The organism is Haloactinopolyspora alba (assembly GCF_003014555.1).
Lineage (GTDB): Bacteria > Actinomycetota > Actinomycetes > Jiangellales > Jiangellaceae > Haloactinopolyspora > Haloactinopolyspora alba.
On sequence record NZ_PYGE01000016.1, the window covers coordinates 1 to 57,671 of the forward strand.

Annotated in this window: 42 protein-coding genes and 3 pseudogenes (1 of these 45 running past the window's edge); 24 read left to right on the forward strand and 21 right to left on the reverse strand. The window is 67.8% G+C overall.

Going from position 1 to position 57,671, the window contains the following annotated elements; all coding sequences use genetic code 11:
• Window positions 1–1,376 precede the first annotated feature (1,376 nt).
• Window positions 1,377–2,402, forward strand: a complete 1,026-nt coding sequence (locus tag CLV30_RS18830; protein WP_106538785.1) for a LacI family DNA-binding transcriptional regulator — start codon at window positions 1,377–1,379, stop codon at window positions 2,400–2,402.
• Between the two features lie 887 nt (window positions 2,403–3,289).
• Here the strand turns inward: CLV30_RS18830 and metH are convergent.
• From metH to CLV30_RS18855, 6 genes and pseudogenes are all read right to left on the reverse strand, one after another.
• On the reverse strand, window positions 3,290–6,955 hold the full coding sequence (gene metH / locus CLV30_RS18835) for a methionine synthase (protein ID WP_106538786.1): 3,666 nt from the start codon (window positions 6,953–6,955) through the stop codon (window positions 3,290–3,292).
• Window positions 6,956–7,242: 287 nt separating this feature from the next.
• A pseudogene (locus tag CLV30_RS27935) lies at window positions 7,243–7,347 on the reverse strand (acylphosphatase); the annotation flags it as partial.
• Window positions 7,348–7,535: 188 nt separating this feature from the next.
• Window positions 7,536–8,006: a hypothetical protein gene (locus CLV30_RS27940; RefSeq protein ID WP_420842000.1), complete on the reverse strand. Its 471-nt coding sequence runs from the start codon at window positions 8,004–8,006 to the stop codon at window positions 7,536–7,538.
• A gap of 239 nt (window positions 8,007–8,245) precedes the next feature.
• Complete coding sequence (locus CLV30_RS18845) at window positions 8,246–9,961, reverse strand: DUF1593 domain-containing protein (RefSeq protein WP_106538788.1); 1,716 nt, start codon at window positions 9,959–9,961, stop codon at window positions 8,246–8,248.
• 135 nt (window positions 9,962–10,096) lie between these two features.
• On the reverse strand, window positions 10,097–11,758 hold the full coding sequence (locus CLV30_RS18850; RefSeq protein ID WP_129711024.1) for a DUF1593 domain-containing protein: 1,662 nt from the start codon (window positions 11,756–11,758) through the stop codon (window positions 10,097–10,099).
• A gap of 42 nt (window positions 11,759–11,800) precedes the next feature.
• Complete coding sequence (locus tag CLV30_RS18855) at window positions 11,801–13,405, reverse strand: nucleoside hydrolase-like domain-containing protein (protein WP_205740877.1); 1,605 nt, start codon at window positions 13,403–13,405, stop codon at window positions 11,801–11,803.
• Window positions 13,406–13,640: 235 nt separating this feature from the next.
• Between CLV30_RS18855 and CLV30_RS18860 the strand changes: the two genes are divergently transcribed.
• The 12 genes and pseudogenes from CLV30_RS18860 (at window position 13,641) to CLV30_RS18920 (ending at window position 30,879) form a co-directional block, all read left to right on the forward strand.
• Window positions 13,641–15,107 carry an FGGY family carbohydrate kinase gene (locus tag CLV30_RS18860; protein ID WP_165358636.1) on the forward strand — a complete coding sequence of 489 codons (1,467 nt, stop codon included), beginning with the start codon at window positions 13,641–13,643 and terminating at the stop codon, window positions 15,105–15,107.
• Window positions 15,108–15,157: 50 nt separating this feature from the next.
• Entirely contained in the window at window positions 15,158–15,811 is a 654-nt protein-coding gene (locus tag CLV30_RS18865) for a DUF2291 family protein (RefSeq protein ID WP_165358637.1), read from the forward strand.
• A complete protein-coding gene (locus tag CLV30_RS18870) occupies window positions 15,808–17,373 on the forward strand; it encodes a sugar ABC transporter ATP-binding protein (protein ID WP_106538792.1) in 1,566 nt (521 codons plus the stop codon). The genes CLV30_RS18865 and CLV30_RS18870 overlap by 4 nt, the downstream gene beginning before the upstream one ends.
• The gene (locus tag CLV30_RS18875) at window positions 17,370–18,500 is read left to right on the forward strand and encodes an ABC transporter permease (RefSeq protein ID WP_106538793.1); all 1,131 of its coding nucleotides are present in this window, start codon (window positions 17,370–17,372) and stop codon (window positions 18,498–18,500) included. The genes CLV30_RS18870 and CLV30_RS18875 overlap by 4 nt, the downstream gene beginning before the upstream one ends.
• Window positions 18,501–18,538: 38 nt before the next feature.
• A complete protein-coding gene (locus CLV30_RS18880) occupies window positions 18,539–19,546 on the forward strand; it encodes a D-ribose ABC transporter substrate-binding protein (protein WP_106538875.1) in 1,008 nt (335 codons plus the stop codon).
• An 80-nt stretch (window positions 19,547–19,626) separates the two neighbouring features.
• Window positions 19,627–20,619, forward strand: a complete 993-nt coding sequence (locus CLV30_RS18885; protein ID WP_106538876.1) for a sugar phosphate isomerase/epimerase family protein — start codon at window positions 19,627–19,629, stop codon at window positions 20,617–20,619.
• Window positions 20,616–21,512: a transketolase gene (locus tag CLV30_RS18890; RefSeq protein WP_106538794.1), complete on the forward strand. Its 897-nt coding sequence runs from the start codon at window positions 20,616–20,618 to the stop codon at window positions 21,510–21,512. Before CLV30_RS18885 ends, CLV30_RS18890 begins: the two co-directional genes overlap by 4 nt.
• The gene (locus tag CLV30_RS18895) at window positions 21,509–22,462 is read left to right on the forward strand and encodes a transketolase family protein (RefSeq protein WP_106538795.1); all 954 of its coding nucleotides are present in this window, start codon (window positions 21,509–21,511) and stop codon (window positions 22,460–22,462) included. The genes CLV30_RS18890 and CLV30_RS18895 overlap by 4 nt, the downstream gene beginning before the upstream one ends.
• 145 nt (window positions 22,463–22,607) lie before the next feature.
• On the forward strand, window positions 22,608–23,531 hold the full coding sequence (locus CLV30_RS18900; protein ID WP_205740880.1) for a sugar-binding transcriptional regulator: 924 nt from the start codon (window positions 22,608–22,610) through the stop codon (window positions 23,529–23,531).
• Window positions 23,528–24,157 (forward strand): annotated as a pseudogene (ribB, locus tag CLV30_RS18905) (3,4-dihydroxy-2-butanone-4-phosphate synthase); the annotation flags it as partial. The gene CLV30_RS18900 and the pseudogene ribB, both read left to right, overlap by 4 nt.
• A 97-nt stretch (window positions 24,158–24,254) precedes the next feature.
• Complete coding sequence (locus CLV30_RS18910; RefSeq protein ID WP_170119651.1) at window positions 24,255–25,988, forward strand: IlvD/Edd family dehydratase; 1,734 nt, start codon at window positions 24,255–24,257, stop codon at window positions 25,986–25,988.
• A 349-nt stretch (window positions 25,989–26,337) separates the two neighbouring features.
• A complete protein-coding gene (locus CLV30_RS18920; protein WP_129711025.1) occupies window positions 26,338–30,879 on the forward strand; it encodes a S8 family serine peptidase in 4,542 nt (1,513 codons plus the stop codon).
• 529 nt (window positions 30,880–31,408) lie between these two features.
• On the opposite strand, the gene CLV30_RS18925 is transcribed toward CLV30_RS18920, so the two are convergent.
• Both CLV30_RS18925 and CLV30_RS18930 read right to left on the reverse strand, forming a co-directional pair.
• On the reverse strand, window positions 31,409–31,768 hold the full coding sequence (locus CLV30_RS18925; protein ID WP_165358638.1) for an SdpI family protein: 360 nt from the start codon (window positions 31,766–31,768) through the stop codon (window positions 31,409–31,411).
• A 63-nt stretch (window positions 31,769–31,831) separates the two neighbouring features.
• A complete protein-coding gene (locus tag CLV30_RS18930; RefSeq protein ID WP_106538801.1) occupies window positions 31,832–32,389 on the reverse strand; it encodes a TetR family transcriptional regulator in 558 nt (185 codons plus the stop codon).
• Window positions 32,390–32,475: 86 nt separating this feature from the next.
• Between CLV30_RS18930 and CLV30_RS18935 the strand changes: the two genes are divergently transcribed.
• Window positions 32,476–33,375, forward strand: coding sequence for an SDR family oxidoreductase (locus tag CLV30_RS18935; protein WP_106538802.1), 900 nt, complete (start codon window positions 32,476–32,478; stop codon window positions 33,373–33,375).
• Between the two features lie 60 nt (window positions 33,376–33,435).
• Here the strand turns inward: CLV30_RS18935 and CLV30_RS18940 are convergent, their stop codons facing one another.
• From CLV30_RS18940 to CLV30_RS18955, 4 genes are all read right to left on the reverse strand, one after another.
• Window positions 33,436–34,440: an aminotransferase class V-fold PLP-dependent enzyme gene (locus tag CLV30_RS18940; RefSeq protein WP_165358639.1), complete on the reverse strand. Its 1,005-nt coding sequence runs from the start codon at window positions 34,438–34,440 to the stop codon at window positions 33,436–33,438.
• 88 nt (window positions 34,441–34,528) lie between these two features.
• A complete protein-coding gene (locus CLV30_RS18945; RefSeq protein WP_106538804.1) occupies window positions 34,529–35,803 on the reverse strand; it encodes a TRAP transporter large permease in 1,275 nt (424 codons plus the stop codon).
• A complete protein-coding gene (locus CLV30_RS18950) occupies window positions 35,800–36,342 on the reverse strand; it encodes a TRAP transporter small permease (protein ID WP_106538805.1) in 543 nt (180 codons plus the stop codon). Before CLV30_RS18950 ends, CLV30_RS18945 begins: the two co-directional genes overlap by 4 nt.
• Window positions 36,343–36,411: 69 nt before the next feature.
• Window positions 36,412–37,449: a TRAP transporter substrate-binding protein gene (locus CLV30_RS18955; protein ID WP_106538806.1), complete on the reverse strand. Its 1,038-nt coding sequence runs from the start codon at window positions 37,447–37,449 to the stop codon at window positions 36,412–36,414.
• A gap of 338 nt (window positions 37,450–37,787) precedes the next feature.
• On the opposite strand from CLV30_RS18955, the gene CLV30_RS18960 reads away from it, so the two are divergent.
• The 5 genes and pseudogenes from CLV30_RS18960 to CLV30_RS18980 all read left to right on the forward strand — a co-directional run bounded on the left by CLV30_RS18960 (window position 37,788) and on the right by CLV30_RS18980 (window position 42,580).
• Window positions 37,788–38,960: a M20 family metallopeptidase gene (locus tag CLV30_RS18960; RefSeq protein WP_165358640.1), complete on the forward strand. Its 1,173-nt coding sequence runs from the start codon at window positions 37,788–37,790 to the stop codon at window positions 38,958–38,960.
• Window positions 38,957–39,736 (forward strand): GntR family transcriptional regulator, encoded by a 780-nt coding sequence (locus CLV30_RS18965; RefSeq protein ID WP_106538808.1) that lies wholly within the window; start codon window positions 38,957–38,959, stop codon window positions 39,734–39,736. Before CLV30_RS18960 ends, CLV30_RS18965 begins: the two co-directional genes overlap by 4 nt.
• A 52-nt stretch (window positions 39,737–39,788) precedes the next feature.
• The gene (locus CLV30_RS18970) at window positions 39,789–40,166 is read left to right on the forward strand and encodes a RidA family protein (RefSeq protein WP_106538809.1); all 378 of its coding nucleotides are present in this window, start codon (window positions 39,789–39,791) and stop codon (window positions 40,164–40,166) included.
• The gene (locus CLV30_RS18975) at window positions 40,163–41,410 is read left to right on the forward strand and encodes an alanine racemase (protein ID WP_106538810.1); all 1,248 of its coding nucleotides are present in this window, start codon (window positions 40,163–40,165) and stop codon (window positions 41,408–41,410) included. The genes CLV30_RS18970 and CLV30_RS18975 overlap by 4 nt, the downstream gene beginning before the upstream one ends.
• A 181-nt stretch (window positions 41,411–41,591) precedes the next feature.
• A pseudogene (locus CLV30_RS18980) lies at window positions 41,592–42,580 on the forward strand (TIGR03557 family F420-dependent LLM class oxidoreductase).
• A 91-nt stretch (window positions 42,581–42,671) separates the two neighbouring features.
• On the opposite strand, the gene CLV30_RS18985 reads toward CLV30_RS18980, so the two are convergent.
• On the reverse strand, window positions 42,672–43,316 hold the full coding sequence (locus CLV30_RS18985; protein WP_106538811.1) for a VOC family protein: 645 nt from the start codon (window positions 43,314–43,316) through the stop codon (window positions 42,672–42,674).
• 44 nt (window positions 43,317–43,360) lie between these two features.
• The gene (locus tag CLV30_RS18990) at window positions 43,361–43,621 is read right to left on the reverse strand and encodes a hypothetical protein (RefSeq protein WP_106538812.1); all 261 of its coding nucleotides are present in this window, start codon (window positions 43,619–43,621) and stop codon (window positions 43,361–43,363) included.
• Between the two features lie 80 nt (window positions 43,622–43,701).
• Between CLV30_RS18990 and CLV30_RS18995 the strand changes: the two genes are divergently transcribed.
• On the forward strand, window positions 43,702–45,783 hold the full coding sequence (locus CLV30_RS18995; protein WP_106538813.1) for an MFS transporter: 2,082 nt from the start codon (window positions 43,702–43,704) through the stop codon (window positions 45,781–45,783).
• 10 nt (window positions 45,784–45,793) lie between these two features.
• On the opposite strand, the gene CLV30_RS19000 is transcribed toward CLV30_RS18995, so the two are convergent.
• Window positions 45,794–46,510: a TetR/AcrR family transcriptional regulator gene (locus CLV30_RS19000; protein WP_106538814.1), complete on the reverse strand. Its 717-nt coding sequence runs from the start codon at window positions 46,508–46,510 to the stop codon at window positions 45,794–45,796.
• Window positions 46,511–46,593: 83 nt separating this feature from the next.
• Between CLV30_RS19000 and CLV30_RS19005 the strand changes: the two genes are divergently transcribed.
• Window positions 46,594–47,463: an NmrA family NAD(P)-binding protein gene (locus tag CLV30_RS19005; RefSeq protein ID WP_106538815.1), complete on the forward strand. Its 870-nt coding sequence runs from the start codon at window positions 46,594–46,596 to the stop codon at window positions 47,461–47,463.
• A 57-nt stretch (window positions 47,464–47,520) separates the two neighbouring features.
• On the opposite strand, the gene CLV30_RS19010 is transcribed toward CLV30_RS19005, so the two are convergent.
• The 6 genes from CLV30_RS19010 to CLV30_RS19040 form a co-directional block, all read right to left on the reverse strand.
• The gene (locus tag CLV30_RS19010) at window positions 47,521–47,871 is read right to left on the reverse strand and encodes a hypothetical protein (protein ID WP_129711026.1); all 351 of its coding nucleotides are present in this window, start codon (window positions 47,869–47,871) and stop codon (window positions 47,521–47,523) included.
• Between the two features lie 516 nt (window positions 47,872–48,387).
• A complete protein-coding gene (locus tag CLV30_RS19015) occupies window positions 48,388–49,410 on the reverse strand; it encodes a Gfo/Idh/MocA family protein (RefSeq protein WP_205740884.1) in 1,023 nt (340 codons plus the stop codon).
• 84 nt (window positions 49,411–49,494) lie between these two features.
• A complete protein-coding gene (locus CLV30_RS19020) occupies window positions 49,495–50,196 on the reverse strand; it encodes a FadR/GntR family transcriptional regulator (RefSeq protein WP_106538817.1) in 702 nt (233 codons plus the stop codon).
• Window positions 50,197–50,389: 193 nt separating this feature from the next.
• The gene (locus tag CLV30_RS19030) at window positions 50,390–51,277 is read right to left on the reverse strand and encodes a carbohydrate ABC transporter permease (RefSeq protein WP_205740885.1); all 888 of its coding nucleotides are present in this window, start codon (window positions 51,275–51,277) and stop codon (window positions 50,390–50,392) included.
• Window positions 51,278–51,286: 9 nt separating this feature from the next.
• On the reverse strand, window positions 51,287–52,219 hold the full coding sequence (locus CLV30_RS19035; protein ID WP_106538880.1) for a carbohydrate ABC transporter permease: 933 nt from the start codon (window positions 52,217–52,219) through the stop codon (window positions 51,287–51,289).
• Between the two features lie 56 nt (window positions 52,220–52,275).
• Entirely contained in the window at window positions 52,276–53,604 is a 1,329-nt protein-coding gene (locus CLV30_RS19040) for an ABC transporter substrate-binding protein (protein WP_165358641.1), read from the reverse strand.
• Between the two features lie 136 nt (window positions 53,605–53,740).
• Between CLV30_RS19040 and CLV30_RS19045 the strand changes: the two genes are divergently transcribed.
• The 3 genes in view from CLV30_RS19045 to CLV30_RS19055 are tightly spaced (at most 28 nt apart) and all read left to right on the forward strand, a layout consistent with a single transcriptional unit that may run on beyond the window.
• Window positions 53,741–55,309 (forward strand): sulfatase family protein, encoded by a 1,569-nt coding sequence (locus CLV30_RS19045; protein WP_106538820.1) that lies wholly within the window; start codon window positions 53,741–53,743, stop codon window positions 55,307–55,309.
• 28 nt (window positions 55,310–55,337) lie between these two features.
• Complete coding sequence (locus CLV30_RS19050) at window positions 55,338–56,780, forward strand: glycoside hydrolase family 36 protein (RefSeq protein ID WP_205740886.1); 1,443 nt, start codon at window positions 55,338–55,340, stop codon at window positions 56,778–56,780.
• Window positions 56,764–57,671: the 5' portion of an IlvD/Edd family dehydratase gene (locus CLV30_RS19055; protein WP_106538821.1), read on the forward strand. The gene runs 835 nt beyond the window's last position; only the first 908 of its 1,743 coding nucleotides appear in the window; it begins with the start codon at window positions 56,764–56,766; the stop codon falls past the right edge of the window. The genes CLV30_RS19050 and CLV30_RS19055 overlap by 17 nt, the downstream gene beginning before the upstream one ends.

Consider the following 57,671-nt stretch of genomic DNA (forward strand, 5'->3'; position numbering starts at 1 on the left):
CGGTGACTGCCCCAACAGCACCACCGCACCCGCCACCACCACAGCCGACAACCGCCGCACCACAACAGGCCACCCACTCCCACGATCCTCCGCCGTCATCATCCAGCTCCAATCACGATTGCAGGTTCGGCACCCAGACCAACCGCCCACTCATGCGACCCGGGCGCGTGCCCACGAAACACCCAGACACCACCGACAGTGTTGATCCGTTTCAATCTCATGGGCAACCCCACGCCCATGTCAACACCATGGCCGGTACCGGCCATCGACCAGCGGTGCACGATATGTCATGTGGGCCGTGTACCGCAGACAGTCGTGACATCGGTCGACTTTGAGGTGAGCGTATGAATGGGCCGACAGGGATAAGTGCGGATATAATTTCCCCGATCACAGGCTGGACACGCGAACATTGGACCGAGTTTGCCGATCGCATTCTGCTGGCGGTCCGTAGTTGCGCCTCGTCTGGTCGTGCTCAAAAGTGGATGCTCGTCACTCCAGTCACACTGTCATTCTGATTCTCGCACCACGACTGACTCCGCAGCACACAGCGTTCGATGTCAACAGCACGGCCGGCGCTGATCGGCAACAGAATTTTCCGGTTAAAGGAAACGTCCGGCCCGCGGTGTCGGGTTCCAGATGCTGTGCTGTTCCGGTTGCTCCGGAACGCCTGGTGACCATGCAGCTACGGGCGGGGTTTCGCGGCCCGACGGTTCGAGCCGATCGCACCGGCACGTCGGGCCGTGCTCGACGTGCCGGACATCTCGCGTGCGGCTGGCGCCCTCAAGCGACGTTCAGTTGGCCCTCGTGAGGTGGTTCTGACGGTAGGTGGTCAGTGTCGAAAGAGGGTTACCGCTGGGCCATGGCTTGTGGAACCAAACGTCTACAGGTAAGTCTATCTATCGACAGATCGGGTCAGAGGAGGTGTTCCGCTGCCGCGGCCGGTATCGCGGTGTTCCCGTGCGTGCCGGAGGGAAACTGCCGCTGACCGAACACGGCTACACCGCCGCTACCACAGACCCCGGCCAGGTCCAGTCGTTCGACTGGACCACCGCACGCGATAGCTCCGACCACGCGCACCCACGCCGGCCCCGGACGTCGGCACGGCGGGCCGTGGGCACCTGGGCCAGTGTTTGTAACGTTTGAAGCCAAAGTGCCAGGCATGGGCTCGGCCCCCACCGTCTTGTTCGCTTATGACCTGGCGGTATGGTGTATCTTTACGTTTTAAGATGTTGATCACGCGTCGTGACAACGCGGCAGTTCGTGGGGGTATCGCCCTCGTAATCCTCCATGCCGCGATCAGGTGCGACGCCAGAAGTGTCGTGACCTGGGGGTACGCCCCCGCGATGTGGTCCGGCGGAGCGCGGAAGGATACGTAGTTGTCCGATGTCGGTCTTCGTGACGTAGCGGCGCGCGCTGGGGTGTCTTCAGGCACCGTTTCGAACTTCCTGAACCGCCCTGACAAGGTGGCGCCCGAGACGTCCGCACGCATTCGGGCCGCCGTGCGTGAGCTCGGGTACGTGGGCAACGGCGCGGCACGACAGTTGCGTGTCGGCGAGAGCACGACAATCGCCCACTTGGCGCTTGAGGTCGGTACGCCCTCCTTCTCCGATTTCGCCAAGGGAATCGAAGAACGGGCAACCGAAGCGGGATATTCGGTCCTCACTGCCAACAGCACCGGATCCGTCGAACGAGAGACGTCCTACCTCGATCTGTTCGAATCTCAACGGGTCCGAGGCATTCTGCTCTCGGCTGTGGGTTCGCACGACCAGCGCATCGTCAAACTCGCGGACCGAGGAATCCCCACCGTCGTCGTCGGCAAACGAGTGGACACCAGCACGTGCTCGTCCGTGTCCATCGACGACGTGGCCGGCGGCCAACTCGCCGTCGAGCACCTGCAGAAGATCGGCCGACGGCGGATCGCGGTCGTCGGCGGCCCGTTCGACATCGAGACGGTCGCGGACCGGCTGGACGGCGCCCGGCGGGCCCTTGCTCACGTGCGGGACGCGAAGCTGGACGTTGCCGAGACTACTGATCGGACCATCACCGTCGGCCGCTGTATCGGCGAGGAGATCCGCCGCCGTCCGAAAGCGGACCGGCCTGATGGGATCTTCGCTGTCAACGACCTCCTCGCTATCGGCATACTGCACGCCTTGTTGGAGGAGCCGAGTATCCGTGTGCCCGAGGACATCGCCATCGTCGGTTACGACGACATCGAGTTCGCCGCGGACGCTGTCATCCCGCTGACATCGGTCCGGCGCCAATCGGAACTTCTCGGGCGAACCGCTCTCGACCTGCTACACCAGGACATGTCGCGTGGAGCGACCACGAAGCATCAGCGGGTCGTCTTTCAACCTGAACTCGTCGTCAGGCGCAGCACTCTCCCGGCGGCGACGGCTTCGTGACCCGGCCGGGTTGGCCGACGCGGGAGCTGCACTGTTGACTCTTTGTGGTCCGGAGCAAAGCCCTCGGAGCCAGTAGAGTCGATCATTGACAGTGCGTTGCACCCGGCTTGGGAGAATACAGCTGTCAACTGGGTGCAGATGAGAGTCTGTCAGAAGTAACCTTCTACGAAGGTGTCGCAGGTCCACAGGGGGTCTGGTTGGGGCTGCGGTCAGGTATTTGTACGAAAAGTAGGTCCATCTTGGGTGGTTCGTCGTGGAACGTTCCAAACAGTCGTGCAATTGTCCGTGGGAGGAAATCGAGGAGTTTCGGTCGCTCATCGAATTTCGACAGTTCGAGCGTCAGTTGAACGAAAAGCTGCAAAGGGAAGAGATTGCCGAGGTTTCTGTCGAGCAAAGGTATGCAGATTCATCGATGTTCAACGAACGTTGGTTCAAATTCGGCGACGGAGATGTGTGGCGGTTGGTCTCCCCTGATCCTCCATTCAAGGGAGTCTTTCTCAAGATCTAAAGTCACCTCTGTGCGTTAGTTGCGACCAACTTACGTGGAGGTGGCTCGGGGTGTGCCCGGTCATGCAGGAATGCCGAGCGCTGCGAGCCGGTGGTTGCGGCCGACGTGGATCACGCTGTCGTGGGCGAAGGACGTGCCGTCAGTTCCCGATCGCCGCGACGCATGGTGGAAGGACCTCGACGCCGGAGCGATGGCGGCTGGTCGGGGTCTGGACGACGCGGGCGCTCGTCGATGCGCGTGTCAGCGGCGGTGAGGTCGTGGTCCGTCGACGCTCCGGTCCCCGTCTACCTCCCGAGCCGAGGCCGCGGACGTCTCATGATCGCGACTTCGATCTGCGCCCAGCCCGGCGAGCTGGGCGCAGATCGATCGACTGTCGCGATCAGTCCTCCGGGTCGTAACCGAGGTTGGGTGCGAGCCACCGTTCGGCCTCGGTCATGGTCCACCCCTTGCGCTGGGCGTAGTCGGCGACCTGGTCCTGGCCGATCCGCCCCAGCACGAAGTAGCGGGACTCGGGGTGGCTGAAGTACAGGCCGGACACCGAAGCCCCCGGCCACATCGCCATCGAGTCGGTGAGCTCGATGCCCGTCGCGGCCTTCACGTCGAGCAGGTCCCAGATGGTGCGCTTCTCGGTGTGCTCCGGGCATGCCGGGTAACCGGGAGCCGGGCGGATCCCCTTGTACTTCTCGGCGATGAGGTCCTCGTTGGTGAGTTCCTCGTCGGCGGCGTACCCCCAGAACTCGTGCCGGACCCGCTGGTGCAGCCGCTCGGCGAACGCCTCCGCGAGGCGGTCGGCCAGCGACTCCAACAAGATCGCCGAGTAGTCGTCGATGGCTTCCTTGAACTCCGTCACCTTCTCCGGAAGGCCGATCCCGGCGGTGACGGCGAACGCGCCGACATGGTCGGCGAGGCCCGTCTCGGCCGGAGCGACGAAATCAGCCAGCGAACGGTTGGGGATACCGTCACGGTGCTGGCCCTGCTGCCGCAGCTGGTGCAGGAGGAGGCGCTTCTCCGCGCGTCCGTCGTCGTTCCACACCACGACGTCCTCGCCGTTCTCGGCGGTGTTGGCCGGGAACAGCCCGTAGATTCCCCTGGCTGTCACCCACTTCTCGGAGATCATCTTGTCGAGCATCACCTGCGCGTCGTCGTACAGCTTGCGCGCGGTTTCTCCGGTGGCCGGGTTGTTCAGGATGTCGGGGAACTTGCCCTTCATCTCCCAGGAGTTGAAGAACGGCTGCCAGTCGATGTACTCGCGGAGCTCGCTGAGGTCGTAGTCGTCGAGCAGGTGCACACCGAGCTGGGACGGCTGCGGGGGCTGGTAGCCGTTCCAGTCGATCGGCGTCGCGTTCTCCTTCGCCTGGGCGAAGGTGAGCTTCGGCCGTTCCTGCCGTTCGGCGTGGCGGGCACGCAGCGAGTCGTAGTCGGTCTTGACCTCGCCCAGCAGGTCGTCGCGCTGTTCGCTCAGCAACGTCGAGGCGACCGGCACCGACCTGGAGGCGTCCTTCACCCACACCACCGGGCCGTCGTACTTCGGATCGACCTTCACCGCCGTGTGCGCCCGGCTCGTGGTCGCCCCGCCGATGAGCAGCGGGATGTCGAGCTCCAGCCGTTGCATCTCGCTGGCGAAACCGACCATCTCGTCGAGGCTCGGAGTGATCAGCCCGGACAGCCCGATGATGTCGGCGTCGACTTCCTTGGCCTTGTCGAGAATGTCCTGGGCAGGCACCATCACGCCGAGGTCGATGACCTCGAAGTTGTTGCACTGCAGCACGACGCCGACGATGTTCTTGCCGATGTCGTGCACGTCGCCCTTGACCGTCGCCATCACGACCGTGCCGTTGGTGTCCTTGCCGTCCGAGGCCTCCGGACTGTCTTCCTTCTCCTGCTCGATGTACGGGATGAGGTAGGCGACCGACTTCTTCATGACGCGGGCGCTCTTGACCACCTGGGGCAGGAACATCTTCCCGGCCCCGAACAGGTCGCCGACGACGTTCATGCCGTCCATCAACGGACCCTCGATGACCTCGATGTGCCGGCCACCGCGCGCGAGGATCTCCTGGCGCAGTTCCTCGGTGTCGTCCTCGACGTAGGTGTCGATGCCCTTCACGAGCGCGTGCGAGATCCGCTCGTCAACCGGGAGATTCCGCCACTCCTGGGTCTCCGGGCCGGCGTCCTCGGCGTCCTTGTTGTACTTGCCGGCGATCTCAAGGAGACGCTCGGTCGAATCGGATCGCCGGTTGAGGATGACGTCCTCGATGCGCTCCCGGAGTTCCTCGTCGACCTCGGAGTACGGGACGAGCGCACCGGCGTTCACGATGCCCATGTCCAGGCCGGCGTGCACAGCGTGGTAGAGGAAGACGGCGTGGATCGCCTCGCGAACCGGGTTGTTCCCGCGGAACGAGAACGACACGTTCGAGATACCGCCGGAGATCTTGGCTCCGGGCAGGTTCTGTTTGATCCAGCGCACGGCTTCGATGAAGTCGACGCCGTAGTTGGCGTGCTCTTCGATACCGGTGGCGACCGCGAACACGTTGGGGTCGAAGACGATGTCGTCGGGCGGGAAGCCGACCTCGTCGACCAGGATGCGGTACGCCCGCTCGCAGACCTCGATGCGGCGCTGGTAGTTGTCGGCCTGGCCGTCCTCGTCGAACGCCATCACCACCACGGCCGCGCCGTACTTCTTGCACAGGTTGGCGTTGCGGCGGAAGGGCTCCTCGCCCTCCTTCATCGAGATGGAGTTGACGATCGGCTTGCCCTGAATGTTCTTCAGGCCGGTCTCCACGACGTCCCACTTGGAAGAGTCGACCATGACCGGCACCCGGCTGATGTCCGGCTCACCGGCGATCAGCCGGGTGAAGCGGTCCATCGCGGCGATGCCGTCGATCATGCCCTCGTCCATGTTGACGTCGATGACCTGCGCACCGTTCTCGACCTGCTGTGCGGCCACGGAGAGCGCGGTGTCGTAGTCGTCGGACTTGATGAGGTTGCGGAACCGCGCCGAGCCGGTGATGTTGGTGCGCTCGCCCACGTTCACGAACAGGCTGCTGTCGTCGATGGTGAACGGCTCGAGGCCGGACAACCGCATCGCCGGTGCGACCGTGGGCACCTCGCGCCGTGGCTTGTCCTGCACGGAGCCGGCGATCTCGCGGATGTGATCCGGGGTCGTCCCGCAGCATCCGCCGACCAGATTGACGAACCCGGCGGACGCGAACTCCTCGACGTACCCCGCGGTTTCGGTGGGGCCCTCGTCGTACTCACCGAACGCGTTCGGAAGGCCGGCGTTGGGATAGCACGACACGAAGGTGTCGGCGATGCGCGAGAGTTCGGCGACGTAGGGGCGCATCTCCTTCGCGCCGAGCGCGCAGTTGAGACCGACCGCCAACGGGTTGATGTGCCGGATCGAGTTCCAGAAAGCCTCGGTGACCTGGCCGGAAAGCGTCCGTCCGGACGCGTCGGTGATGGTTCCGGAGATGATCACCGGCCAGCGACGCTCGTACTCCTCGAACAACGTCTCCAAGGCGAAGATCGCCGCCTTGGCGTTGAGGGTGTCGAAAATCGTCTCGACGATGATGATGTCCGCGCCGCCCTCGACCAGGCCCGTCGCCTGCTGATGGTAGGCCGTGACGAGTTGGTCGAACGTGACGTTGCGGGCGCCGGGGTCGTTCACGTCCGGACTGATGCTGGCCGTTTTGGATGTCGGCCCGAGCGTCCCGGCGACGAACCGAGGCTTGTCCGGGGTACTCAACTCGTCGGCGACGTTTCGTGCCAACGTGGCTGACGCGACGTTCAGCTCGTAGGCCAGCTCCTCCATGCCGTAATCGCCCTGGGAGAGCGTGGTCGAGTTGAAGGTGTTGGTCTCGATGATGTCGGCGCCGGCCTCGAGGTAGGCACGGTGAATGCCGGCGATGAAGTCAGGCTGTGTCAGGCTCAGAAGGTCGTTGTTGCCGGCGACGTCGGAGGGCCAATCGGCAAACCGTTCGCCACGGTATCCGGCTTCGTCGGGACGGTCCAGCTGGATCGCTGTGCCCATGGCCCCATCCAGCACCATGATTCTTTCCTGCAGAATCGCGGAAAGGGTTTCAGTGGCATCGGGTCGAATCTGTGGGGTCACGACGCAAGCTCCTCTCACGGCCGCTTGTGGCAGCCGGGTTGGTACATCCGTGGAACGTCCACGTTACGGACAACAGTCCCGAATGGTGACACCAGTTCCAGATGGTGACACCGGCGCGGCAAAGCCAGTGGTGAACGACGACGGTGTCGATCTGCCCTCAGGCATCCGGGTGACGTCCACATCGTCGACCCGGCCCGGCGCCGACAGCCCAGGGTCCGGGCGGTCAGCGCGTCCACGTGTTCGTGTGGACCGAATACATCAGCCTCCACACTACCGTCTGGCAGATTTCGTGTGGAGCCCGTCACCCCTGACCGCCGCGCCTCACGGCGGCTTGGACCCTAAAAGTGCACGTCAGCGAGGATCGATGTGCGTCGGGCCACGGCGACGACTCCGAGGCGACAGTAGCAATACACCCAGACACGTCTCCGCCGCTCGTGATGCCGCTCGTGCCGACGCTGCTCTGATGTCGTGCGCCTCGCCGTCCACCACGGCTGGCCAGGCGACTCGCGCGTGCACATCAAGGACAATGTGGTGCCATGAGTGGACAGTCGGCGGCCCGTTCGCAAGCGGTGCGGGACGTCGTCGAGCTGTTCGGTCCACTGCGTGACGTTGCGGCCGGGGTGTCGGGGCGGCTGCGATGCCTGCACGTTCGTCGCCCTCGCTGATGAGCGTAGCGACGCGATCGAGCAGTGAGGCGCAAGCTCGCGCGTGTCCGGCTGCAAGCGCGGCCGGACAGCGCCGGCGAGCCGTTGTCCGTGGCTTCGAGGATGACGTGGATGGTCTGGCCGGGTCGGGTGTCGGCCGGGATCCTCAGCCGTGCGGCGCCTGCTGGGGTGCTGTGGAGGTCCGACGTCGGAGACGTCGGCCTAGGTCCACTCGGCGGTGTGGTAGAAGGCGTCCTCGGGCAGGACCACGTCGCGGGAGCCGTATCCCCAGAAGGTCCTGGATCGACTTGAGCGCGCGAGCGATGGTGATCGCGCCTCTCCACGCTTGCAGGAACACCAGCCCGGGTTCGTCGTGTCGCGCGTCAGGAGGGTGCTTGAGAACATTCGGTCGTGCCTCGATCTCCTGCGCACCCTCCTGACCTGTCACCTGCGACGACACCAAACATCCAGTTGGACTTACAAGACATCGGCCACGCCCGTGTTGGGGCGGGATGCCAAGCGCCATAGGGCCATGTCTCGACTGCCGTGTGTGCGGCTACGGCAGCCCGTGACCTTGGGTGAGTTACCTGACTGTTGCGATAACTCGTTGGTAGCTGGTCATCTGTGGTGTGCCGTCATCTTTCACCTCGAATATGAGATGGATCGTCTGCCCCAGCTGGGCGTCTTCGGGCACGACGAAGTGAGCAACTGGGCTGCGGCCCTGATCCTTCTGAATGACGTCGACCGTGCCGGGATAGGTCCCTGCCTCAGGGTATTGCCACCAGTTCGACGTGACGTCGTCTCCATCGGAGTCGCGCGCGATGCCGACGAGATTGACGCGTTGCCCAGGCCGGACGTCGATGTTCAGCATGCCTTGGGGGACTCGGGCAGTGGGCTCATGGTTGGCGTCGCTGTGGTTGGGCGTCACCGACCACTGCAAGCGCGCGGCGAAGTCCATCTGGATGTCGTTCCACCAGCGTGAGGCGTGGTACCCGTTTGGCCTGGTGCCCGTTTCCGGGTCGACATCGCCGGCTTCATCAGACGGCGGCGTGTAGAGGTAGGGGGTGGTAGCACTTTGAACTTGCCGACCGCCCCAGCCGCCGTACGTGGCGCTTTCGTAACTGCGGAGGCCGTTGTCGATCAGCAGTGCGAAGTTCGGCGAGTCCCCTTCGGAGATGAACGCGCCCGGTTCTTGCAAGTCGGTCCAAAGCCGGGTGTAGCCGCGCGCGATCAGGTTCTCGCGGCTGTTCTCTGGAAGCGAAGTGTCGAAGCCGAAGAAGTCCGTGTAATCGTGGAACGGACCCATGTAGCAATCATCGGGCGGGAAGCAGCGTTCGTAGACCGGATTTCCCTCCCACTCAGGACCGGCATTTATCCCCATGAACTTGCCATCGCCCCACACCCGGTAGAGGTCCCCTAGCGGCCCGACCTCAGATACGTTCTCTTGAGTCCATTCGGCGTCGACGAGGTAGCGATCTTCTGGCAGGATGGAGTTGCGGGTGCCGTAGCCCCAGATACCCGTACTGACCCGCCGGTTCTCGACCTGCGGCCAGTTCGGCGCGATGTAGTCGGCGTACGTGTTGTCTTGCGTGCCCCAGCTCGTGATGATCGCCTTGTTGGACACCTTCTCGTAGATGGCGTCCCACTCAGGAGTGTCCTTGTAGCGCTCCTCGATGTCTTTGAGTCCGCGAGCGATCGTGCTCAGGCCACCCCAGGCCTGCAGGTACACCGGCCCGGGCTTGTCGTCCAGCAGCACGTCCGCGATGAGCTGGGAGCCGGGCGTCGATTCGGAAATGTCGTGGACCACCTCGATGTTGCCGACGCGGTACTTGGAGCGCAGATCCTCGACCGTGGGATAGTCCTTGTCGTGCACGCGCAGGTTGTCCTCTACGAGGGCGTACGCGTCGAGCGCGTCCTCGATGTGCGACTGACCGGCCTTCCACCGGTACGGCGCAATGCCGGCTTCAGGATCACCCGTGTAGTGATGCTGGCCTGAGGCGTAGACGAGCCCCTCGATTCGAATCTCATTGCTGTACAGCAGCATACGAATCAAAGAGTTGAGATCGTCCAGTTCAGGGTCAGTAGTCACGATCGCGCGCGGTTTATAGTTCCGGTGCCCGGACTCGTTGACCGCGCCCTGCGCATTGTCAGATGTCGCGATATTCGGTGCCGCGGGTGCGGCGCTGGTGAAGGCCAGTGGAGCGATCAGAGCCGCTCCGGCGCCGGCAATGGCGAGTTGTAGAAGCCTAGATCGTTTTTGTTTTCGGACTGTCTGGCACCGTGGTCCTTGTACTCCCATGTCGTCCTTGTCCTTTCTTCTCTGGAGGGCCTGGATGGAGCCATGCGGGCGGTCCCGCGAGCTACTCCCTCTGTGGGCGGCAGAACCGCGGCGCAAGGTAGGCGCCGACATCTTCTGCGCGCACTTTCGCGGTCACTACTTGACCTCGATCACCACCTGCCCGTACTCGGAGAGGGTGTGAACGCCGTCGTCGGTAGCAGTGAGGTTCAGCACGATTCGTTCACCTGGCTGCGCATCGGCGGGCACTGTGATGAATGCATTTTGTGCAGTCCCGCGGCCCGCGAGCCGGATGGATATGTCGGATGTGACAGTGCTCGCCTCTTCGTAAAACGACCACTCGCGGGTGACGTTGTCGCGGTCGGGGTCTCGCACTTGAGAGTGCACCTTGACCGTCGCGCCGGGCGTCGCCGTGAGGTTCTCGTCGCTGAGCGTGATGACAGGGGCGTGGTTCGCGTTGCTGAAGGAACTGACTCCCCAATCCGCTCGCGCTGCGAAGTCGTCCTGAGCGTCCGGGACCCATCGGTACAGGGAATACCTTGGCTCGCGGTCGTCAGTGACGGGGTTGAGATCTCCCTGGGGCCTGAACTGTGTGGGGTTCGAAGTGTTAGAGGCGAACCGCCCGCCCCAGCTCCCGAGCGTCGGGTCATCCAGGAAGCGCAGTCCGTTGTTGATCAGTGGGAGGAACGCCGGCGTGTCGCCTTCGGACACCATGTCGTACTGCTCGAACGGCCCGAGGAAGTCCCACATCCGCCACGTCTCGAGGTCGTACACGACACCGGCAAGCCCCGGTTGCCATCCTGGGGCGTCTGACTCGCCGTTGAGGTACTGACCGTCGCCGATGAGATGAAAGTCCTCGAGGAGCGGGCCGTGATCGAACTTGATGTGATTGGTGAAGAACGGGTATTTGTAGTAGCTCTTGATTTCGCTCGGAATAGCTGCGTTCTCCTTGGCCCCGCCCCAGGCGGTGAAGGTGAAACCCCAGTTGTAGACCCTGATCTCGGGCCATGCCTGGCCGATGTAGTCGGCGTAGGCGTTGTCCTGATTGCCGATCGTGGCGATGACGGCTTTGTCGATGACGCGGCTGCGGACGGATTCCCAGTCGGGTGAGTCCGCGTACTCCTCCTCGATCGACTTCAGAGCGCGCGCGATCGTGTTCTGCCCGCCCCAGGCCTGCAGCCAGACGTCGCGCTCATCGTCGTCGAGCAGGACCTCCTTGATGAGGTCCGAGCCGGGTGTGTCGGCACTGAAGTCGTTCTCGAAGGCGACGTTCCCGACCGCGACCTTGGACAGCAGGTCTTCGGCCGACGGGTAGTTCGGATCGTGCTGGCGTAGGTTGCCCAGGATCTCCCCGTACTGGGCGATCTTCTCCTCGATCCACGGATCGGGGTTCCAACGCCAGGTCATCGCGTCGCTCGAGTGCTCCGGCGTGCCGGCCGTCTCCCCTCTGAAGCTGGTGACGATCCCTGCGTCTCGGGCCTCGCTCAGCGTGTGGACGCCATCACCTTTCCAGTGGTGGACAGAAGATGAGTACACGATTCCGGCGACGTCGATCTCGTTGGTGTAGTAGAGGAAGCGCGTGAACGAGTTCATGTCGTCCAGCTCACCGTCGGTGGTGATGATGGTGCGAGGCATGGTCTCCCGGTCGACGATCGGAGGAATTGAGGCGGCCGGGATGGTCGAGCTGGCCGGCGGCGCAGCCGAGCTGGCCGGCGGCGCAGCTGAGAGCATGACGCCAAGTGCCGCTGCCGCCGCGACGGCCAGGCGTCCCGATCGTGGGGAATGGATGCTGTGTTTCACGGCCGTACCTCCAGTGATCGAGCGTCTGGGTGCGGTGTTGGGTCAGCGGACGGTGACGACGACGCGCTGGTAGTGAGTGAGGGCTGGCGTGCCGTCGTCGGTGGCTTCGAGGATCAGGTGGATGGTCTGGCCGGGCTGGGCGTCGTCCGGCACGCGGAAGCGGGTGACGCCGCCGGGGTTCGTCGTCAGGTCGACATCGCCGGGGTAGGTTCCGGCCTCTTGGTACTGCCACCAGTCGACGGTGACGGCGTCGCCGTCGGGGTCGGTGACACGCGGCGTCAGCACGACCGGGTGGCCGGGGCGGCGGGTGCGGTCGAGGCCCTGCGGCACCCGGGCGCGGGGGTTGTGGTTGGCGTCGTCGTAGCCGCTCACGCCCCAGTCGGCACGGGCGGCGAAGTCGTTCTGGATGGCCTCGACCCAGCGGGTCTGTGGAAAACTCCGGTCGTTCTGGCCGGTGAACGGGTTGTAGTCCGAGGTGTCCAGCCAGCCGTAGCCGACTTCGGCGAACCTGCCGCCCCAGCCGCCCCACGTGGGGTTCTCCCGCGCCCGTAGGCCATTGCCGTCGAGCAGGTGCATGAACGCGGGGGAGTCGCCTTCAGAGATGAAGTCGTACTTGTCGTAGCGCTCGTACTGGCCGCCGGGTGCGATCGATTCCGGCGTCCATCGGATGTCGCGGTCCTCGCCGGGCACCGGCTTCTCGTCACCGTAGGTGCGGTACCGCTCGAGCAGGCTCCCGTGGCCCTCAAGGAAGTTCGACACCATGTAGTCGGCCTTCAACGTGTACTGGTACGGCTCCGGCACGGTGCGGTCCCAGTTGTAGGCGAAGCTCCAGAACTGACTCTGGTTGTCGATGATCTTGACGTCGGGCCAGTTCGGCCTGATGTACGCGGCGAGCGTGTCGTCCTGGGTCAGGATGTTGTAGATGACCAACTTGTCGCTGATCTTCTGCTGGATGGCGTGCCACTTCGACGTGCCGGAGTAGTCCAGCTCGATTGACTTCAGCGCGCGCGCCAGCGTGTTCAGGCCACCCCAGGCCTGGACGTAGACCGGCCCGGGTTCGTCGTCGAGGAGCACCGACTTGATGAGGTCGGACCCGGCGGTGTCCTTCGACATGGCTCCGCTCCAGTCGACGTTACCGATCCGGTAGATGCTCCGCAGGTAGTCCGGCGTCGGATAGCCATCGGCATGCTTGATCAGGTTCGGGTAGATCTCCTCGTACCGGTCGATGTATTCGTCGACCCACTCGGTCCCGGTCCAGCGCCACGGCTCGGTGCACGGTCCTCGCCCAGCCCAGCCGCCGCACGCGGTTGGACCAGCGGGCGCGTCCGGGTCGGCGCCACGCCAGTGGAAGATCGAGCTGGAATGGACGATGCCTTCGATATCGAACTCGTTCGCGTAGTACAGGAAGCGGATGAACGAGTCCATGTCGTCCACCTCGCCGTCCTGCGTGATGATCGTCCGAGGCTTCGGACTGGCGGCGTCCGGTGCCGCGGCGATGGTCGGCTCGCCGGGTGTCGACCGGGCGACACCGGTGCCGCCGAGTTCCAATGGGACGACGAGGCTTGCCACTGCGCCGATGAGGACGAGCCGGCGTAGACGGCCGTCCCTGAGGGCGGCCAGGTACCTGCCTGCAGTGCTGTCGCTCAATTTGCCCTCCTCGATAGACGCTGTGTGACCGACGACGGGGTGGTGCGGCGTGTGGCGAGCAAGGGGTTGAATAAAATTTCAAGCCTGCATGAGATGTCGGCTCAAGCTACATGTGCGTTCCCGTCGAGTGTCAAGACTCTGGCCGGCAGGCAAACGACCCTTGACACCGTGGCGCCGACGTGAACAGAATGCTGCAGATTGTTTCAGGCATGAAAATCTATTCAAGGACAGTCGCATGCCGCTAGCGTTCCTGGCGATCGACCAAGGCACGACGAACACGAAAGTGCTGCTCGTGGCGGAGGACCTGCGCGTGCTGGCCCGAGGTTCGAGTGCGGTGCCGCTCGACATGCCCGCTCCGGCGTGGTTCGAGCAGGACGCCGAGGTCATCTGGGCCGGCGTACTGGACGCGGTCGAGCAATGCATGAACGCGGTTCCGAACGTGGTGCTGGCCGGCGTCACGATCTCGGTGCAGCGCGAATCGGTAGTCGCCTGGAGAAGGTCGGACGGGCGCGCCCTGGCGCCGGTGATCGGTTGGCAGGACGGACGCATGGCCGAGTTCTGCGCCGAACTTGCCGCGGAAGGCGCGGACGCGATGATCCGGGCCCGCACCGGGCTGCGGCTCGATCCGATGTTCTCCGCTCCGAAGATGCGCTGGCTCGTCGACTCTCTCCGCAGCGCCGGCGCCGCGAGCGATGATCTCTGCCTCGGCACCGTCGACGCCTTCTTGGTCCACCGACTGACCGGCGGCGATACGTTCGCGACCGAGGCTGGATGTGCCTCGCGCACCCTGCTGCTCGACGTCGACAAGACGGCCTGGAGCCCGGAACTGCTGGACACCTTCGGGATCCCCGCAGAGGTGTTGCCCGAGGTGCGTACCTCCGCCGGCGGTTTCGGCCGAACAGCCGGCGCCGGGTCGATCCCGGCGGATCTGCCAGTGCTTGCAGTGCTCGGCGATTCCCATGCCGCGCTGTACGCCCAGGGATGCCGCACCGAAGGCGCAGCGAAAGCGACCTACGGCACCGGGTCATCGGTGATGGCGCCCGCCGTCCGCCGTCATGGGTTCTCCGGGCTCCTGTCGACGACGCTGGCGTGGCAGATCGACGACCCGGCATTCGCGTTGGAGGGCAACATACTGGCGACCGGTGCCGCGCTCGCCAGCACGGCGCGCCTGCTCGGAGTGGCGGACGGCCCGGCCCTGGCCGCGCTCGCCGCGACCGTGAGCGATGCGGGTGGGCTGATCATGGTGCCGGCGTTCGCCGGGCTGGCCGCGCCGCACTGGGATCGGGATGCTCAGGGACTGCTCGTCGGCTTGGCCGGGGACACTGAACCGGCACAGGTCGCGCGCGCCGCCATCGATGCGGTCGCCCATCAGGTGTGCGACGTCGTCGACGTCATCGACGACGAGAACGCACCTCTGGTCGAGTTGCGCGCCGACGGCGGCGGAAGTCGTAGCGACGTGCTGATGCAGGCACAAGCGGACCTCCTCGGCCGCCCGGTGGCGGTTTCGGCGGCGGCCGAACTGTCGGCGTTGGGCGTGGTCGAACTGGCATTGAACGTGGAGCGGGGTGAGCGCGGGGCGGGTCCTGGCGGGGCCGTCGCCAGGGTGTACGAGCCGCAGATCGATGTCGACCGCCGCGCGGTGGCCCGCGCTCGCTGGCGCGATGCGATACGCCGCTCACGCGGATTGGACACCGGCCGATGAGCGAGGCAGCGAACGGAATGGGACCGGAGATCGTGGGATCCGAAGCACGAGTGACGCAACGCGTGACCTGGTGGCGCCGCCGTGGGTTGATACTCGGTGCGTGCACGGTCGTGCTCGCGGCGCTGATGGTGACGGACACGACTTTCGTGTCCACGGACGAGCGGGACGCGGCTGCCGAGACGGCCGTCGAGTACGCCGAGCAGAACTACCTCTCCGAGGTCGTGCCGACGATCGAGGAGTCGGCGACACCCGTCGACGAGTTGCTGACCGCGATCGTCGCCGATCCGGAGGCGGCCGGCGAGGAGTTCGGTAGCCGTGAGGGGGAGAACAAGCCCTATTCGTACGCGACACGGGCGAGCGGCACCTTCGTCGAGGGTGAGTTCGGGGAGATCGGGCTCGACGTCTCCGGGATTCCCGACGGCCTGTCAGTCGGCGTCGCGGTGCCGCCGCTCGGATCGTCGACGGCAATACGTGACGCGGGCACGGAGGCGACCTTCGGTCAGTTCGAGAACCAGACCGAGTACCAGAACGTCGCCATCGAGTTGAACAAGCAGGTCGTGGCGCACGTGTTCGAACCGATCGACATCGAGTCGCTGGTCGGTCAGGAGGTCGTGGTCACCGGCGCGTTCACGTGGGCGTCGGACACCGGGGGCGAGATCGACCACGTGACGATCGTGCCGGTGTCGATCGAGGTCGCGTCGTGAGCGCCGCGCCGGAGGTGTCCTCGGACGTGGTCGTGCGTGCGCTCGGGGTCACGAAGATCTACGGCGGCACGCACGCGTTGCGGGGCGTGGACTTCGAAGTCCGAGCCGGGCGGGTCGTCGCGTTGCTCGGCGAGAACGGTGCCGGTAAGTCGACGCTGATGAAGATCCTGGCCGGTGTGGAGCAGCCGACAGCGGGGCAGCTCGAGCTGTATGGCCGTCCGGCATCCTTCGACTCGCCGGCCGACGCCCTCAGCCAGGGTGTGGCGATCATCCACCAGGAACTCAACCTCTGCCCCAACCTCTCCGTCGCGGACAACATCTTCCTTGGGCGTGAGCGTGGCAGGGGCGGGGGGTTCGTCGACTACTCGGAACAGAGCGAGTTGGCTCATCGTCTGTTCGAGCGCCTGGAGGAGCCCATCGATCCGGGGCGGCTCGTCGAGGACCTTCGGCTCGGTCAGCAGCAGCTCGTGGAGATCGCGCGGGCGCTCAGCGAGCAGACGCGGGTGTTGATCATGGACGAGCCCACGTCGGCCCTCTCCGGCTCCGAAGTCGAAGTGCTGTTCCGAGTGATACGCGAGCTGACCGCCCAAGGGGTCGCGATCATCTACATCTCACACCACCTCGACGAATGCCTCGAGATCGCCGACGACGCTGTCGTCCTGCGCGACGGCTCGGTGGTGGCGGCCGCGTCCATGGCCGACGTGGATCTGTCGTGGATCGTTCAGCAGATGGTCGGGCGTGACGAGGGTGAGCTCTACGCTCCGCTGGCGTTCGATCCTGGCGTGCCACTGCTCGAGATCCGCGACGTTGTTGTCGCCGACCCCGAGAACGCCGGCCGGCTGGCCGTGCGCGACGTCTCGCTGACAGTGCACGAGAACGAGGTGGTCGGGCTCTACGGCCTGATGGGGGCAGGCCGGACCGAGCTGCTCGAGGCTGTCGCGGGGCGCAACGCCGTCGCGGCCGGCGACATCCGGCTCGACGGGGCGTCACTCGTCGGAAAGCGCATCAGCGAGCGCATCAGGGCCGGTGTCGCGCTGGTGCCGGAGGACCGGCACCGCGACGGCCTGGTGCCGGCGCTGTCAGTCGGCCGCAACCTGTCGCTCGCGGCACTCAGCAGATTCCTCAAGGGCGTGTTCCTGGACCGGCGAACGGAGGCCACGGCCGTGCAGTCGGCGATGTCGGACGTACGGGTCAAGGCCGCCGGAGCGCACGCCGAGATCGGCTCGCTCTCCGGTGGCAATCAGCAGAAGGTCGTCGTCGGAAAGGTGCTGCTGACCTCACCCCGGGTGGTCGTGCTCGATGAGCCCACCAGGGGGATCGACGTGGGCGCCAAGGCCGACATCTTCGCCCTGATGGCAGACCAGGCGAAGGACGGACGCGGCGTGCTGTTCGCGACGTCCGAGGTCGAGGAGGTCCTGCACGCCGCCGACCGGATCATCGTGATGTCGCGCGGCCTGGTGGTTGGAGAGTTCGACCCGAGAACGACGACAAGAGAGGAACTCATGGCTGCCTCCGGTGAGGCGCTGGAAGGCCTGACCACGAACGGAGGCGACCCAGCATGACGACGACAGCCAAGGACCCGGTCGAGACGGGTCAAGGTCGGTCGCCGCAGATCCCGAAGCGCAAACGCGGTGTCGGAGAGTTCCTGATCGATCAGCGGGCGTTCGTCGCGCTCATCGTGCTGGTCATCATCTTCGGCCTGCTGTCGGACAACTTCTTGGATCCCTCCAACCTCGTCACCATGACCCGGCACGTCGCCTACAACGCGATACTCGCCCTGGGCATGCTCTTGGTGATCACCACAGCCGGCATCGACCTGTCTGTCGGCTCCACGGTGGGCCTGTCCGGCGTCGTAGCCGGGACGATGCTCCAAGGCTGGGGAATCTCGTTGTTCGATGTCACGGCGTACCCAGCCGTGTGGGTCGTGGTCATCGTGTCGCTGGCGGTGGGTGCGGCGGTGGGTGCGCTCAACGGATTGCTCGTCACCAGATTCAACGTCGCGCCCTTTATCGCGACACTCGGCATGATGTACGTCGCCAGAGGAGCGGCCCTGCTCATCTCGGACGGCGCCACTTTCCCGCGGCTGCAGGGAGACCCGGAGCTCGGCAACACCGGTTTCTCGTTCCTCGGCACCGGACGACCGCTCGGCATCCCGACCGCGATCTGGATCATGGGGGTGTTCGCGATCGTCATCGGGCTCCTGATGACACGCACCCGGTTCGGCCGCTGGGTGTACGCGACCGGAGGAAACGATCGCGCCGCGGACCTCGCCGGTGTGCCGGTCAACAAGGTCAGAATGCGTGCGTACATGATCTCCGGTCTGTGTGCCGCGATGGCCGGGCTCATCATCGCGTCGGAACTCACCTCCGCGGCGCCACAAACCGGTCAGACCTTCGAACTGAACGCCATCGCGGCCGTCGTGATCGGCGGTGCCTCGCTGGCGGGCGGACGCGGCACCGTCAAGGGCGCGCTCATCGGTGCCTTCGTCATCGGGTTCCTCTCCGACGGGCTGGTCATGGTCGGCGTTTCGAGTTTCTGGCAGATGGTCATCAAGGGCCTCGTGATCGTCTTGGCGGTCATGCTCGACCGGGGCCAGGAGAAGTTGAAAGAAGCCCGTGCGGCTGCGGCCGCGGCGCAAAGCAACCAGCAGGAACCGGCACCGAGCTCTTCCGGCACCCGGTCCACCTGAGATGTCCGAGACCCTTCATCCGAAAGAAGTGAGGCATGATGCGACGTACGCTCCGCAACGGCGCGGGACTGGTAGCGGCCCTGACTGCGATGGTCCTCGTCGGTTGTTCGAACGGAACCAGCACGACAGCGGCGGAGAGTCCGGACACGGACGAGTCGCAGACCGCATCCGGCGAAGCCGGCGGCCTGATCTCCGTCATCACACCGTCCCACGCGAACCCGTTCTTCAAAGCTGAAGCCGACGCTGCCGTGGCCAAAGCCGAAGAGCTCGGATACGAGGCCCAAGCCAACTCCCATGACGACGACCCGAACCGGCAGAGCCAACTGATCGACTCGGCGATCTCCAACGGCGCGAAGGCGATCATCCTCGACAACGCCGGCGCCGACGTCACCATCGGCGCCGTGCAGAAGGCCGAGGACGCCGGCGTCCCGGTCTTCCTCATCGACCGCGAGATCAATCAGACGGGTATCGCCAAATCCCAGATCGTCGCCAACAACTCCCAGGGTGCCGGGCTGGTGGCCGAGGCGTTCGTCGAGGCACTCGAAGGGAAGGGCAAGTACATCGAGCTCGTCGGTCGCGAGACCGACACGAATGCGCAGGTCCGTTCCGACGCCTTCCATGCCGTGCTCGACCAGTATCCCGATCTCGTCCAGGCCGCACGCGAGACGGCGAACTGGGACCAGCAGGAAGCATTCACCAAGGTCGAGACACTGCTGCAGAAAGATCGCGACATCCAAGGCATCATCGCCGGCAACGACACCATGGCCCTCGGCGCCGTGGCCGCGGTCGACGCGGCCGGACTGACCGGCGAGGTCGTCATCGCGGGTTTCGACGGCAGTCCTGACGCCGTGCAGGCCATCAAGCAGGGGAAGATGCTCGCCACCGGTCTACAGCCCGCCGTCCGGATCGCCGAGATGGCCGTCGAGCAGGCCGATCGATACGTCCGGACGGGGGAGACCGGCGCAGAGGAGAAGCAGTCCATCGACTGCGTCCTCATCACGGCCGAGAACGCCGATCGGTACACGAACTTCGCCATGTCGGAGTGACGTCACCGCTGCGGCTGACGGCTCCCAGCAGTCGCCGCCGACGTCTGCCTCGGACTGAATGAATCAGAAGGGCCTGAATGATGATGCAAGAACCGCGGTTCGGTGCCGGCCTCTGGCATTTCGCCAGCTACGTGGATCGATACGCTGTGGACGGCTACGGACCTCCGCGCACGACACTCGACGCGATCGCACTTGCCGGCTCCGTCGGTGAGCTGTCGGTCGTGGACCTCAACTTTCCGTTCACTCCCGGAGTCGGACAGGACGAGGTCAAGGACGCGTTGGCCGAGGCAGGCCTCTCGGCCATCGGAATCACGCCGGAGATCTACCTGAGGCGTTGGTCGCGAGGGGCGTTCACCAACCCGGACCCCGCGGCGCGCGGCGCCGCGCTGGACCTGATGCACGAGGCAGCTGGTGTCGTGCGCGATCTCGGCGCGGACTACGTGAAGATCTGGCCCGGTCAGGACGGTTGGGACTATCCGTTCCAGGTGAATCACCACGAGGTCTGGAAACTCGCTGTGGACGGCATGGTCGAGCTGGCCGGCGCCCATCCCGACCTGAGATTCGCCATCGAGTACAAGCCACGCGAACCGCGGGTCAAGATGCTCTGGGACTCCGCCGCCCGCACCATCCTCGGGATCCAGCAGACCGGGCTGGACAACGTCGGCGTGTTGCTGGACTTCGGGCACTCGCTCTACGGCGGGGAGTCACCGGCCGATGCGGCCCAGTTGCTGATCGACCACGACCTGCTCTACGGGATGGACGTCAACGACAACCTGCGCGGCTGGGACGACGACCTGGTGGTCGGCACGGTCCACATGACGGAGATCTTCGAGTTCTTCCACACCCTTCGTGCCAACGGCTGGGACGGGGTGTGGCAGTTGGACCAGTTCCCGTTCCGGGAGGACAGCGTGGACGCGGCGCGTACCTCGATCCGTTTCCTCAAAGCCATCCACCGCGCACTGGATCTCCTGGACGTGCCGGCGCTGCGGGAGGCACAGGCGCGCCAGGACGCGATGGCCGCACAACGGCTCGTGCAGGACGCGCTGCTCCAGTCGATGGCAGGTGACCGATGACGGGAGTCCAGACGAAGGCCGGCACGGACGAGGCCTTTCCGTTGTTCGGCCGGATCGGCGCCGACGCCGGCCGTGAAGCCGTGCTGGCACATCTGGCCGAGGCCGCCCGAACGGTGCGGCGGCGTGACATCCAGGTGGTGCACGACGCCGGGCAGGGTCACATCGGCGGCGAGTTCTCGGTGATCGATCTCCTGGTCACCCTGTACATGCACGTCATGAACGTCTCGCCGGAGCTGCTCGACGCCCCGGAGCGTGACCGACTGATCCTGTCCAAGGGACACGCGGCGGCCGCCTTGTACACCGTGTTGGCCGCACGAGGCTACATCGGTCGCGACGAGCTGAAGACGTTCGTGCAACCGCTGTCCCGGCTCAACGGTCATCCCGCTCGCACGAAGATCGACGCGGTCGAGGCGTCCACCGGTCCACTCGGACACGGCTTGCCCATCGCGGTGGGGACGGCCGTCGCGGCCAAGCTCGACAGGTCGGAGCGGCGCACCTTCGTGATCCTCGGCGACGGCGAACTACAGGAGGGCTCGAACTGGGAGGCCTTCATGACGGCCGGGAACCAGAGACTCGACCGCTTGGTCGCCGTCGTCGACCGGAACCGTCTCCAGCAGGGCGCCGACGTCGCACAGACGAACGACCTCGAGCCGTTGGCGGACAAGCTCCGGGCCTTCGGATGGGACGTCCATGAGGTCGACGGCCACGATCACGGCGCACTGATCGACACGTTCGCCGGCGTGCCCGCCCTGTCCGGGCGGCCCACGTTCGTGATCGCGCATACCGACAAGGGCTACCCGGTGAGCTACATGCGCGACCAGGTGTCGTGGCACCACAAAGTACCTACCGCCGAACATGTCCGGATCGCACTAGACGAGCTGGGGAACCAGTGACAACAGCACTCGAACGACAGCTGCACGATTGCCGCGAAACGTGGGCGGCCACACTCACGGACCTCGCCAGAAACGATCGCGACATCGTCGCCGTCGTGAACGACTCGGTGGGATCGAGCAAACTCAACGCTTTCCAGACCGAGTTCTCCGACCGCGTGATCAACGTCGGCATCGCCGAGCAGGACATGGTCGGCGTCGGCGCCGGGCTCGCGAACGGTGGGAAGATCCCGTTCGTCTCCGCCGCGGCGTGCTTCCTCACCGCGCGAGCGCTGGAACAGATCAAAGTCGACGCGGCATACTCCGAATCCAACATCAAACTCATCGGCCAGAGTCCCGGCATGGCGTACGGGGAGCTCGGGCCGACGCACCACTCGATCGAAGACCTCGCGTGGCTGAGAGCGATCCCCGGGCTGACGGTGATCGTCCCGGCTGACCGGCGGGAGACGGCCGAAGTCATCCGATGGGCTGCCGAGCACCCCGGGCCGGTGTTCGTGCGCGTGAGCCGGATGCCGGTTCCGGATGTCATGCCCGAGGACTACCGGTTCGTCCCGGGACATGCCGTGACCCTCCGCGACGGCAGGGACGTGACGATTGCCGCCACCGGGACGGTCGTCTCCCGCGCTCTGGAGGCCGCCGAGCTCGCCGGCGCCGAAGGTATCGACGTTCGCGTCCTTGCCGTCCCGACGATCAAGCCCTTCGACAACGACGCCATCGTCCGTGCAGCCCGGGAAACCGCCGGAATCGTCACGCTCGAGGAAGCCAGCGTCGTCGGAGGCCTGGGCGGGGTGGTCGCCGAGACCGTCGTCCGCCGTCATCCGGCACCCGTGCGCATCCTCGGCGTCCCCGATGAATTCGCGCCCACAGGCTCGGCGTCGTGGTTGCTGGACCACTACGGGGTCAACGCCACCGAGGCGCTGCGCGCATGTCGGGAGCTCGTCGCCACCGAGTAGAATCCATTCAGCACTGATAGAAATTCAAGCCCGGTACCCCAACCAGATCGCCAGGGGCCGAGCTGGATGTTGAGGGGGAAGGGTGACCGGAGTCGACGCCATGAACACGCGGCATGCCGGTCACTCTGGCGAGCAACTTCGACTGATGGCGAAGATCGCCCGCATGTACCACACGCGCGGCATGCGCCAGAACGAGATCGCGGCTGAGCTGCATCTCTCGCAGGCGCGTGTTTCGAGGCTGCTCAAGAAGGCTACCGAGGTGGGCATCGTGCGGACGACAGTGTCCGCCCCGCCCGGCGTCCACACCGAGCTCGAGGAAAAGCTGGAGCAGCGCTTCGGCCTCCTCGAAGCGGTGGTCGTCAACGTCTCCGGCGACGAAGAGACGGCCATTCCGGCCATCGGCGCGGCCGCCTCCGGCTACCTGGAGAACACGTTGCTCGGTGGCGAGATCGTCGGAATCTCGACCTGGAGCGCCAACCTGCTCGCCACCGTCGAGTCCATGCGGCCCCCGTCCAGCCGCGTCGTGGAGAAGGTCGTCCAGCTCATGGGCGGTATGGGTGACCCGATCGCCCAGGTGGAAGCGACCCGCATCATGACGGCCTTCTCGAGCGCCACCGGAGCCGATCCGATCTACCTCGCGGCGCCGTGCCTGCTCGGAAGCGCCAGCGCGCGAGACACGCTCAGCGCAGATCCGCTGCTGACCAAGGTCACCGCACTGTGGGACGAGCTCAGCACGGTCCTGGTCGGCATTGGCACCCTCGAACCGTCCCCGCTGCTACGCAGCAGCGGCAACGCCGTGGACCCGAACGATCAAGACATGCTCCGATCGCTCGGTGCCGTCGGAGACGTGTGCATGCGGTTCTTCGACAAGGACGGCAACCCGGTGGACTCCTCCCTCGGCGAACGCGTCATCGGCATCCAAGCAGAACAGTTGCGCGCCGTGCCCCGGCGCATCGGCGTCGCCGGGGGCATGCGAAAACTCACCGCTCTGCACGGAGCGCTGGAGGGTCGCTGGATCAACGTCCTGATCACCGACGTCGACGTCGCGCACGCGCTGCTCGAAACATGACATCCTCCCAACGGCGCGACGTCCCCCCGACCGTCGCCGGCGGCCGCGTGTTCGACGCTGTCGAGGCGATCCGGCGCGGTCGGCCGGTTGTCGTCACCGATGCCGCATCGCGGGAAGACGAAGGCGACCTCGTCCTGGCGGCCGAGCACGCCACCCCGGAATGGATCGCGTTCATGATGGATCAGTGTCGCGGTCTCATCTGCGTGCCCATGACGGCAGAGCGCGCCGCGCAGCTCGACCTGCCGCCAATGGTGCAGAACAACACCGAGCCGCACCGCACCGCATTCACCGTCTCCGTCGACGCCGCCGCGGGAGTGACGACGGGCATCTCGGCCCGGGACCGCGCCACCACGGTCGCCGTCCTTCGCGGCCCGGCCAGCCTTCCGGCTGACCTCGTCCGCCCCGGACACGTCTTCCCGCTGGTTGCCGCGGCACGGGGTGTCACGGAACGGCCCGGGCACACCGAGGCCGCGATCGACCTCGTCCGCCTCGCCGGGTTGGCGCCCATGGGGGTCATCGTCGAGGTGGCCGGACCCGATGGCGAGATGCTCCGCGGTGGTGACCTCGCGGCCTTCTGCCGGCTACACGGCCTCGTCCACGTGTCGATCGCTGACCTCGTCGAACACGTCACACCTGACGGTTCGTCCGAGCAAGTCCGCGGGTCGTGAGTCCGACGGTGGCCGGTTACGCTCACTCTACGGTGCCGTATCCGGAGGTGACCCGGTGACGTTCGAGAATGAAGTTCGCCGCAGTCGAGCCTGGTTCGGCGCGGCCGGCCGCTCCGGCATGATCTACCGGTCGTGGCTGCGTAACCAGGGCTATGGAGCGGAGGTGTTCGATGGCCGGCCGGTCATCGGCATCGCCTCCACATGGTCCGAGCTGGCCCCGTGCAACGCGCACCTGAACCGGGTGGCCGAGTCGGTGAAGCACGGAGTGTGGCAGGCCGGCGGTTTTCCGCTGGAGTTCCCGGTCATGGCCACCGGCGAGACGCTGATGCGGCCGACCGCGATGCTTTACCGCAACCTGCTGGCCATGCAGGCCGAGGAGCTCATCCGGGCGAATCCGTTGGACGGGGTCGTGCTGTTGTCCGGCTGCGACAAGACCACGCCGGGCATGCTCATGGGGGCGGCCAGTGTCGACCTTCCGGCCGTCATGGTCACGGGTGGGCCGATGCTCAACGGCAAGTTCCGCGGCCAGGACGTCGGTTCCGGCACGCATGTGTGGAAGTTCGAGGAGGACCTCAAGGCCGGCCGGATGAATCAGGAGGAGTGTTTCGTCGCCGAGGGCTGCATGGCCCGGTCCAACGGGCACTGCATGACCATGGGCACCGCGTCCACGATGGCCTGTATGGCTGAGGCGCTGGGTATGCAACTTCCCGGTTCGGCCACGTGGCCGGCTGTCGACGCGCGCCGGTTCGAGGTGGCGCAGGAGGCCGGCAGGCGCATCGTCGCCATGGTCGAGGAGGATCTGCGGCCCAGCGCCATCATGACTCGGGCGGCGTTCGAGAACGCGATCCGCGCCAACGCCGCCATCGGCGGGTCGACCAACGCGATCGTGCATCTGAGCGCGCTGGCCGGCCGGCTCGGCGTCGAACTCGACCTGGACGACTTCGACGAGCTGGCCCGGCCGGTGCCCACCATCGTCGACCTGATGCCGTCGGGCCGATTCCTGATGGAGGACTTCTGCTACGCCGGCGGGCTGCCGGTGGTGTTGCGTGATCTCGCCGAGGCCGGGCTCCTCGACGCGGACGCGCAGACCGTCACCGGGAAAGGCGTCGGCGCGAACGTCGCCGCCGCCGAATGCTGGAACCGTGACGTCGTCCGGCCGCTGGCCGAACCGTTGCAGGCGGCGGGAACCGGCACCGCGGTGCTTCGCGGCAACCTCGCGCCGGGTGGCGCCGTGATCAAGCAGTCGGCCGCCTCACCGGGGCTGCTACGGCACACCGGCAGGGCGGTCGTGTTCGACACCCCCGAGGACTACCACTCCGTCTGCGACGACCCCGACCTCGACATCGCCGCCGACGACGTCATCGTCATCCGCGGTGCCGGCCCGAGTGGCTACCCCGGTATGCCGGAGGTCGCCAACGTCCCCGTCCCCACGAAGCTGCTGCGCGCCGGGGTCACCGACATGGTGCGCATCTGTGACGGCCGGATGAGCGGCACCGGCTACGGCACCGTCGTGCTGCACGTGACGCCGGAGGCGGCGGTGGGCGGTCCGTTGGCGCTCGTGCGCACCGGCGACGCCGTGACGCTCGACGTGCCGGCGCGTTCGCTGACGGTCGAGGTGTCCGACGACGAGTTGCAGCGTCGGCGGGCGGTGTGGAAACAGCCGGAACCGGCGCATGCCTCCGGCTACGGCTGGCTGTACATCCAGCACGTGCTGCAGGCCGACCAGGGCGCCGACTTCGACTTCCTGGTGGGCGCCCGCGGCGCGGCGGTCCCGCGTGAGTCCCACTGACGTTTCCAGGGCACCTCGTTCAGCTGCGTCACGTCCTCGGTTCGCCGGTCGTCGTGGCCGCCGGTTCGACGACGACCGAACACCCGTAGGCCTTGGGTGTCGGTAGCCCGTCCCGGTCGTGGTCGTAGAAACCCGGATGGCCGACTGGTAGGCGGAGCGGCGTGTCCAGGGGTGCAGGGTTGCGGCCCGGCTCTAGGGAGTCCTCACCACGAGTGTTCTCAACTGCGCACTTACGCGTTTCGGCAGTCGTCACGGCCTTGTGGCTGCTGACCCGGGCTTCTAGGTTTCACCACACCCAAGGGCGCGACGCCGTGCCACGGGACTCATCAGCCGCCGGCCGGAGGACGTCATGCGCCCACGAGACCCTGCTCGCGCCACCCGGACCGCCGCCACCATGGCCGCCGTCGCCGTGCTCACCGCCGGTGGAGTCCTCACGGCCGGCGCCGGTCCGGCCGCCGAGTCACCAACCGCGCCGACCGGGCCAGCCGCGTCTACCGGGCCGGCCGCGCCGACCGGGCCGGCCGCATCGACCTCGTCCCTCGCACCCTCCACGCCGCGGTCGACGGACGCCGCGGCGACGGCTCCCGAGGACAAGCTCACGGCAGGCGTGAAGGCCGCCCTGCGGGAGCAGCCGGAGACCGACTACTGGGTACGCTTCGCCGACCAGCCGGACCTCAGCGCCGCGGCTGAGATCACCGACTGGGCCGAGCGCGGCCGGTACGTCGTCGACACGTTGCGCGCCGCGGCCGAGGAGAGCCAGGCCGGTGTCGTGGCCCAGCTCGAAGCGGCCGACGTCGCCCACGAGTCGTACTGGGCGGCGAACGCCGTCCTGGTCGAGGGCGGTGACGAGGAGCTCGCGGAAGAGCTCGCCACCTCCGACGAGGTCGAGGCGATCGCCGAGACCACGACGTTCGCGCTGGAGGAGCCGGTCGAGGTCGGTCCGGCGGACACCACCGCGGACGACTCGCCGGGCGACGAGGCCGAGTGGGGAGTCGAGGCCATCAACGCCCCGGACGTCTGGGCGCAGGGCTTCACGGGCGAGGGCATCACCGTCGCGAACATCGACAGCGGAGTGGACGTGACCCACCCGGCGCTTGCCGAGAGCTATCGGGGCACGACCGCCGACGGCACCGTGACCGGTGACTACTCCTGGTGGGAACCATCGACGTTCTGCGGCGGCAAGCCGTGCGACACCGACTACCACGGCACCCACACGATGGGCACGATGGTCGGAGACGGCGGGCCGGGCAACCACATCGGCGTCGCGCCCGGTGCGGACTGGATCGCGTCGAACGCCCTCGCCTACGGTTCCGACGCCGTCATGCTCGAGGCGGCGCAGTGGTTCCTCGCGCCCACTCGGACGGACGGCACGGCTGCCGACCCCGCGCAGCGTCCGCACGTCATCAACAACTCCTGGGGCGGAGGCGGCCCCGCGATCAGGTCGGTCATGCCCGACGTGCTCCGCGCCTGGGAGGCGGCCGGAATCTTCGCCGTGTGGTCCAACGGCAACACCGGGCCGTTGTGCGAGACGACGGGGCGCCCGGGCGGGCTCGACGGTGCCTACTCGGTGGGCGCCTTCGACGAGGCGGGGGCGATCGCGGGGTTCTCGTCGCGCGGGACGGGCCCGGACGGCACCGTCAAGCCGGACATCGCCGCGCCGGGTGTGCAGGTGCGGTCCGCGTTCGCCAACCACGAATACCGGCCGATCGACGGCACCTCGATGGCGTCGCCTCACGTGGCCGGCGCCGTCGCGCTGCTCTGGAGCGCCGCACCGTCGCTCGTCGGCGACGTCGACCGGACCAGGGCGCTGCTCGACGACAGCGCGCGGGACAAGGACGACACCACGTGCGGCGGGACCGCCGACGACAACCAGGTGTGGGGCGAGGGCATGCTCGACGTGGAAGCGCTCGTCGCCGCCGCACCCACCGAGGCTGCCGCGATCGAGGGCACCCTGCTCGGTCCTGAGGGCGCCGCTCTGGACGGGGCGACCGTGACCGTCGGCGAAGGCCCGGACGCCCGCTCGACCGCGACCGACGCCGAAGGCCGCTTCACCCTGCGGGTAGCCCCGGGTGAGCACACGGTGACGGCGCGAGCGCCCGGATACCTGCCGGCGACGTCGTCGGTGACGGTGGCCGACGGCGCGACGGCACGCCTGGACCTCACCCTCGAAGTCTCGCCGAGGTACTCGCTGTCCGGAACCGTCCAGGACAGCGCGCACCAGCAGATCGCCGGCGCCACCGTCACGGTGTCGGCGCCCGGAGCACCGACCGTGTCGACGACCACGGACGCGACCGGCGCGTTCGTGGTCGAGGACCTGCCCGTGGACAGCTACATGCTGCAGGTCACCGGTGATCGATGCACCGAGGATCTCACCGACCGGGTCGATGTCGACGCCGACACGGTGCACGACGCCACGCTGGACCGGCGGAGCGACACCACCGGGTACACCTGCACCGTCGGCACGGCCGGGGTACGGACGGGGGACACCCCGCTGGCGATGGAGGAGGCGGAGTACTCCGGTGAGCTCGGCACCACCGAGCTGCCTTTCGCGTTCCCCTTCTACGGCGAGACCTACCGGGACGTCACCGTCGCCGACAGCGGCTGGATCTCGTTCCTGCCGCAGGACGGGGCGTGGGACCGGGCGTTCCGGTTGCCCGCCGAGCGGCGGAACCCGAAGGCCGCGATCTTCGCCCATCACAACAGCTTCGTCCTCGACGAGCAGTCGGGAATCTACACTGCCGAGACGACCCTGGACGGCACGGAGGCGTTCGTCGTCGAGTGGCGCAACGTGGTGCTCAGCTTCCGCGATTCGCGGGCGACGTTCTCGGCGACGTTGTACGCCGACGGGCGGGTGGAGCTCGGCTACGGCGACACCGACCCGGTGTGGCTGACCGGGGTCCGCGCGACGATCGGTATCGAGAACGCGTCCGGCACCGATGCGTTCCAGTACTCGCACAGCTCACCTGACGCGATCCACGACGGCAAGTCGGTCATGTTCGCCCGGCCGGAGTGGGGCCGGGTCACGGGCACGCTCGTCGACGCACTCGACCACGAGCCCGTGGCCGACGTCGAGGTGCGCCTCGTCCCGGAGGGCGGCGGGAGAGCTCACAGCATGTGGACGGGCGACGACGGCAGCTACGCCCTGGCGGCGCCGCCAGGCACGTACGACCTGTCGATCGCGCCGCAGCACTACGAGCGCATCACCGAGCGGGTCGTCATCACCGAGGACCTGCAGGAGATCGACCTGTCTCCGCAGCTGCGCACCGGCGCCGCCGAGGTGACCGGCGGCGACTGGACGCGGCGTCTGGTCCAGGGCGAGAGCGTCACCACCGAGCTGACGGTGCGGAACGCCGGCACGGCGCCGCTGACGGCATCGGTGGGCACGATGGTGCCCGCCGACGACCTCGACGCGCCGCCCGCGCCGACCGGCCGCAGGGTCGCCGGAAGCCCTCCGGTGGTGTCAGCGCCGGGTGCCGAGCGGGCGCCGTCGAGCCGCGGCACGGCGATCGGCCAGTTCTACTCCGATGCCGCTACTCCGCTGGGCGTCGGGCTGCACCCCGACGGTGAGGTGTGGAACTCCGACATTCATTACCGCAGCCCGCGGAACCTACGCCACTCCCGTGCGGGCGAGCTGCTCGGCGAGCACGACGCCCGGGTCGATCCGGGCGACGATCTGCGCGCCCTGACCTGGGACAGCACGAGCGAAGCGATGTGTCAGAGCGTCTATCGCGCCGACCGGACCAGCGTGATCCGTTGCTACGACGACGAGCAGAAGCCGGCACACGAGCTCACCGGTGTCTGGTCGGCGAACCCGGTCTACGGCATCGCGCACGACTCGCGGACCGACGTGTTCCACGTCGCCGTCCCGAGCATCGACGCCATCCTCACCGTCGCCGGGACCACCCACGACACGCCCGGCGAGCTGCTCTCGCGCTGCGCACCGGAGCACACGGATCCGGTGGGGCTGGCGTTCAACACGACGTCGGACACGTTGTGGATGTCCTCCAACTGGGCGGAGCAGGCGTTCATCCAGCTCGACCCGAAGGACTGCAGTACGTTGCGCACCGTCGCGGCGCCGGCGGGCGTGATCGACGGCGCCGTCCTGGACCTCGCCACCGACGTCACCGGGGCCCTGTGGGCTGTCGATCGGCCGACGAACCGCATCCGGCTCGTCGACGTCGGAGACCCGCAGTTCGCCTCGGTTGCCTGGGTGTCGGCAGACCCGGCGCCCATGACCCTCGAACCCGGCGAGAGCGCGTCCGTGCCGGTGACGTTCGACACGGCCGGGCTCGACCCGGGTACGTACACGACCGACGTCGCGGTGGTGTCGTCGGCCGGGCGCGCCCCGGTCCAGCGCTTGCCGGTGACCGTCGAGGTCGTCGCCCCGTACGACGCGGCGATCGACGTCGGCGGACCGGGCCGCACCGACACGGCCGGAAACGTGTGGGCCGGCGACCGTGCGCTGCCCGCCGGCCCGCTCCCGGACGGCGAGCATGCCTGGGGGTGGACGGACACTTCCGAGGTCAAGACCACCAAGAAGGAGATCGCAGGCACGGACGAGGACGCGCTCTTCCGCACCATGCAGATCGGCGCCGTCGCCTATACGTTCCGGGACGTGCCCGCGGGGAGCTTCGACGTCGCTCTCGGGTTCGTGGACCGGCAGCCGAACCCGAGGCCGGGCGGTCGCATCGTCGACGTGCTCGTGGACGGACGGGTCGTGGTCGACGACCTGGACGTCGCGGCGGAAGTGGGCGGGCTCAGCGCGCTTCAGCGCACCGTCACCACGCAGCACGACGGCGGCGACCTGGACGTCGTCGTGCGCCCGGACAACGCCGACCGGACGCCGGGCCTGGCGACGTTGCGTCTCGTCCAGCGCTCGCTCGGCGGGTGACTCCACAGCAGATCTGCGCGGCCATGATCAGCCAGCATCCCCGCGCCAAGCCGCATCCGAAGGATGTGCCGTCGAACCGTCATTTCCGCGGTTCGGCCGGTCACGCTGACGACCACTGTGCGGGCGGCATCAGCGGACGGCGCCGTCGGGCCAGATGACGTCCACGGTGATGCCAGCTGAGCCCGACGAGGTCACCGTCGAGCGTGGCGAGGTGGCCCCCTGGTGGCGTGGTCGACGAGTCTGGCGGGTGGTGTCGTCCAGGCCGTGGTGTCCACTAACGGCGATCCTCGTACGTGTGGACAACGGGCCCGTCCCTCACCCGGCGTTGGTTGGCAGACCTCACCTCAGGGACCTGAACACACCTCGGTGAGAAAAACGACGCATCCGACACGAAAACCCGCGCCATCCGTCAGTTTTCTCACCGAGGTGCGCCCAGATCCCCACACCGAGCGCCGCGTCTCCCGGCTCAGACGAGGCTGCCGCGGTCGAACATCAGGCCGTCGAGCTCCTGCACTGCGGCGAGGCCGGCTCAGCTGCCGCTGTCGTCGGCGGCGTCTCGTCCTGCCTCGTTCGCCTTACGGGTGCCGATCAGCAGTAGCACGACCAACGTCACCGTCGCGCAGCAGGGAATGACCAGCAGAGCGGGGTAGGGCCTCCCCGTGAGTGCCGGCACGAGCGCGGCTACTGCCGTTGCTGCACCGGCGACGTAACCGGTACGTGCGGCGGCGAGCAGCGAGGGCGCTGCCGCGAGGTGTCCGGCGTGCCAAGCCACGTCGGAGGATTTGGTGACCTTGGTCCTGACCCCTACGGCGGCGTTGCGCTCCAGGTTGCCGCCGACGATTGCTCTGTTGACCGAATGCAGGACGACCGCCAGGCCGAGCAGTCCCACGGCGAAGACGACGAATCCTCCGACCACTTCCAACGCACCTACCTCGTGAATTCGCCGAAACGGTCACTTCAAGGCACGTAGCGCCGCCGCGTTCTCGGCGATGCAGTCGGTGAGGGCGAGGGGCTGCTGCGCCGAGACCCAGCGCGTGAACGCGACCTGGAAGACGGTCACGGCGCTGTGACCGGCGAGGGCGGCACTGGGCTCGCTGACCCCGCGGATGCGCAACGCCTCGGCCGTCACTTCGACCACCCCCGCGAGCTTGAGCAGTTCGCGTTCCTGCAGGCTCGGGTTGGCCGCGACGATCCGGGAGCGGCGCACGGCGTGCTCGCGGCGGTCCTCGAGCAGTTCGCCGGCCGCGACCATCCCGGCCAGCGCCGCGTCGAGCGGCGAGTGGCCGGCGGGCGCGGCGAGTATCGCGTCGTGCGCCGTGCACTCCATCGTCTTGGAACCGTCGAAGAGGACCTCGCGCTTGTCGGCGAAGTGCCGGAAGAAGGTGCGCTCGGTGACGCCGGCACGCTCGGCGATGTCGCCGGCGGTCGTCTGCTCGAACCCGCGTTCGTCGAAGAGGTCCATCGCCGCACGGATCATCCGCCCCTCCGCGTCCGGCTCCCAACGACCCATGCCGTGCAGTCTAGATGATGACAGTCGCTGACATCGCGTGCTACCGTCGATGTCAGGCACTGACATCACCCAGGAAGGAAACCGTCATGCGTCTCTTCGTCACTGGTGCGTCCGGCTGGATCGGCTCGGCCGTCACCGACGAGCTCCTCACCCACGGCTACGACGTCATCGGCCTCGCACGCTCCGACGAGGCCGTCGCTGCCCTCGAGACGAAGGGCGCCAAAGCCCATCGCGGCAGCCTCGACGATCTCGACAGCCTGGCCGCGGCCGCCACTGCGGCGGACGGGGTCATTCACCTCGCCTTCAAGCACGACTTCACCAACCCTGCCGGCGCCGGCCACACTGAGCACGCCGCCGTCCAGCGGATGCTCGACACGCTCGAGGGCAGCGATCGGCCGTTCATGCTCGCCTCGGGGGTCGGGGGAAACAGCGGCGGACGACTGCTGACCGAAGACGATCCATCACCGTTCCACGGCGCCGACTCGCCGCGAGGTGGCAGCGAGAACCTCGCCCTGTCCTACGCGTACCGCGGGGTCCGTCCCGTGGCGCTGCGCTTCGCCCCGACCGTGCACGGCATGGGTGATCACGGCTTCACGGCAGTGTTGACGACGATCGCGAAGGAACACGGGGCGGCCGGCTACGTCGGCGACGGCTCGACCCGCTGGTCGGCCGTGCACCGTTCCGACGCCGCCCGGATGGTCCGGCTCGCACTCGAGAAGGCTCCGGCGGGTTCCCGGATGCACGCGGTGGCCGAGACCGGGCTCCCTTCCCGCGACATCGCTGCGGCGATCGGCGACCACCTGGGGGTGCCGACGGTGTCGGTCGCACCGGACGACGCTCAGGCGCACTTCGGCTGGATCGCGGGATTCTTCGGAGCCGACCTCTTCGCGTCGAGCGCTCGTACCCAGGAACTGCTGGACTGGACGCCCACCGGCCCCACGCTGCTCGAGGACATCGCCGCGGGGGCCTACGCCCAGTCGGCGTGAGCAGTTCTCGCCGGCCGGCAGCCGACCTCCACCACAGCGTGACGCGGGGCCGGCACGCTCCTACCGATGCCGGACGAGCACGTCCAACGCCGTGTCCACGGCCTCGTCCGTGACGTACAGATGGAACCCCATGCGCAGCATGCCGCGGCGGACCGCTGCGCGCACGCCTGCCCGTTCCAGGTCGGCGAGTACGTCGCCGGGCGCCTGGACGGGCAGGCTGACGACGGGACTCGGCCGGTCGCCGTCGACCACCGGGAAACCGGCGTCCGCGAGCCCGTCGTGAAGCCGCCGAGCCAGCCGGAGCGAGTGCTCTTCGCGCGCGGCGACGGGGATACCACCCAGGAACTCCAGGCCCGCACGCGCGCCGACCCAGCTGAACCACGCCGGCGACTGATCGAGCCGGGCGGCCCCGGTGAACGGGAGCAACGGCGGCCCGTACGGGCCGACGACGCTGGTGTCGGCCATCCCGTACGGGCTGGGATGCGCCGGCACGTCGTCGGTCAGGTCCGGCCGGACGATGCCGTAGCCGGTACCCCGTGGTGCGAGCAGGCCCTTGTAGCCGGCTGCGACGATCGCCGCCGGTGCCTCCGCCGGCACGTCGAGCGCGATCACGCCGAGGGACTGGGTCGCATCGACGACCAACTCGGCGCCGGCCTGGTGACAGGCGTCCAGCAGCCCTGGCAGGTCGACCCGTGAGCCATCGTGCGAACCGACCGTCGAGACGACCACGGCGGAGACGTCGTGGTCGAGGGCGTCGGCGAACGTCGCGGCCACGTACGGCCCGTCGACCCAGCGCACCCGTTCCTCGCCGTACGCCTGCATCGCAGGCAGCAGCAGGGAGCGGAACTCGCTACGGTGCGCCAGCAGGACGCCGCCCCGCCGGGCCAACTGGGTGCTCACGTAGGACACCCCGGGTACGACCGACGGAATCAGCGCCACGTTCGTCTCGGCCGTTCCCACCTCGCGTGCGATCAGGGAACGGCACTGCGCGTGCGTGACGTCCCAGTGCTCGAACCCGGCCGACGCCGCGGACCACGAGCGCAGCGCATCTTCGACCGCGGCCACGGTGCTCTCCGGAGGGACCCCCATGGATGGCGTGTCCAGGTAACCCGCGGCCGTCGCCGGAAAAGCCCGCTGGGCGCCGCCGATGACGTCAACCATCGATCAGCCCTGGTATCCACGTGGTCAGCGCCGGGACGAACATCAGGAGGAACACGACGGCCGCGCCCACGGCGAAGTACGGCACCAGATCCCTGGTGACCTGTTCCATCCGGATCTTCGCCAGGTGGCAGGAGATGAACAACGTGGTGCCGATCGGCGGGGTGAAGAGCCCGAGCGCCAGCGTGCACAGCATCACGATGCCGAAGTGCACCGGGTCCATCCCGAGCTCGGTGGCGATCGGGAAGAAGATCGGGATGAAGATGAACAGGTTCGGCACCAGATCCATCACCGCGCCGGCCACCAGCAGAACCAGCACCAGGGCGACCTTGATGCCCCAGTCGGGCAGCCCCATGCCCAGCAGTCCGTCGGAGATCAATTGCGGAACCCGTTCGCTGATCAGGACATAGCTGAAGATCGTCGAGGTGCAGACGATGAGCATGATCACCGTGGTGCCGTACGCCGCACCCTTGATGGCGCGCACGAGGCCGCGCACACTCAGCGTCCGATACACCAGGAAGGACACGATGAACGCGTACACCGCGGCGATGGCGGCGGCCTCCGTGGGCGTGGCCACCCCGGTGACGATCACGTAGATCAGCACGATCGGCAGCAGCAGCGCCCAGAACGCGCGCCGGACGTCGACGACGAACTCCTTCAGCCGGGGACGGTCCCCGCGCGGATATCCGCGGCGTAGCGACGTGACGATGGTCAGCGCCAGGTAGGCCAGCCCGATGAGGATGCCGGGGATGATCCCGGCCAGGAACATGTCCGCGACCGACAGGTCGGCCAGCCAGGCGATGATGATCATCGTGCTGCTCGGCGGGATGATGATTCCCACGACCGAACTCGAGGCGTTGATCGCGGCCGCGAAAGACGAGCTGTAGCCCTTGCGCTTCATCTCCGGGATCAGCACGCTGCCGACCGAGGACGCGTCGGCGACCGACGAACCCGACACGCCGGCCATCCCCATGCTGGTGACCACCGAGACGCAGCCCAGCCCGCCGGGCAGTTGCCGCACTCCGGCATGGACCACGTTGATGATCCGCTGGGCTATCTGGCCCTCGACCATCAGGTTGCCCATGAGTATGAAGAACGGAACGGCGAGGAACGCGAACGACTGGGTGTTGGACAGGAACCGCTGCGAGACGATCTCGAGGGGCACGCCCTCGACCAGGATGTAGAGCAGAGCTGAGGAGCCCATCGCGAAGGCCACAGGCATGCCCAGGGCGACGAACACGAAGAACGTCGCGATCATGACCCAGATCATTCGGCACCTCCGACCATGCCCTCGGCGCGCTCACCGAGCTCGTCCTCCTCGGCCGGCGTGCGCAGGTGTGGGAAGAACAGGTCGACGACGATCTGCACCACCAGCACGACGCTGATGGCGATGAAAGCCACGGCGACCGACGCGTTCAGCCAGCTGGTCGAGATCTGCAGGGCGGGCAGCTTCTGATCGGCCAAGGCGGTCGTGAGCTCCAGGCTCGATCGCGTCAGGTAGCCGGCGAAGACCAGCATCATCATCTTCATGACCGCCTCGACCAGCCGCTCGACCAGCGCCGGCAGTTTCGAGCGGAAATACGTCACCGCGATGTTGTCCTGGTGATGGGTCACCGAGATCGCGGCCAGGAAGACGAGCCAGGCGAAGATCAGTCCGGACATCTCCGTCGTCGAACGGATCGGCAGGTCGAAGGCGTAACGGCTCACGACCGCGGTGGTCACGACGACCGTCAGGGCCACCATCAGCAGGCCCGCCACCGTGGCGAACACGTCGACGATGCGGTCGACCACGCGCAGCAACGATTTCATAGAACTCTCGCTTCACGTCCGGCGCAGCATGGGCGCGGGGGTGTGTACGACTCGGGTTCCGGGCGGTCGTTACTGGTTCTCGGCCCGGTAATCCTCGATGAAGTCGCGCGCCTCCTGGATCTTCGCCGGGTCGACGATCTTCTCGAACTCGCTGAAGGCGGGTTCGACGGCCGTCCGGAACGCTTCCAGGTCCGGGTCCTCGACGATCTCCTCGAACTCCGGGCGCAGGGTCTCGAGCATCTCCTTGTCGTTCTGCTGAGTCTGTTCGCGCGAAACGGTCTGCGCCTCGTCTGCCGCCTTCTGGACGATCTCCTGGAGCTCCGGATCGAGTCCGTTCCAGACGTCGGGGTTCATGATGAAGTTGACGTGGTAGTAGAAGATGTTGACCAGGGTCAGATGGTCCTGGACCTCGTGGAATTTCGTCTCGTAGATGGCGTCCAACGGGTTGAACTGGCCCTCGATGACGCCCTGCTGCAGGCCCGGGTAGACCTCGGTGAACGGTAGCGTGCTGACGTTGGCGCCCATGGCCTCGAACGTGGCGATCGACGTCGGCTCGTCGGGGCTACGCATCGCGATGCCCTCGAGGTCCTCGGGTGTACGGATCGGCCGGACGTTGTTGGTGATCTGGGCGAAGCCGAGGTCGTGGTGGGAGAGCACCTTGTAGCCCTGCTCCTCGGCCTGCTTCTTCCACCCCTGCCCGATGGGGCCGTCGAGAAGGGCGTAAGCCTCGTCGAAGCTCTGCACCATGAACGGCAGAGTCATGATCGCGTACTCGGGCACGATGTTCTGCATGCTGCCGCCGCCGGCCATCTGCAGCTCCAGGCTGCCGGTCTTGACGCCGTTGAGCATCTCCTGCTCACTGCCCAGCGCTTCCGCGGGGAAGATCTCGATGGTGATGCGGCCGTTGCTTTCCTCCTCCACGATCTCCTTGAACTTCTCGGCGGCCGCGGCGCGTACCGAGCTCTCGTTGGTGTTGAAGCCCAGCCGCCAGGTGTAGGAGTCGCCGCTGCCGCCGTCGGAGCCGCCACAGGCTGTCAGAGCCAGGAGTGCGGACAGAGCGACGGCTCCGAAGAGCCGAGCCCGAAGGTGGGTCCGAGACGTGCGCATTGATCCTCCAAGGGCCTGCTTCACGGGTTCTGGCTGAACTCCGAAAGAGAAGCATATGGTCTAGTCCTAGTCAACGGTTCGTGTTAGTTGGCCGACTGCGGCTGGGTGTCGAACTCCGGCGTGAAAGCCCATCGACGGGCCACTTCGCCGTTCCGGCGATCATGGTGTCTATGCAGGTGAGCGCCCTATTGTCGGCCGCGACCCCGGCGTTGGTGCCGGGCTCGCGCGGCGACTGCGAGATTGCTTCGCCCGGCCGAACCTGATAGGTCTATTGTCTAGACCTTGGCTGGTTGAGGTCATTCGTCCCAACACCACACGGAGTTTCGATCTTGGACGTCTTGGACTTCACTCGTACCCTGGTCGCCATCGATTCGCAGAACCCCGGGGTGGGAGAACGGGAGATCGTCGCGCACCTTCGTGAGGTCTGTGCGACGTTCGGATTGCCGGCGCGTGTCGTCGAACCGGTCGCGGGTCGTCCGAACCTCGTCGTCACCGTCGACCGCGGTCCGGGCCGGCACCTCGCCTTGTCGGGACATGTCGACACCAAGCCGGTCGGGGACGCCCGCGACCAGTGGCACACGGACCCGTTCGAGCTCACCGTCGTCGACGGCGACGCCTACGGGCTCGGTTCCTCGGACATGAAGGGCGCGGTGGCCGCGATGCTGCTGGCGATGCGCCGCTTCGCGGAGGACGGTCCCTCCGGCAGCCTCTCCCTGGTGCTGACCGCCGACGAGGAGCAGGGCTCCGCTGCCGGGGCACAGGCACTCGCCGCCGGGACGAGCATGCCGCAGATCGACGCCATGGTGATCTGCGAGCCGAGCGGGATCACCGAGCCCTGGGAGGCCATGCATCTGGTGTCCCGCGGCATCTGCTGTTTCGAGATCGACATCCGGACCGCGCAGGGCCACAGCGGCCTGTCACCCGCATTGGGCCGCAACGCCGTCCTGGTCGCCGCCGACGTGCTGCGCGCATTCGAGTCCTTCCAGCCCACGGTTTCCGAGCCCGGGCGCGTGCCGTGCGACGTCACCGTGAACTCGGGGATGCTGGCCGAGGGCGGGGTCGCGTTCGGCACCTGGCCGGGGCTGTGCACCGTTGGCGTAGAGCTGCGGCTCGTCCCAGGCATGGACCGCGACGTCGTCCGTGCCGAGATCCAGAGCCTGGCGGAGGAGGCGGCGAAAGGCGCTGCCGGAGTGGACGTGCGCTACCGGCCGGGATCGCTCGGCTGGATGCCGGCGGTCGAGCTCGACCCTGGCCACGACGTCGTCGCCGCGAGTCAACGTGCGGCCCGCCGGGTACTCGGAGGTGCGCTCGCCGTACGCGGATACCCCGGTGGCACCGACGCCTCCTACTTCATGCGCGATGCCGGCATCCCCACGGTGACCAGCCTGGGGCCCGGCTGGCTGAGCGTGGCGCACGGACCCAACGAACGTGTCGGCGTCGGGCAGTTGTCCCAGGCTGTCGACCTCTACGAAGCGCTCACCGGAGAGTACCTGCGAAGCGGGGTGTCTTGACCATCCAATACCCGACCGATGGACGCGACGACGGTTCGGTCAGTGCTCCGGAGGCCGGCGGCGCGGATCACCAGCCGATGCCGAAGTACCTGGTGATCGCGGCCGAACTCGCCGACCGGAGCCAGACGCTGCCCACGGGGAGCCAGCTGCCCACGGAGAAGGCACTGGCCGCGGAGTTCGGCGTGAGCCGGATGACCGTGCGCCATGCACTGGAGCGGCTGGAGGAGCAGATGGTGGTCACGCGGCTACGGGGCCGGGGCACGTTCGTGCAGCATCCGGTGGTCGCCAAGGGCCAGTCCCTGACCTCGTTCACCGAGGACCTGCGTTCGCGGGGGATGGTCCCGTCGACGCGGCTGGTGGCCCTGGAAGAGACCACGCAGGTCGACGACATCGTTCGCGAGTTCGGCATGGAACCCGAATCCCGGATCGTCCGGGCACAGCGGCTCCGCTTCGGCGGGGACGAGCCGATCTGCCACGAAACCGTGCACATGCCGGTGGCCCTGGCCTCGCGGCTCAAGGCACAGGACTACGAGTCCTCGTTGCACGCCGGACTGCGCGACGTGGGGGCCGCGCCGGCATCGGCCGTGCGGCGAACCTCGGCCATGTCCGCGCCGCCACACGTCGCCGAGCTACTGCGCATCCCGGTCGACTCACCAGTGTTGCGGATCGCGCAACTCTTCCGGGACGAACACGCGACGCCCCTGTACGTGGCCGAGTCGTGCTACCGGGCCGACCGGTACGAAATCGTCACGCATGTCCGCCGGATCGAGTCGTGACCGTCGGCTTCCCCGGCACACCAATCGAGAAACCAGAAAGGACGTCGAATCCATGACGAAGAACGCCCTCGTCATCCCGAACCTGCCTGCTCCGGCCGGCCCTTACAGCCAGATCGTCGAGGCCGGCGGGTTCGTCTACACGGCAGGGTTCGGACCGCAGGATCCACAGTCCGGCGCGGTGCCGGAGGGCGTCGCGGCCCAGACCGAGCAGGTCATCACCAACCTGCAGACCGCCCTGGAGGCGGTGGGGCTGTCGCTCGACGCCGTGGTGAAGACGACCGTGCACCTCGAGCACCTCGACCGGGACGTCGCCGAGTACAACCGCGTGTACGCGCAGCGCTTCGCCGAGCCCTACCCGGTGCGCACCACCGTCGGCAGCACGCTGGCCAACATCCTGGTCGAGATCGACGCCGTCGCCGTCAAGCCATGACCGGGCCGGGTGACGACCGCTGGGGTCCGGTACCGGAGCTCTCCGGGCACCGCCCGCCGCCGGGCACGCCGCTGCTCGGCGGCGAGTTCCACTCGCCCGTCATGGCGCTGCGCGAGAACGCGGTCCTGCACAACGTGTCGACCATGGCGCAGTACTGCCGCGACCGCGGGGTGGAGCTGGCGCCGCACGGCAAGACCACGATGTCGCCGGAACTGTTCCGGCTCCAGATCGAGGCCGGCGCCTGGGGCATCACCGCGGCGACCGGAGCGCACGTGCGCACCTACCGGCGGTTCGGGGTGTCCCGGATCTTCCTGGCGAACGAGCTGGTCGATCCGGTCGCGATCCGCTTCGTCGCCAGTGAGCTGGCCACCGACCCCGAGTTCGAGCTGATCTGCTACGTCGACTCGGCCGACGGAGTGGACATCCTGGAGACCGAACTGGCTGCCCGCGGCGGGGACTCGGTACGTCTCGACGTCGTCGTCGAGCTGGGAGTCCCGGGCGGCCGGACGGGCTGCCGAAGCGGCGACGAGGCGCTGGCCGTCGCCCGTCGTGTCGCCGAGGCTGCCCACCTGCGGTTGCGGGGCGTGTCCGGGTACGAGGGCGCCGTCGGAGGAGACCGGTCCGAGCAGAACGTGGCCGCGGTGACGGCCTACTGCGCCGAGATCCGCGGCACCGCCGAGCGGATGGCGGCCGAAGGGCTGCTGAGCTCCGAGCGTCCGGCAGTGGTCAGCGCCGGCGGCAGCTTGCTGTACGACCTCGTGGCCGATTCGCTCGCCGGCACGCAGCTGGCGGGACGGCCCGCGCAGGTGCTGCTGCGCAGCGGCGCCTACGTCACTCACGACCACGGCATGTACCAGCGGACCTCGCCGTTCGAGCAGCCGGGTTCGGCCTATCGGTTCGAACCCGCCCTGCAGCTGTGGGGGCGGGTGCTGTCCCGGCCGGAACCCGAACTCGCCGTGGCCGACTTCGGCCGCCGCGACGCCCCGTTCGACCAGGGCTATCCGATTCCGTTGGAGACCCGGGCCGCGGACGGGACGGGCGGCGAACCGGCCACCGACCTGACCGTGACGCAACTGAACGACCAGCACGCCTTCGTGCGCGTCCCCGCCGATCGCCGGCTCGCGCCGGGCAGCTGGCTGGGCTGCGGAATCTCGCACCCGTGCACCGCCTTCGACAAGTGGCGCGCGATGCCCGTCGTCGACGACGAGGGGACCGTCGTCGGGGGGATCGAGACCCACTTTTAGAACCTGCATCTCCCGGATCCGGCTCCGTCGGCCATCGGGCCGCGGAGACCGGACCCGCCCGGCGTGCGACGGCCATCGTGCGACGGCCGTCGTGCGACGAGCCGCGCCGGCGGTGCCGGGTTTGTGCGTGGCCCGCTCGGGTGCCGCCAGCGCAAACGCGCAGCGCCGGTTGGGAGATGCGATGCAGGTGGGGTACAAGCTCCTGGCGGAGTCCTACGGGCCGAAGGAGCTGGTTCGACAGGCGGTGCGTGCCGAGGCCGCCGGGTTCGACTTCATCGAGATCAGTGACCACTTCCACCCGTGGCTGGACGTACAGGGCCACTCGCCGTCCGCCTGGACGGTACTCGGCGGTATCGCGGCGAACACGCGAAGCATCGGGCTGGCGACCGGCGTGACCTGCCCGACGGTCCGATATCACCCGGCGGTCGTCGCGCAGTCCGGGGCGACCCTCGCGCTGATGTCCGACGGCAGGTTCAGCCTGGGTGTCGGGGCGGGTGAGCGCCTCAACGAGCATGTCGTCGGCAGGGGGTTCCCCGCCGCGGCCGAACGGCAGGCGATGCTGCGCGAGGCGTTGGAGATCATTCGGCTGTTGTGGTCCGGCGGATACGGTCCTACGACGGCCGGTACCTGCGGTTGGAGGACGCGAGGGTGTTCGACCTCCCGGCAACCGCGCCGCCGATCGTGGTCGCGGCCGGAGGGCGCAATGCCGCCAGGCTGGCCGCGGAACTCGGGGACGGACTGTTCGCGACCGAGGCGGATCCCGATCTCGTCGACGCCTACCGGACGGCCGGCGGGTCCGGCCCGACGTACGCGGAGGTTCCCGTCTCGTGGGCGCGCGACCACGACACCGCTGTGCAGGCGGCACTGCGGACGTCACGCTGGGCGGTGACCGGGTGGCCGGTCATGAGCGAGCTGCCGAACCCGGCCAACTTCGAAGCCGCGACAGCCACGGTGCGTCCCGAGGACATCGCCGCGTCCTTCGCCTGTGGACCGGACGCTTCGGCCGTCCTGGAGGCGACGCGACCGTACCTCGAGGCCGGGTTCGACCGGATCGCGTTCATGAACGCCGGTCCCGACCCGGACGGGTTCATCGACGCGTTCCGTGACGAGCTCGGCGACCGCGTCCGCGCCGACGCTCCGGCTGCCGAGCGTGGACGTCCCACCGGATGACCGCTGAAGGCCACGGTTCCCGTGACGGCCTGCGTCCCGGCTCGGACGGCCTGCTCGACCGGCACGCCGAGCTCTGGTGTCGCGGACGGGTTCACTCTCGCCCCAGTTCGGTGCAGACGCAGGCCTTGTTGCCGTCCGGGTCGGCCAGCACGACGAAGGCCGGGGCACGGCCGTCGTCGACGACGCGCCCGCCCGCGGTGACCGCTGCCGCGATCCGCTGGTCGGCCGCTTCCGGTGGGACCGTGACGTCGAGGTGGAAACGTTGCCGATCGGGTGCGGTCGAGTCGGTCGCCTGGAACCACAGCAGCGGGAGCTCTCTGGCCGGGTCGACGATCTCGCCGTTTTCTTCACCGCCGCTGAGAACGGCTAGCCAGAACGGGCGCACGGTTTCCGAAAACGGCGTGTCCAGGGCGATTTCCAGCACTTGTACCTGCTCTGGGCGCGGGTCCAGCCCCTGGTCGGATGCGAGCGCGCTGATCTGCTCGGCCAGCTGGACGTCCCGTTCGGTGACCCCGCCGACGTCGGGACTGCGCAACACGAACTGAACGTGCCCCGCACGCAGATCGACGTCGGGATGGTGACCGGCTTCATCGGAGAGACGGCCCACTGCCGCGACGAATGCGGCCCCCGCTCCGAACGAGTCCGTCTCGAACCGAGCCCGCAACGCCCCCAGCAACCACCGCCAATCCGCCAGATCGACCTGCCGGACGCCGAGACGAGCGGACTGCTGCACCATGCCTGGACGATAGACCACGCCTCCGACACCCCCGGGGTGCCGGCTCATCCGCCGTCGCGCCGGCCGGCCCAGTGCCTGAGCGTGTGCGCCATGCGTAGCGGGAACATCCCGAGCCACGGAGCCCTCCGGCCCACGTCGTCGCGGTCCTCCCGGTCGAACGCTGCAGCGTACATCCGTGCTTCGTCGGGGGTGGCGTAGGTCTTCGATCCTCCGTGTCCGCACTCCCGCTCGCAGTTCCAGGACATCGTGGCTCCGTCGGCGTGGAACCGGTAGCGGTGGCCGAGCACGGCGCATCGTCGTTGCATGTCCGGTGCGTTACCCGAATCACCGTCGCGATAACGAGCTCACGTTATTGATCCACGCGTTGGGGGTATGCGTCCGTCTCATGGGAGCAGGAGTGCAGACGGGAACCATCCAGACCCAGGTTCCGGCGCGCATGGACCGGCTGCCGTGGTCGAGGTTCCACTGGCGAGTGCTCGTCGGGCTCGGCACGGTGTGGATTCTCGACGGGCTCGAGGTCACCATGGTCGGGTCGGTGGCCGCTCGGCTGACCGAGAACGGCAGCGGAGTCTCGATGAACGCCGCCGACATCGGCACGGCTGCGGCGTTCTACATCGCGGGTGCGTGCCTCGGTGCTCTGTTCTTCGGCCAGCTGACCGACCGCTTCGGCCGGAAGAGGCTGTTCATCCTGACGCTGGCGGTCTACGTGGGGGCCACGGTCGCAACCGCGTTCGCCTTCGCCCCCTGGTACTTCTTCCTTGCGCGGTTCGTCACCGGCGCCGGTATCGGCGGCGAGTACGCCGCGATCAACTCCGCCATCGACGAACTCGTGCCGGCGCGCGTGCGCGGCCGCGTCGATCTGGTGATCAACGGAACGTACTGGGCAGGAGCTGCGGGCGGGGCGGCACTGGCGCTCGTGTTCCTCGACACCGACCTCTTCGCCATCGACGTCGGCTGGCGGCTCGCGTTCGGCGCCGGCGCCGTGTTGGGGTTCGTGATCCTCCTGGTGCGCCGGAACGTTCCGGAAAGCCCGCGGTGGCTGTTCATCCACGGCCGCGAGGACGAGGCCGAGCAGATCGTGCGGGGCATCGAGGACGACGTCCGCGCCGAGACCGGCCAGTCGCTGGACGAGCCGGAGAGCACCATCACGGTCCGGCAGCGCACCAAGATCCCGTTCCGCACGATCGCCCGGACGGCGTTCAAGGTCTACCCGCGCCGGTCAGTGCTCGGTGTCTCGTTGTTCGTGGGACAGGCGTTCATCTACAACGGCATCACGTTCAGCCTGGGGACGCTGTTCACCACCTACTACGGAGTGGCCTCCGGCTTCGTCCCGGTCTTCGTGATCATCTACGCCGTCGGGAACTTCCTCGGTCCGGTGACGCTGGGCCGGCTGTTCGACACCGTCGGCCGTAAACCGATGATCGCCTCGACGTATCTCGGCTCCGCGGCCATGACCGTCCCGCTGGCTTGGGTCTTCTTCACGGCCACTGGAGGCGAGTGGCTCCTGCTCGTGTTCGTGGTGGTGACGTTCTTCCTGGCCTCCGCCGGTGCGAGTGCCGCCTACCTGACCGTGAGCGAGGTCTTCCCGATGGAGACCCGCGCGCTGGCCATCGCGTTCTTCTACGCCGTTGGCACGGGACTCGGGGGTATCGCGGGCCCGCTGCTGTTCGGCCGGATGATCGAGTCCGGCGACCGCGGACTGGTCGTGATGAGTTTCGGCGTCGGCGCGGCGGTGATGGCACTCGGGGGGATCGCCGAGCTCGTCCTGGGCGTACGAGCCGAACGGGCGTCCCTGGAGAACATCGCCACACCGCTCACCGCGCAGGAGGCGCAGCAGACCGACACCGAATCAGCGGGCGCCGGGGGCACGTCGTCGTCCGCCGCACGTGACGGCCGCGACGGGCGCGGAGGCCGTGGCGGAAGCGACGGTGGCGGCGACGTGGGTGAAGGCGGCGACGTGGGTGAAGGCGCCGACATCGAGGCGGACGAAGCCGCCAGGCTGCGGGAACGAGCCGCGGCCATGGAGGAGTGGGCCGCAGCCGACCGGACCCTCGCCGAGGCCCGACCCGAGGCCGCTGAACAGGCCGAACGAGAGGCCGAAGAGCACGAACAGCGCGCCCGCGAGCACGAGCGGCGTGAGGAACGCATCCGTGCCCGCACGGCTCGCGGTCTGGAACACGAGCGCTCCGGTCGCCGCAGATGGCGCCCGGGGCCGGCTCGGACCGGCACCTGGGGCCTGGGCTCCGACGAGTCGACGTCGCGGGCCGAGGCGGAGGCGCTGGATCGTGAGATCGAGATCCTGGTCCGTGCGGTCAACGAGAACGGCCCCACCGACCGTGGTGAGCTGTCCCGCCTCGTCGCGGCGAATTACTGGGGCCCGGGAAGGTTCGGTTCGGCGTTGCGTGCGGCCGTGGACGAGGAACGGATCCGCCGGTTGCCACGTCGGCGCTACGGCCCGCTGCCCTGATCATCAACGGTCACGGTGTGGCTGGCCGATCAGGTCGGCTGAGCCATTCGGACAGCAGGGCGCGTTCGGCGTCGGTGAGCATCGGCAGCTGTGGGGCGACGGCCCGGAACGCGACGGTCGCCGCGGTGGTGCTGTCGGTGCGCACCGCCGGCGCGTCGGTGAGGATCTGTTGCATCACCGCGTCGTACATGGCGTCGGCCACGCCGAGGTCCCGGTCCTGGGCCGGGACGGACAGCAGCGTGAGCACGGCGCCGGTGCCGGCGGCGTGGATGAGCTCGACGGCACGCCGTTCGGTGACCCGGAGCCGGCCGGCAGCGGCGACGCGGCGCACGCGAGCGCCGAGAACCTGCATTCCCGCGGCGGCGGCCGTTGAACGGGTGCCGCGTTGGGGGTCCACGAGAAGCCCGAACAGCGCCTCGTTGGCGAGGCCGAAAGCGATGTGCGCGTCCCACCCCGCCCGGAGACCGGCCACCGCGTCGCCGCCGTCCTCGGCGAGCGACTTTCCGGCGACGTAGGTGCTGAACACGTGCTCGGCGACAGCGTCGAGCAGTGCGTCCTTGTCCTCGAAGAACCGGTAGATGGTCGGTGCCTGCATGCCGGCCGCCTGTGCGACAGCGCGGGTGGTGACCGCGGCGGCGCCCTGCTCGTGCAGGAGCTGCGCGGCAACCTCGACGATGCTCGCGCGCATCTTGTCCCTGCTGTCGCTGCCCGGTGTCACCTTCACCATGCTTCCAATGGTAGCTGGAGGTTGATAACGACGTTGCTAACACTGTTAGTATCATTGTTCACCACCAACTGAGAGGTTGAACCATGATCGTCATCACCGGAGGGACCGGCCAGCTCGGCTCGCAGATCGTCGACCGGCTGATCGAGCGGGTCCCGGCCGACCGGGTCGGAGTCAGCGTCCGCGACACCGACCGTGCTACTGACCTCGCCGCGCGCGGAGTGCGCGTGCGGCGAGGCAACTTCTCCGATCCGGGCTCTCTCGCCGAGGCGTTCGAGGGTGCTGCCCAGGTACTCGTCGTCTCGACGAACGAGTCCGGCGAGACGGCGGTGGCCCAGCACGCCACCGCGATCGAGGCCGCCCGCGACGCCGGTGCGAAGCGCATCCTCTACACCGCCCACCAGGGCACCGCCGACGACTCGGCCTTCGTGCCGATGGTCGACCACGCCGCCACCGAGCGCCACCTGGCGAAGGCGGGCACGCCGTTCACCGCGCTACGGAACGGGTTCTACGCCAGCACCGTCGCGCACCTGATCGGACGGGCGCTCGAGACCGGCGAGCTGGTCGCGCCCGCCGACGGGCGGGTGTCATGGACGGCGCACGCGGACCTCGCCGAAGCCGCGGCGGTGATCCTCGCCGACGAGGGCAGGTTCGACGGCCCGACCCCGCCGCTGACCGCGCCGGACGCGCTCGACCTCGACGACGTTGCCGGGATCCTCACCGAGCTCACCGGCCGCTCGATCCGGCGTGTCGTCGCCGACGACACCGAGTGGGCGGCCGCTCTGGCCGGGAACGGAGTGCCGGCGGAGCGGGCGGACATGCTGGTCGGCATGTTCCGCGCGGCGCGGCGCGGAGAGTTCACCACCACCGGGCCCGACCTCGAGAATCTCATCCAGCGCCCGGCTGTTCGGGTCCGTTCGATGCTGGAGGAGGTCGTCGACCAGCGCCGGGCGTGAGCGCGGAGTTCGGGAAGACGTGGAGCCCAGTGGAGCTTCCCCTGGGCTCCGGTGCCATCAGAGCGTGCAGTCGGGCTTGATGTAGTTGATGCCGCGCACGTTCCCGATCGGCGGGCCCATGGGAACAGCGCTGCCGACGTACATGATCTGGTACGCAGGCACGCAATGGAACTGATCCGGGGCCCACACGTGGTCGACTTTGATGTAGTCACTCCTGTGGGTGCAGTTTCGCCAGAAGAACTTGGTTTCGCCGGGGCGGGCCGTGGTCGATTGCCCGCACGGCTTTGCCCGTGCCGCTACCGTCTCCGCGGAGGATTCTGGTGCCGCGGCCATGGCCGAAGTGCTACCGACGACGAGGGCCGGCGCGGCCAGAAGCGCGGCCACACCCGCTCGCAACGCAGTACGCATGGATCCGTCCTTTCATCGAGAAGATCGCGCTCTGCGGTCGGTATCGATGAAATCACCAGCCACTTTCAGTGTTCTCACATCTCACTCACGCCGGTGGACGTGTACTACAGCCGTAGTTCGTGATGTTTCATGTTCGTCCGTCTGATGGCGGTAACGGCGGGGATGTGAACGCACCTCGGTGAGAAAACCGACGGACGGCGCCCGTTTCTCGCTGCGACGCGTCACATTTCTCACCGAGGTGCGTTCAGGTCCCCGAGGTGAGGTCGGCCAACGACGCTGCCGTGCCGGTGCCCGTCGACGCCCACCGGCCCTCCGACAAAGCAGATGCTGCAACCCTGCCGGCGACGCGCCCCGGACTTCTCGGCGATCGTCCAGCAACGCCCGGCGGCCACCGTGACGTGTTCCTGTGTCACAAACCAAGATCACCAAGCGGTGGCCGCCCCATATCCAGCACCGACACGACCATGATCACGATCTACGGCTGGAGTACGTCGCTGGTCTCCGGATCTCCGGTTGTCACCTACCGGGGCTGCCGGGCCGTGTGCCGTCGGCGTCGGCGAAGATCGCCTCGATCACCCGCATGTTGTCGACCGCGTCCGCCGGCGGCGTGGGAACCGGCGTGTCGTCGCGGATCGCCGCGGAGAACAGCTCGCCCTGGATCTGGTACTGGTCCGCGGGTGGAAACTCGATCACCTCGACGTCCGGCGCCACCGGTCGTGTGCCGCCGGAGGCGCGGGTGATGTGGGTGGGGAGATCCGGCGGGATGTTGAACGGGATCTCCACGGACAGCCGGCCCTCGGTGCCGAGCACTTGTACGTGCTGGTACGGCTCGTGCTGCGTGGAGCAGGACAGGACGGCGTGCCGGCCGTCGAAGTCCAGCACCGCCGACGTGAGGCTGTCGGTGCCGAACGACGGATCGCGGTGGACCGACGCGCGTACGTCCGTCGGCTCCGCGCCGAACATCATCCGCGCGACGTTGACCGGGTAGCAGCCGATGTCCATCAGGCCGCCGCCGCCGAGCTCGGCGATGTTGCGGATGTTGGCCGGGTCGAGGTTGGTGTAGGAGAAGAAGCCGTGGACGGCCCTGAGCTCGCCGATGCCGCCGGCGGCGACGAGGTCGCGGACACGGACCCAGCTGGGATGCAGGCGGTACATGAACGCCTCCATCAGCTTGACGCCGGCCTTCTCCGCGCCCGCGACCATCGTCGCGGCCTCGTCCGCGCTCATCGCGATCGGCTTCTCGCACAGGACGTGCTTGCCCGCCTCGGCCGCGCGCAGGGTCCACTCGGCATGCAGATTGTTCGGCAGCGGGATGTAGACGGCCTCGATGTCGGGATCGTCGAGCAGCGCCTGGTACGACCCGTGCGATCGATCGATTCCGAGCGCGGCGGCGGTCTCGGCCGCCCGGCCCGCGTCACGCGACGCCAGGCCCAGGATCTCGCAGTTGTCGGCCTTCTGCATGCCGGGGATCACCTTGTTCACCGCGATCGCGGCGGACCCCAGGACACCCCAGCGGACCGGATCGGTCATCGTCGTCATCCCGCCTCCTCGGCTTCACGTCCGTGCACCGGCCTCACCGTAGCCGCCGGGCGGGCGCGGCCGGGCGTGCCCGGTCGCCGGCGCTCAGCCGTCCCAGGACACGTCGCGCTGGGTTTCGCGCAGGTGCTCCTCCATCGCGGCCGCGGCTTCGGCCGGCTGACCGGCCCGGACCGCGCGCAGGATGTGTCCGTGCGCGGTCACGGCGGCGTCGTGGCCCTCGTTCCGGCGCTCCCGGGTGGCGTAGGTCGAACGCCTCGCCCGCAGCAGGACCGACTCCAGCGACGAGAGGATGAGCTGAAGGAACGTCGCGCCCGAAGCCTCGGCGATGAGCGCGTGGAAGCGGACGTCGAGCTCGACGAAACGTTCCCGGTCGCCTGCCGACTCGGCCATCTGGTCCAGGATCTCGGACGCGGAATCGATCGACACGACGCCGCGGTTCACACGTTCGGCGGCGAGCCGGGCCAGCTCGCATTCGATCAGCCGCCGGGTCTCGAGCAGATCGTCGAGATCCAGTGACTGTTGTGCCACCCGGAAATCCAGCATCTCCGCGAAGACCCGCGCGGAAGGAACGCTCACCCGGGAAGGACGGCCCTGGCTGGAAATCAGGATCTCGCGCGCGACGAGAGTGCGCACCGCCTCTCGTACCACCAGCCGGTTGACGCCGAACTCCTGCGCCAGTTCCGACTCGGGCGGAATCTCGTCGCCGGGGCGCAGACCGTCCCGTTCGATCCGCGTGATGAGCTCTTTCGCCACCTGGTCGGCAAGGGTCGTCCTCGACAGGTTCATCGCACCGACAACCCCCTCCGTGTCACGTGCTCATTCATCGCCCACCCCGAACCGCCCAGCCGGGCGGAAACCGCGAGCGTGTGCAGCGGCGGAGCCGAGCCGACGGTACGCGCGGCACACGCGCGGGCCAGCCAGTGTACAAGCCGGTCGCCGGCGCCCGTGTCGCCGGCGACCGCGTCGCCGAACCGGTCCGTCACTTCATTCCGGTGCTGGCGATGCCCTGGACGAAAGAGCGCTGGAAGATGACGAACACGATCAGCATCGGAATGATGGAAAGCAGCGTCATCGCCATCGACCCGGTCCAGTCGGTGTAGTAGAGGCCCTTGGCGAAGTTCAGTCCGAGCGGGACGGTGAAGGAGGACAACTCCTGCATGGTCACCAGCGGCAGGGCGAAGTCGTTCCACCGCCACATGAAGGTGAAGATCGTCAGCACCGCGATGACCGGTTTGCACAACGGCAGGACCACCGACCAGAAGATGCGGAATTCGCTGGCTCCGTCCAGCCGCGCGCTCTCCATCAGTTCGTTCGGCACCGACACGAGATACTGGCGGACCAGAAAGATGCCGAACGCCTCGGCGCCGCGGGGCAGGATCACGCCCCAGATCGAGTTCACCAGCCCCATCTCCGAGACCACCATGAACGTGGGCACCAGGATCACCTGGATCGGCACCATCAGGGTGCTGATCATGAGGATGAAGATGACGTCGCGGCCCTTGAACGAGAATTTCGCGAACGCGTAGCCGGCCAGGAGGTTGATGAAGACCGTGATGCAGGTGCCGATGACGGCGATGAGGACGGAGTTCTGGTAGAAGGTGCCCCACGGCAGCTTGTCCCACGCGGCCGAGAAGTTGCTCCACGCGAACTCCGAGGGCACGAGGTCGAACTTGCCGGTGAACAGTTCGGCGGCCGGCCGCACGGCGGTCGCGAACATCCAGTACAACGGGAAGGCCATGACGAGCGCGCCGCACACCAGTGCGAGCCAGATCACCAGGTCGGCGCCTCGCGGCAGCCGCTTGGCCCGCTTCGTGCGCTGTTCGCGGCCCGCCGTCTCGGTGGCGGGAGGTTGCACTTCGACTACCACGCAGTCCTCCTAGGCCGCATTGTTCGATTGCCGGGACAGGCGCCAGTACGTGAGCGTGAACGCCATCAGGAGCAGGTACAGCACGACGCCGACCGCGCTGGCCGAACCCATCTCGCCGGTCTGGAACGCCTCGCGGTAGATGTACTGCACGAGGACGGTGGTGGAGAACCCCGGCCCGCCGTTGGTCATGACCAGGATCAGGTCGAAGACGTGCAACGAGAAGATGACGTTCAGGATGACCAGCAGGAACGACGTCGGCGCGAGCAGCGGCCAGGTGACGTACCGGAAGCGCTGCCATCCTGTCGCTCCGTCGACCTTGGCCGCCTGGATCAGCTCCGTCGGAATGCTCTGCAGCGCGGCGAGGTAGATCACCATGTTGAATCCGAGACGGATCCAGATGGTGACGATGATCAGTGACGGCATGGCCCAGCTGGACGACGAGAGCCACGGAACCGTCGGGATCTCGACCGTCCTGAGCAGGTTGTTCAACACCCCGTAGCTGTCGTTGAAGATCCACAGCGAGATCAGGCCGACGGCGACCAGCGAGATGCAGACCGGCACGAAGTAGACCGCGCGGAGGAACGTCCGCCCGGGCATCTGCCGGTTCAGGCCGATGGCCACCACCAGGCCCAGCGCCATCGTTGTGGGAACGGTGCCGGCGACGTAGTAACCGGTGTTCGCGAACGCCTGCCAGAACACCCCGTCGGTGAAGAGCCCGACGAAGTTGGACAGGCCGACGAACGTCGACTCGCCCATGAGGGTCCAGTCGTTGAGGCTCATGTAGAACGAGCCGACGATCGGGACGAACATGAACAGCGTGAACAGGATCAGGTTCGGGGTGATGAACAGGTAGGGGACGAGTTTCTGTTTCAGCCGTCGGCGCCGGGCGGGGTTCGACGCCGGCGCGGACGGTGTGGCGGTGGTCGTGGTGTGTGGTGTCATGACCATCCCGGTGTCGTCGTTCCCTCGGACGGGCTGAACGTGGCCGCCGTCACGGCTCACCCTCCGGGTTCGGATCCGAGACTGTCCTGGATCCGCTGGTCGAGGTGGGCGACGGTGTCGTCGGGCGACTGGCCGCTCTTGAACGCGGCCTCCAGCTCGTCCCCCAGGGCCTGGTTGATCTCGCCGAACGCGGGGGAGGTGGTCTCACTGACCGCGGTCTCGGACACCGTGGGCAGGTGTTCGAGTGCGAGATCCTTGATGTCGGGTCTGAACTCGTACCCGAGTTCTTTGGCGGACCGGCCGGCCAGGCTTCGTCTCGTGGGCAGCAACTGAGAGGTCAGCACGATCCGTAGCTGGTTCTCCTCGTTGTTCAAGAACTTCAGGAAGTCCGCGGCCAGCTCCGGCTCCGCGCAGTTGTTGGTCACCGCCAGTCCGTTCCCGCCCAGCATGTTGCCCGTGTCGACGTCTCGGATCAGGTAGGTCGCGTCCCACCCCTCGGGCATGTTCGCCTGCAGGAACGACGTCTGGAAGTCGCCGTTGATCATCATCGCGATGTCGCCGTTGGCGAACAGGGTCTGGATCTGTGTCCCGCTCTTGATCGACGTGTCGGGTGGGGCCAGGCCGTCGGTGAACCACGAGCGGGTGAACTCCACGGTCTCGCGCGCCGCGTCGGTGTTCACCTCGGACCGCGTCAGGTCAGCGTTCAGCAGCCGGCCGCCGTGCTGGTACAGGTACCCGGTCCACCGGTACGCGTTGTCGGCCGGCTGCCATGACATCGCCACCGAATAGGGCACGATGCCGGACTCCTTGATCCGGTGCGCCACACTCAGGAACTCGTCCCACCTCCACGCATCCTCGAGGCTGTTCGGAGTGGTGATGCCGAGCCGGTCGAAGATCTCGGTGTTGTAGAAGAGCACGTGCGCGCCGGTGTCGACCGGGAAGCCGTACGGCCGTTCGTTCTCGGTGACCGCCGACCACACGTTCGGGACGAACTCGTCGGCGTAGCCGGGCGGGAGGTGGTCCGAGAGGTCGGCGAGCGCGCCCTCCTGGATGTAGCGCCCCATCCGCTGGTACTGGATGCGCACGATGTCCGGGCCGGTTCCGGCCATCAGCCGGGTGTTCAGTTTCTGGTAGTGCTGCGGGAACGGGATGCGTTCCAGTTGGACGTTCGCGTCCGGGTTCTGCTGTTCGTACGCGTCGATCGCGTCCTGGAACACCTGGGCGGCGGCGGGCGTGCCGAACGTCTGGAACGTCAGTCGCCCGGAGCCGGAACTGGACGCGCCGCCCCCGCATCGGCCGAGGAGCGCTGCACCGGCCGCGCCCGCGCCTGCGCGCAGGACCTGCCGCCGGTTCAGCAGCCCGGGTCGCCGGTCTCGGTCGCTCATGTTCATCTACTCGCCTCCGAGCGCCTGGCAGTGCGCAGCGTCGCGTCTCCGGTCTGAGGTTGGACAGTAAAGCTTAGCTGCTAAGCTGTCAACGACCTGGAGGCGCCGTGAGATGCCGTGATCTTTGGAGTATGCGATGGACGACGTGAACCGGCCGCCCAACATCGTGTTGGTCGTCTCGGATCAGCAACGGGCCGACCTCGTCGGGGCGTTCGGCGAGATTCCGGTGCGCACGCCGACGCTGGACCGGCTCTGCAGCGAGGGAACGGCCTTCCGCCGCGCCTACACCGCCACGCCGGTCTGCACCCCGACCCGGGCGACGCTGCTCAGCGGCCAGTACCCGAGCCGCCACGGGGCGTGGAACATCGGCACCGACGTGCCGGAGGACACCTTGTCGTTGCCTGCCATGCTCACCGAGCAGGCCGGATACCGGACCGCGATCTTCGGCAAGAGCCACTTCAAGAGCGTGCTGCGGCCAGGCAGCCCGGAAGCGCTGCCCTGCTCACGCGACTGGGACGCGTACGAGAACTGGAGCGGCCCCTGGTACGGATTCCAGCACGCCAGGCTCTCGAACGGGCACGTGGACGAGCCGCACGCGTACTCCATGCACTACGGGGCATGGCTGCGTGAGAAGGGCATCCCGCCGGCGCCTCCGTACTTCCTGCCGGACCCGGCCAGCACCGTCACCCCGAACAAGGATCCCGGTGAACGCGTCGGGCGCTGGGAGCTGCCGGAGGAGTACCACAGCAGCCGCTGGATCGCCGACGAGGCGATCTCGTTCCTGCGTGACCACGTGGCCGACAACGGCTCGCAGCCGTTCTACATGGTCGTGAACTTCCAGGACCCGCACATGCCGTTTCGTGCGCCCGACCCCTGGCATGCCATGCACGACGACGTCGACCTGCCGGAACCGGTGCGGCGCCAGGACGAGTGGCAGGACAAACCCAGCTTCTACCGGGCCACCATCGAGGGCCGCCAGGACGACCTCGGCCTGCAGGAGAACCCGCAGGTGGGGATCCCCTGCCAGCAGGCGCAGTACGTCGGCCACGAGGGGCGTACCGCCGAGGAGGAGCAGATGTGGCGCACCTACCTGGGCATGCAGAGCCTGCTCGATCACCATCTCGGCCGCATCTGCGACACCCTCGACGAGCTCGAGCTCACCGGCGACACGCTGATCGTCTACACGTCCGATCACGGGGACTACATGGGTGACCACTGGCTGTGGTCGAAGGGGCCGAGCCACTACGACGGCGCCGTCCGGGTGCCGATGATCGTGCGCTGGCCCGGGCGCGTACCGGCCGGCGTGCACAGCGACGCGCTGCAGAGCCTCGTCGACGTTCCGGTGACGTTCTCCAGCGTCGCCGGGGTCGGACCGGACCCGCGGATGCAGGGTGTCGACCAGTCGAGCTGCTGGGCCGAGCCGTCCGAGCCGGCCCGCGACGGCGTGTTGATCGAGCACCGTGCCGAGCAGGGCCTGTACGTCAACAGCTGGGTGACCGGCCGGTTCCGGCTGAGCGTGCACTCGTACACCACCGAGGGACGGGACGAGGTCGAGCTGTACGACTTCGCCGACGACCCGGACGAGTTCGTGAACCTGGCCGCCGACGGCGGCTCCCCCGAACTCGCGGAGAAGCTGACGCTGGAGATGGTCCGGTACCGCATGGGCCGTGACCGTGGGTGGCAGCCACGGCAGGCGTTCTCGTGAGCACGTGCCGAGCCGGAGGAGAGCAACCGTGACAGGATTCGAGCCCATCGACGACGCGGCGCCGCTGCCGGTCGACCCCGTCCAGGGGCGGGTCTACGAGTTCGGGTGGCAGTCGTGGTCACCGAGCACCGTGTACCCGGTCACGGCCGGGCACGGATACCGGCCGACCGACGACGTGTTCCTGACGCCCTACTACCGCCGTGAGAAGCCGCCCTCGACGACGAGCTTCCAGGGTGAAGGGCTGCTGGCCGTCGAGCCGGCACCTGGCGAGCCGGTCCACGTCGTCGCCCTGGACGACGGCCGCGTCGAGGTCCCGACCATCCGGGCCGCGTATCGCGACGGTGCCGTGCGCATCGTCGTCGACGGCGCGGTCGAGCACACCGTCGACGACGGGCCGGGCGGACTGTACGGGGCGCTGGCGCGCTTCGCCGACCGCTACACCGCGTCGGTCGGCCGGCCGACGATCCGTTCGGCGCCGCCGGTGTGGGCGAGCTGGTACCAGTACTTCACCGAATTCACCGAGGACGACCTGGTCCGCAACCTCGACCTGATGGACCGCCTGGAGCTGCCGGTCGGTGTCGTCCGTCTCGACGACGCCTTCCAGGCCGGCATCGGCGACTGGCTGGAGCCGTCGGAGGGGTTCACCTCGGTGGAGGGCATGATCGGCCGGGTCCTCGACCGCGGGCGCCGCGCCGGCATCTGGACCGCGCCGCTGCTGGTCGGGGCGCACAGCCGGACGTTCGCCGAGCACCCGGACTGGCTGGTCCGCGACTCCGCGGGTCAGCCGATCCTGGCGATGCACAACTGGGACCAGGACTGCTACGTGCTCGACCCGACGCACCCGGGAGCGGCGGAGTACCTGCGCGAGGTGTTCACCACCTACGCCGGATACGGCGCGACGTACTTCATGGTCGACTTCATGTACGCGGGCGCCGTCGAGGGCGTGCGCCACGACGACGTCGCCGCGCTCACCGCCTACCGCGGTGCGCTCGAGCTGATCCGCGAGTCCATCGGCCCGGACGCACTGCTGCAAGGGTGCGGTGCGCCGATGTTCCCGTCGATCGGGCTGGTCGACACGATGCGGGTGGGCACCGACGTGGCGCCGCACTGGGACGCGGCCGGGGAGTTCTCCCGCCCGGCGACCCAGGCGGCCGTCGTCTCGACGGTCGGGCGCGGATTCACCCAGGGACGGTTCTGGGTGAACGACCCGGACTGCCTGGTGGCGCGCCCGCAGATCGAGCGGCGCGAGGTCTGGGCCGACGTCGTCGAGCGCTACGGCGCGGTCCGCATCAGCAGCGACGGACTGGACCAGCTCGACGACTGGGGCCTCGAGACCACCCGGCGGCTCCTCGAACCCGCCCGGACCGAGCCGTTCGAGCCGGCGCGCGTGCCGATCGATCCGAGTCTGCACGGATCCGGGCCCACGACCGCCGCCGCGACGCAGGAGGCAACGGATGACGCCGACGGATGATGGCGCGACCGGGGCGGCGCTGCGCAGCAGCGCGTGGTTCGCCGACCGGGGCAAGAACGGCTTCATCGCCCGGTCGCACCTGCGCGCGGCCGGGCTGACCGACGAGGCGTTCGACGGCCGCCCGGCGGTCGCGATCGTCAACAGCTGGTCCGACCTGACACCGTGCCATTCGCACATGCGCGGCCTGGCCGAGGCGGTGCGCCGCGGGGTGCTCGCCGCCGGCGGTGTCCCGTTCGAGGTGCCCACGATGTCGCTGGGTGAGCCGTTCATGCGGCCGACGACGATGCTGTACCGGAACCTGATGAGCATGGACGTCGAGGAGACGCTGCGAGCCAACCCCGTCGACGCGGCGGTCCTGCTCGGCGGGTGCGACAAGACCACGCCGGCGCAGCTCATGGGCGCCTGCAGCGTGGACGTGCCCACCCTCGTCGTCACCGGCGGGCCGATGGTCTCCGGCTCGTTCCGGGGCCGCACCATCGGCAGCGGGACCGACCTGTGGCGGTTCAGCGAGGACGTCCGCGCGGGCCGGATGAGCGAGGCGGAGTTCGCCGAGGCGGAGAGCTGCATCCACCGCAGCGCAGGGCACTGCATGACCATGGGCACGGCGTCGACCATGGCGTGCCTGACCGAGGCGCTGGGCATGCAACTGTCCGGCGGCGCCGCCGTCGGCGCGGTCGACTCCGGCCGGGCGCGGGTCGCCGAGCGGTCCGGCCGGCGCGCGGTCGAGATGGCAGCCGCCGGGCCGTCGCCGTCGACCATCCTGACCAGGCAGGCGTTCGAGAACGCGATCCGGGTCAACGCCGCCGTCGGAGGGTCCACGAACGCGGTGCTGCACCTGCTGGCGGTGGCCGGACGGGTGGGCGTCCGGCTCGACCTGGACGACGTGGACCG

Excerpts from the sequence above, each read along its gene's own strand:
- CLV30_RS19015 (WP_205740884.1), bottom strand. The coding sequence starts at position 49,410 with ATGACGACGATGACCGATCCGGTCCGCTGGGGTGTCCTGGGGTCCGCC.
- CLV30_RS18930 (WP_106538801.1), bottom strand. The coding sequence starts at position 32,389 with ATGGGTCGTTGGGAGCCGGACGCGGAGGGGCGGATGATCCGTGCGGCG.
- CLV30_RS19020 (WP_106538817.1), bottom strand. The coding sequence starts at position 50,196 with ATGAACCTGTCGAGGACGACCCTTGCCGACCAGGTGGCGAAAGAGCTC.
- CLV30_RS18970 (WP_106538809.1), top strand. The coding sequence starts at position 39,789 with ATGACGAAGAACGCCCTCGTCATCCCGAACCTGCCTGCTCCGGCCGGC.
- CLV30_RS19000 (WP_106538814.1), bottom strand. The coding sequence starts at position 46,510 with ATGGTGAAGGTGACACCGGGCAGCGACAGCAGGGACAAGATGCGCGCG.
- CLV30_RS18900 (WP_205740880.1), top strand. The coding sequence starts at position 22,608 with ATGGCGAAGATCGCCCGCATGTACCACACGCGCGGCATGCGCCAGAAC.
- metH (WP_106538786.1), bottom strand. The coding sequence starts at position 6,955 with ATGGTGCTGGATGGGGCCATGGGCACAGCGATCCAGCTGGACCGTCCC.
- CLV30_RS18880 (WP_106538875.1), top strand. The coding sequence starts at position 18,539 with ATGCGACGTACGCTCCGCAACGGCGCGGGACTGGTAGCGGCCCTGACT.
- CLV30_RS18860 (WP_165358636.1), top strand. The coding sequence starts at position 13,641 with ATGCCGCTAGCGTTCCTGGCGATCGACCAAGGCACGACGAACACGAAA.
- CLV30_RS19005 (WP_106538815.1), top strand. The coding sequence starts at position 46,594 with ATGATCGTCATCACCGGAGGGACCGGCCAGCTCGGCTCGCAGATCGTC.
- CLV30_RS18885 (WP_106538876.1), top strand. The coding sequence starts at position 19,627 with ATGATGCAAGAACCGCGGTTCGGTGCCGGCCTCTGGCATTTCGCCAGC.
- CLV30_RS18875 (WP_106538793.1), top strand. The coding sequence starts at position 17,370 with ATGACGACGACAGCCAAGGACCCGGTCGAGACGGGTCAAGGTCGGTCG.
- CLV30_RS18945 (WP_106538804.1), bottom strand. The coding sequence starts at position 35,803 with ATGATCTGGGTCATGATCGCGACGTTCTTCGTGTTCGTCGCCCTGGGC.
- CLV30_RS19035 (WP_106538880.1), bottom strand. The coding sequence starts at position 52,219 with ATGACACCACACACCACGACCACCGCCACACCGTCCGCGCCGGCGTCG.
- CLV30_RS18995 (WP_106538813.1), top strand. The coding sequence starts at position 43,702 with ATGGGAGCAGGAGTGCAGACGGGAACCATCCAGACCCAGGTTCCGGCG.
- CLV30_RS18975 (WP_106538810.1), top strand. The coding sequence starts at position 40,163 with ATGACCGGGCCGGGTGACGACCGCTGGGGTCCGGTACCGGAGCTCTCC.
- CLV30_RS19040 (WP_165358641.1), bottom strand. The coding sequence starts at position 53,604 with ATGAGCGACCGAGACCGGCGACCCGGGCTGCTGAACCGGCGGCAGGTC.
- CLV30_RS18845 (WP_106538788.1), bottom strand. The coding sequence starts at position 9,961 with ATGGGAGTACAAGGACCACGGTGCCAGACAGTCCGAAAACAAAAACGA.
- CLV30_RS19010 (WP_129711026.1), bottom strand. The coding sequence starts at position 47,871 with ATGCGTACTGCGTTGCGAGCGGGTGTGGCCGCGCTTCTGGCCGCGCCG.
- CLV30_RS18890 (WP_106538794.1), top strand. The coding sequence starts at position 20,616 with ATGACGGGAGTCCAGACGAAGGCCGGCACGGACGAGGCCTTTCCGTTG.
- CLV30_RS18950 (WP_106538805.1), bottom strand. The coding sequence starts at position 36,342 with ATGAAATCGTTGCTGCGCGTGGTCGACCGCATCGTCGACGTGTTCGCC.
- CLV30_RS18935 (WP_106538802.1), top strand. The coding sequence starts at position 32,476 with ATGCGTCTCTTCGTCACTGGTGCGTCCGGCTGGATCGGCTCGGCCGTC.
- CLV30_RS18920 (WP_129711025.1), top strand. The coding sequence starts at position 26,338 with ATGCGCCCACGAGACCCTGCTCGCGCCACCCGGACCGCCGCCACCATG.
- CLV30_RS18990 (WP_106538812.1), bottom strand. The coding sequence starts at position 43,621 with ATGCAACGACGATGCGCCGTGCTCGGCCACCGCTACCGGTTCCACGCC.
- CLV30_RS18985 (WP_106538811.1), bottom strand. The coding sequence starts at position 43,316 with ATGGTGCAGCAGTCCGCTCGTCTCGGCGTCCGGCAGGTCGATCTGGCG.
- CLV30_RS19045 (WP_106538820.1), top strand. The coding sequence starts at position 53,741 with ATGGACGACGTGAACCGGCCGCCCAACATCGTGTTGGTCGTCTCGGAT.
- CLV30_RS18955 (WP_106538806.1), bottom strand. The coding sequence starts at position 37,449 with ATGCGCACGTCTCGGACCCACCTTCGGGCTCGGCTCTTCGGAGCCGTC.